Below are 55,384 nucleotides of genomic sequence, written 5' to 3'. Positions count from 1 at the left end.
TCGTTTAATTGACGCTGGCAAAGCTCATAAAGTTGCGATGGTCGCATCAATGAGAAAGTTACTTGGCATTTTGAATGCCCTAATTGCTAACGACCAATATTGGTCTGAGCAGCCTGCGTAGCTTGACTTTTGCCACCGTTGCTCCGGCTTCACCCGGCTCAATGCAGAAACGCAGCCTGTTCAGTGCTTCCTGCGGATCTGCATGGTCATCAATCATTGCCGAGATAACCTGCATATGGCCCTGCGGCTGCATGAACCCGCCCATGACACCGAAGGTGGAGTGCAGGGTTTTGTCCTCGCGCAGGCAGATGCCGGGGATGATGGTGTGATAACTGCGTTTGCCGGGTGCAAGTACGTTTGGGTGGGCCGGGTCGAGGGAGAAATTATGGGCCCGGTTCTGCAGGGAGAAACCGAGTCCCTCGGGCACGATTCCGGTTCCGAATCCTAGGTAATTGGAATTGACCATGGAGCAGCCGTTGCCGTCTTTATCCACCACACAGAAGTAGACCGTGTCCGAAGAATTGATCGGCACTCCGCTGACGTTGTCCAGCTTGGCCCGGTCCGGGAAGATAAGTGAGGCCCGTTGCGCTCCATAAGATGGCGAAAGTAGTTTTTCCAGCGGAGTGGAATATAGCTGTGGGTCAGCCACATGAAGCCGGGCATCGGCAAAGGCCAGACGCATTGCTTCAATTAAATGATGCAGCCTTTGTGGGGATTCCGGTGCACCGAGTGCGGCAACATCAATATCCGCAAGGGTGTTCAGGGCCAGCAGGGCGGCCAGTCCCTGTCCGTTGGGCGGGCATTCGTGGATTTCATAACCCCGGTAATTCACGCTGATGGACTCCTGAAACAGGGAGCTGTGCGCAGCCATGTCTTCTGTGGAAAGAAAACCGCCGTTGTCGCGGACAATGCGGACTATCTTTTCAGCGATATCCCCTTCATAGAAAATTTTTTTGGCGTCTTCAGGCGAACAATCCGCCAGCCGGGCAAGGAGCAGGCCCAGATTACGGTTGAGCATGATTTCACCGCAGCGGGGCGCATTTCCATTTAACAGCAGCTGTTTTCCGCCGGGACTGTTGTGCAGAATTTTTGCGCCTTCATTCCAGAGTTCAGCTGTTACCGGACTGACCGGAAACCCCTGCATGGCATAGCGTATGGCCGGACCAAGGATGGTGGCAAGGGACAGGCTGCCGTGCTGTTCCACCAGATCCGCCCAGAGGGCGAGGGCACCGGGCACATTAACAGTCATGGCATGGCGAAGCGGCAGTTCTCCCGAGATTCCCATGGCGTTGACTTTTTCCAGCGAGATATCCTGCGCGGATTTACCGGAACCGTTCAGGGCAAAAACGTTTTTGCTTCCTGCCTCATAATAGAGGGCGAAAGCATCACCGCCAAGCCCGGTACTGCATGGTTCCGCCACGGCCAAAGCTGCGGCGACTGCAATGGCTGCGTCTGCTGCATTGCCCCCGGCGCGGAGAATTTCCAGCCCGGCTTCAGTGGCCAGCGGCTGGCTGGAAGCGACCATCCCTTTGGTTGCATACACGGGTGAACGGCGTGAATTGAAGACAAATTCAGGCTGGGCATGGCTGGAAATTTCAAATGGGGACATGGATCAACTCCGTAAGGTTGGTTGCAGGTTTGCGCAATGGTAGAGGATGTCGCGGGAAAAATGCAATAGGCAAGCTGACACTGCTGTATTTATAAGCAGCGCGTTAAGAATAATTGTGCCCACTTCTGTTTGTTCTCAGTGTTTGCCTTAAAATCGATTTTGTGCGTAGTGTGACAATATGGTTACAAGCATACGTATTTTGGGGTTGGTGGTATGTCTGCTTTTCAGTGCGGTTTCTGCCCATGCTTTCGGGCTGAAACTGATGGCTGAGGAGTATCCTCCGTACAGTTACAGACTTGGGGGGGAATCTCGGGGGCTTTTTATTGATCTGGTGCGCATGATTCAGGAAAAGCTGGGTGAAAAACCGGGCAAGATAACATTTTATCCCTGGGCGCGGGGATATAAAAAATTGCAATCCGGCACAGGGGATGTCCTGTTTCCCATGTGCATGACTCCTGAACGTTCGGCGGAATTCAAATTTGTAGGACCTGTTTTCTGGGATGATATCTATTTTTATCGCAAAAAAGGGAGCGGTATTGAGCTGGAGACAGTTGAAGATGCAAAGAAGATAGGAACCATAGCAGTGACCAGATATGATATTTTCCATCAGAATCTGGTCAGCATGGGCTATGATAATCTTGACCTGAGTGCTTCACCCAAATGCGATTTTATGAAGTTGCTGCGGGGGCGTGCTGATCTTGTTCCCATGGGCAGTAAAGCTATTTCTTATTTTTTCCTGCGTAATCCGGAACTGGATTTCAAGCAGTTGGAAAAAGTCGGACCATCCGTGTTTTTTACAACTAATTACATAGCTTTCAAAAAGGATACTCCTGACGAAGTGATCGAGAAATGGCAGGCCGCCCTTGATGAGTTAAAAACGGAAGGGGAATGGCAGAAATTAGTGGATAAGTATTTTCCGCCTGATCTGGTAAATTAAATTTTTTTATAATCAAAAAAGGCTCCTTATATCGCAAGATCTAAGGAGCCTTTTGCTTAACCGATAGGGATTCCAAAGGGGCTTAGCTCCTTTGGCCGCCGGAGGCGAAATCAAATCGTCAATCGCGCGAAGCGCAACTATACCAAAGTAACAGCGCGGTTCATGCGGGCGACGGTTTCCTCTTTGCCGAGCACGAGCATGAGATCGTAGAGTCCGCCGGGGGACTGGGTGCGTCCGCAGAGCGCGAGGCGTACGGGCTGTCCGATGGCTTTGAATTTCAGCTCCTTCTCTTCAAGAAAGCCTTTGCAGACCGCTTCAAGGGAATCGTGGCTGTATTCTTCATCCGCCGCGATGCGTGCGGTGAGTTCCTTGAGAATCTCCACCGCTTCGGGCTTGAATACTTTTTCCACGGCCTTTTCATCGTATTCCAGTGCTGCACTGTCCACGAGGAAGAAATCGCACATGTCGGCCATTTCCTTGTAGTTGGTGGAGCGGGGCTGCAGCAGGGGGATGATCTTTTCAAGGTATGCGTCCTCAGCTTCCACTCCTTCGGGCAGGAAAGTGCGCATGCCGGGGATCAGGTCCGCCGGAGCCTTGGCCTTGATGTATTCGCTGTTCACCCAGTCCAGCTTCTTGGTGTCGAATACGGACGGGGAATTTCCGAGATGGTCGGTGTTGAAAAGTTCGATCAGCTCTTCACGGGAGAATATTTCCTGATCGCCGTGGGACCAGCCGAGGCGTACGAGGTAGTTGACCACAGCTTCAGGCAGGTAGCCCATTTTTTCGTATTCCATGACGGAAAGGGCACCGTGACGTTTGGAAAGCTTTTTCTTGTCCGGGCCGAGGATCATGGGCACGTGGCCGAATTTGGGCACATCCCAGCCGAGAGCTTTGTAAAGCAGGATCTGGCGCGGGGTGTTGTTCACATGGTCATCTCCACGCAGCACGCTGGTAACGCCCATGGTGTGGTCATCCACCACAACTGCGAGGTTGTAGGTGGGGGAACCGTCACTGCGGCGCAGGATCATGTCGTCCATTTCAGCGTTTTCAACACTGATGGGCCCTTTGATCATATCTGTGAAATTTGTACGGCCTTCGAGCGGAGCCTTGAAACGTACAACCCTGTTCTCGCCGGGACCGAGATTTTTCTCGCGGCAGGAGCCGTCGTATTTGGGTTTGCGTTTTTCTTTCATGGCCTTTTCGCGCATGGCGTCAACCTGTTCGGGAGTGCAGTCGCACCAGTAGGCTTTGCCTTCGTCCAGCAACTGGTCAATGTAACCGTTGTAGAGGTCGAAGCGGTCGCTCTGGTAGACCGGATCGTCGTTCCAGTCCATACCCAGCCATTTCATGGAATCGAGGATGGCGTCGGTGTATTCCTGTTTGGAGCGTTCGCGGTCGGTGTCTTCGATGCGCAGGACGAATTCCCCGCCATCGTGTTTGGCCAGCAGCCATGCGAAAAGTGCGGTGCGTGCTCCGCCGATATGCAGGTGCCCGGTCGGGCTGGGTGCGAATCTGGTTACAGTCTTAGCCATGATATTTTCTCCTGAACGATGCCTCCGGCGGCCCTGCCGGGGGCCTTAAACCCTTTTGGGAAAAGGGTTTAAGAATCCCAAAACTTTTTAGTAGGGCTTCGCCGCTTAGGCTGGAAAATTGCGGGTTATAAAACGTAAAAAATCCGCCTTAAAAGGCGGTCTTCTCAGCTGAGTTGCTACTCTGCGTTCTTTAAATATTCAACCGGCCGGAGCATGCTCCGGCCGGATTGATTCTATTCAGCAGGCTCGACGCCTTTGAGAGCGGGAATCTCTTTGAGCAGGGTGCGCTCAATTGCGTTTCGCAAGGTGATCTGGGACATGGGGCAACCTTTACAGGCTCCCTGTAAGCGCACCTTGGCGATGCCTTTGTCTGTTACCTCTACGAGTTCAACGTTACCGCCGTCAGCCTGAAGAAGGGGTCTGACCTTGTCAAGAGCGGCTTCGACTTTATCGTGCATGGTAAATCCTCCCTTTGGTATGCCCGCTCAAGTACTTTCTTTAAACCGCCTTGTCAAACACGTGAGTACTTCTTTTCTGCGTTTTTTCGAAATACATACAAAAAAGAATGTAAGTAGAAGTTGTTTTATTTCAGGGTAATATGGTTATGCTGCCAGATTTTTCAAAATAGAAAAAGCATCGTCCAGAACCGGGCCCAGCTCGGCATCAAGTTCCCGTAATTTATCAGGAGTCAGCCCGTTCTTTTCCCATCTTTCATTTTTCACATTGCGGATGAAGAAATCCCCGCTGCCGCCGATACCCATGGTTTTGGCAATGATGTTGGCGAAATAGACGTAAAGGGCTTCCGGCGATTTGGCTGCCTTTGCGGGGTTGTGGTGGTTGAGCACGGCATTGACCAGCGTAAAGGGCAGGTTCCATTTGCGCAGCAGCATGCCGCCCAGTTCGGAGTGGTCGAATCCGCATGTCACCCGCTCGGCCTTGAACATGAGTGCTTTTTTGTGGCGTGAAATGGCCGTGGCCGCGATTGCCTGTTCCGGCAGGGCCATCATCAGTACCGGGCGGCCTATGTCGTGCAGCAGTCCGGCTACAAAACATTTTTCAGGAGTACCCTGTTTGAATTTTTTGGAAAGCTGGCTGGCGATGATCCCGCAGGCAAAGCTGTGCCGCCAGAAAAGCTCAAGGTCGATGATGTCCGCAGGCAGTCCCTTGAACATATCCATGACCGATGTACCCATGGCAAGGGTGGAAAGCTGGTTGGTACCGATGACCGCCACTGCCCGCGAAATGGTATCGATCTGGGCCGGAAAACTGTAGAAGGCACTGTTGACCATGCGCAGCAGAAAAGCGGACAGGGCAGTGTCCCGTGAAATTACCTTGGCCAGATCAGAGGCCGAGCTTGCGGGATCGTTTATGACCTGACGCATCTCAATGAAAACCTGCGGCAGGGAAGGCAGCTTGACCTCGGAACGCATGAGCGAAATAGGGTCGACCGGATCAAATTTCTTTTTGGGCATGTCCAGCTGCGGCTGCGGCTTGTAAAGTTCGGGATTTTCCATGAGGTCATGAGCCACGTGGGTAACGCCCAGTTCGAAAAGGGTGGCCATGACCGGTTGCTCCCGGTCTGTGCGGGTAAAGCGGTCTTCCATCAGGGCCGTGGCCTTAAGCATTATTTCTTCGGGAATGAAAGTGGTGTCTGTCATGGTCAGCCGCCTTGGATTTAACTGTATTTCCTGAGTTTATAATATATTAAAAGAGGTTTGAGGGGAAGCGTTGCGCCCGGAAAATAATAAAGCCCGGCAGGTGCGTTCCTGCCGGGCTTTATGGGTAGGTTTTATGCTGTACTGTTTACTTCAGCCATGAATCAACTTGAGCTTTGTTTTCCTTGATGAAGCGCTTTGCGTTTTCATAGGGATCAGCACCCTTTTTCTGATTCCAGGCCATGAGCATCTGCAGCTGTCCGGCATCTTTCCATGCGAATTTGTCGAGGAAAGCGTATACTTCAGGCATGTCCTTATCGAGACCTTTGCGGACGATTGTGTTGATGGTTTCCTCGCCGCCCATGATGCCTTTGGGGTCCTTGAGGTATTTGAGCTGCCAGCGACCGAACATCCAGTGCGGGGACCAGCCGGTGACAACGATCCAGTCCTTGTTCTTGATGGCGTTGCCAAGGGCTGCGGTCATGGTTGCGCCGGAGCCTTCCATGAGTTCGAATTTATCGAGCTTGTAATCGGAAATGGCTTTTTCGGAAAGTCCCATAAGACCTGCACCGGGGTCGATTCCGGTGATGCGGTCATCGAATTTTTCAGCGTACTTATTGAGGTCGGCAATGGAATCCACGGTTACGTAATCGGGAACAACCCAGCCGATTTTGGCACCGGACACGTTGGGACCGAGGTCCACTACTTTGTTTTTAACTTTATTCAGGTAGTCCTTGTGGGTTACGGGCAGCCAGGCGGTGGCCATGCCGTCAACATCTCCGGTTCCTACGGCCTGCCACATGGCTGCGGCTGCAACGGGCAGGATTTCGCATTCATAGCCCATGCGTTCTTCAAGCACGGCTTTGAGCAGGTTGGTGGTGGCAGTTGCGCAGTCCCACTCAACGTAGGCGAGTTTAACTTTTTTGGAATCACCGGCGTATGCGCTGAAAGCAAGAACGCTGGCTAACAGGGCCGTGAGAATAACAGTGAACAGTTTTTTCATTTCATGGTCCTCTTGTTGATGGTTGACGGAAGGTATGAAAAAAGTCCCCCGCCGGATCGGCAGGGGACTTTCAATATGTGCTTATGCGGAATTAGTTAAGCCATGAATCAACCAGTGCTTTGTTTTCCTTGATGAAACGCTTTGCGTTTTCATAAGGATCAGCACCTTTTTCCTGGTTCCAGGCCATGACCATCTGCATCTGGTTGGCGTCTTTCCATGCGAACTTGTCGAGGAAAGCGTAAACTTTGGGCATGTCTTTATCGAGACCTTTGCGGACAACGGTGTTGATGGTTTCGGATTCACCGAGAATCTTTTTGGGATCATCAAGGTATTTGAGGTCCCAGCGGCCGAACATCCAGTGCGGGGACCATGCGGTAACAACAATCCATTCGTTGTTCTTGACGGCGTTGCCAAGGGCTGCGGTCATGGTTGCGCCGGAGCCTTCCATGAGTTCGAACTTGTCGAGGTCATATGCTTCGATTGCTTCCTCGGAACGCATCATGAGGCCTGCGCCGGGATCGATACCGATGATTTTGTCGTCAAATTTGTCAGCGTATTTGTTGAGGTCGGCAATGGACTCAGCAGTTACGTAGGTGGGAACAGCCCAGCCCAGTCTTGCGCCGGTTACGTTGGGACCGAGGTCTACAATGTCCTTTTTCAGGCGCTTGAGGTAATCGCCGTGGGTTACGGGCAGCCATGCTGCAGCCATACCGTCAACATCGCCGGACGCAACGCCCTGCCACATTACAGCTGCGGCAACGGGGATGACTTCGCATTCAATACCCATGCGTTCTTCAAGAACGGCTTTGATAACGTTGGTTGTGGCAGTTGCGCAGTCCCACTCAACGTAGGCCAGCTTTACTTTCTTATCTCCTGCGAATGCTGCGGTGCTGAAAGCAGCAACGAGCAGTGCAGCCAGAGTCAGAACTAAAATTTTTTTCATTGTGTATCTCCTGATTAAGTTAAAGTCCGGTTATTTTTTACCCGACCCGAGTTTCTGTAACACCTGATCCATTATCATAGCGACGATGACAATGCCAATACCAGCTTCAAATCCCTTACCCATCTGCAAACGTTGAATTGCTTTCCAGACTTCACCGCCCAGTCCCTTGGCACCGATCATGGCGGCGATAACCACCATGGAGAGAGCCAGCATGACTGTCTGGTTCACCCCGGCCATGATGGTCGGAGTGGCGATGGGAAGTTCCAGTTTAAGGAGTCTCTGCCAGCGGTTGGAACCGAATGCTTCAGCACACTCCACCAGTTCTTCAGGAACCTGCTTGATTCCGAGGCAGGTCAGCCTGATGGACGGCGGCATGGCAAAGATGATTGTTGAAAATATAGCGGCAACCTTGCCCAGACCGAAAAAGGGAATGGCCGGGATAAGGTAAACAAAAGCGGGCATGGTCTGCATGACGTCAAGAACAGGCATGACCACCCTGTTTACGGGCTTGCTCATGGCCGCCAGAATACCGATGGGGATACCGATCATCAGGGCCAGCAGGGTGGCGACGATAACCAGCGCAATGGTGCTGACCGTGGCTTTCCAGAGTCCCATGTTCCAGATGAGCAGCAGTCCGGCAATGGCAAAGATTGTGGTTCGTTTACTTTTGGCCAGTTTCCAGGTGATCAAACCCACGATGATGATGAATGCCCACGGCGGGCAGGCTTTCATGGCACCTTCCACAACATCAAGACCTGCTTCAAGCACAGCGGAAAAAGCTTTGGTGGCAAATGAAAAATGTTCCACCAGAAAATCAATACCAGATTCAATTACGTCCCCGACGGGTATGCGTGGAATATTCATTCTAGTTGCCTCCTCTTTCGGCCAGTGCCCCGATCAGCGTGCCTCGGACGATAACCCCTTTGAGTTTGTTGTCTTCATTGATGACCGGAAGGGGCAGAGTGCGGTCCTGCATGATGTTGAAGAGTTCCTGAGCAGGGCAGTCTAAATCCACGGCCTGCAGGTCTTTATGCATGATGGTTCTGATGTCTTTACCGCCTTCTTCCACCAGCTTTGCGCAGTCTCCGGCATTGAGCATGCCGATGAGCTTGTGTTTTTCATCTAGCACAAAGAGGTTGGAGATATTGTTCTTGCGCATTTTGCGAAGCGATGCTCTGGGGCCGTCGGTTTTGATGAAGGCCACGGCGTCGATCTTTTTCATTACCGACTCAGCGGTGAGGACCTTGGTGATATCAACGTCTTCCACAAAGCGGCGTACGTATTCTGTGGCCGGTTCAGTGAGAATTTCTTCGGGTGAACCGATTTGTACGATTTCACCGTCTTTCATAAGCACGATGCGGTCGCCCAGTTTGAGGGCTTCGTCAAGGTCGTGGCTGATGAAGACGATGGTCTTGTGCATGCGCTCCTGCAGGTTGATCAGTTCGTCCTGCATGTCGCGGCGGATGAGCGGGTCAAGGGCACTGAAAGCTTCGTCCATGAGCAGGATGTCCGGATCCAGAGCCAGTGCGCGGGCAAGACCCACGCGCTGCTGCATGCCGCCGGAAAGCTGGTCCGGGTAGGATTCTTCCCAGCCGGAAAGCCCGACCAGTTCAAGTGCTTCCATGGCTTTCTGCTTGCGCACTTCAGGGTCGACATTTGCGATCTCCAGCCCGTATTCTGCGTTTTTAAGGACAGTGCGGTGGGGGTAGAGGGCGAAGTTCTGGAAGACCATGCCCAGCTTTTCCAGCCGGATTTTGCGTAGCTTATCCATGCTCAGGGAGGTTATATCTTCCCCGTCAATGAAAATTTTACCGCCGGTAGGCTCGATGAGCCTGTTGATGCAGCGTACAAGTGTTGACTTACCGCTGCCGGAAAGGCCCATTACAACGACTATTTCACCTTCTTCTACGCTGAATGTGGCGTTGTTTACGCCGACACCGTGCTTGGTCTTTTCCATAATATCATCTTTGTTCGCTCCTTTTTCGAGCATGGGGATGATTTTTTTTGGATTAGAACCGAAAATTTTATAGAGATTTTCAACTCGGATTTTTTCCATGATTTCTCCGTTTATCAAAACTAAACACTGCCGACCCGTATCAGGGGAGGCAGTAGAAATTAATTGCAATGGTGGTGTTCGGGGGAAAAGGCAGAGAGAAGGGGGATTTTTTCCGGGGCTGAGTTAGGGTTGATTTCCTTAACGGGCGTTCCGGACGGTTTGATGTAGTACTGTTGTGTGGGTTGCATTTTTTTATGCAGTATGCGCGTGTTGCAGTTGTGTTTGATGTTCTAATTTTAAAATACGGTTTTTACATTGAAAAGATGCAGTTTGTATGTCGCGTTTTTCTGTGTAGTAAAAAACCGCTTATGGCGATTGTTACGCTCAGGTTAAAATGAGCTGTTTCGTCTCTATCGTCAATTATAGACTTATAGAACTCGAATTTTAAGGGTAGATAAAATATGAATCCATGTCAAATTAGATGCAATTTTAATTGAAAGCGGTAATTTTTGTGCCATTTCAGCAATGATTTTGAGAAGGGGAGCGGAGTTTTTAAATTGCAAGGGCTGAGTGTATGAGAATGCGGCTAATCAGGGCTAATCCAGATTTATTTGAAAAGATAAAAGCCCGAAATGTGAATTCCGGGCTTTTGGAATGGTTTTATTGCTGAAAAAGTAATTATCGGCGGGTTAAACCGTATTTTTTAAGTTTATACTGCAGGGTCCTGCGGCTGATGCCCAGCGCGTCAGCTGTTCGCTCCCGGTGGTGCTGGTTGGCTTCAAGGGCTGAGATCAGGGCCTGCCGCTCGGCATCATCGAGGGTGGGGGTGCCGGGTTGCGGCGCAGCTGTTTGTTGCGGCTGTGCAGGATGTTGAGGCTGTGCCGGAGCTGCGGTTTGTTGTGCAGGCTGCTGCGCCGGGGCCTGTCGGGGTGTTGAATTTTGAACCTGCGGGGGAAGCAGCTCCGGTCCCAGCACTTCGCTGCGGCTGAGGATGATGGCCCGTTCCAGCACGTTTTCCAGTTCACGGACGTTGCCGGGCCAGTCATAGCGGCCCAGTGCATCCAGAAAGGACGGACTCACCGAGCGGACTTTCTTGTTGTTCTTGCGGCCCAGTTTTTCCAGCAGGTAGGCCACCAGCGCGGGCAGGTCGCCCACCCTTTCGCGCAGGGGCGGGATGCGGATCTCAAGGACACTCAACCGGTAGTAGAGGTCCTCGCGGAAATTTCCTTTTTCCACTTCCTTCTTGAGGTCGCGGTTGGTGGCGGCGATGATGCGCACATCTGTTTCCACCGGGGAAACGCTGCCCAGCGGTTCGACCACTTTTTCCTGCAGGGCACGCAGGATCTTGGCTTGCAGTACCGGGTCCATTTCTCCGATCTCATCAAGGAAGAGGGTTCCTCCGGAAGCCAGCTGGAACCGTCCGGGCTTGTTGGCATTGGCCCCGGTAAAGGCCCCTTTCATATATCCGAAAAGTTCACTTTCCAGCAGGTCCGCCGGGAGTGCTGCACAGTTGACTTTGATGAGCGGTTTATCGGCGCGCAGGCTGGCCCGGTGCAACCCTTCGGCAACCAGTTCCTTACCGGTACCGGATTCCCCCAGCACGAGGATGGTCGCTTCGGACGGCCCGGCCTGCTCGATGAGGTCTTTCACATGGAGCATGGACTGTGAGTTTCCGATCATCTGCTCGGTGGCTCCGGCGGCGGTTTTGAGTTTTTCGTTCTCATCCACCAGCCGGGAATAATCCAGTGCCTTGGCCATGACCGCTTTCAGCTCTTCGTTGTCCGCAGGTTTGGTCAGGTAATCAAAGGCCCCGTGTTTCATGGCCACCACAGCGGAGTTCACGTTGCCGTAAGCGGTGAGCATGATAACCGGAAGTCCGGGCATAATGGTGTTCAGCTCTTTAAGCAGGGCCATGCCGTCCATGCCGTCCATGCGCATATCGATCAGGGCGGCGTTTAAGGTCAGCCCGGGCAGGATTTCAAGTGCCTGTTCCCCGGACTGGGCTTCATGCACAGTCCAGCCATCACCTTCCAGCACTGCCCGGATGAGCATGCGCAATGATGGTTCATCATCGACTATGAGTACGTTTTTGCCTGTGGTGTTCATTGTTCGTTTCCTTCATCTTGCGCAGCCGGGAAGAACAGCTTGACGCAGGTTCCGCCCAGCGGTTCGGGCAGGGTGCCGGGCAGGTCGGGGCCGGAGATGGTCACCCGTCCGTTGTGTCCGCGCATGATTGTATTGACTATGGCAAGGCCGAGGCCCGTTCCCTTGGGTTTGTCAGTGAAAAAGGGTTCAAGGGCGTGTTTACGGATATCTTCAGGCATTCCCGGACCGTTGTCGCAGACACTGATCCAGACACCGTGTTCCGTGGCTTCAGCCATGATTGTGATCTCGCCGTTTTGTTCAGGAACAGCATCAAGGCTGTTGACCAGCAGGTTGAGCAGCACCTGCCGGATGCCGTCCGGGTCGGCGTAAACTGCGTCTGTGTTCAATTCAGTTTGCAGGCTGGTGCCTTTGTGTTCAAGGTCGAAGCCCATGAGGGTCTGCATGGTCTCGCAGAGTTCGTGCAGACCCATGGATTCGGGATTAAGCTCGTGCGGCTTGGAGAGATAGAGCAGGTCGGTGACCACCCTGTTCAGGCGGTCCGCTTCCGTAAGCATGGTTGTGGCGTAGGTGGCGTAGGGCTGCTCATCTTTGAATTTATCCGCAAAAAGCTGGGCGAAACCGCGCAGGGAACTCAAAGGGTTGCGGATTTCATGGGCCACTCCGGCGGCCAGTGAGCCGATGGAGGCCAGCCTGCGCGCTTCGTAAAGGTCTTCTTCAAGGTCGGCAATGTCGGTACGGTCGCGGATAATGATCATGGTCCGTTGTTCTTTCAGACTTTCAAAGTAAGGGAAGAAGATCAGTTCAAGGTTTTTACCGCCCATACGGACATGTTCCCAGACAACATTTCCCCGCCTGAAATCCTGCAGGGATTCGTAAGAAAAGTCATTCCAGTTTTTGCCTACCAGCACTTCATCCGCCGGGCTTTGCAGCAGGGTGTGTGCAGAACCGTTGGCGGCAAGGATGGCTCCCTGCGGCGAAATGGTCAGCAGTCCGTCGGGCATGTTGTCCAGCAGGTTGGCCTGAAAACGTTCCAGCCGGGTCAGCTTTTTGCCCTGTTCGCGGCGTTGGAAATAGGCCACAGCCAGCAGCCAGAGTACGAATCCGGCCAGAAAAATATATCCGGTCTGCAGCAGGGCTGCCCTGCGGTACTGGTTGAACTGGCGCAGGTGTTTTTCCGCACTCAGTCCCAGCAGCAGGTAAGTCTCTTTGTCCGGCGGAGGCATGAAGCCGCGCCTGTGCTTCTGGTGTCCGTAGAGCCGTTGCAGGACAGGCTGGCCCACCGTGCCGTAGAGCAGGGCGGCTTTGCCTTTTATCATCACCGGAGTGCTGGATTCCCGCATTTTGGTGATCATGTTAAACAGGCCGGAAGGCGGGGTGTAGACAGGCTTTTCATCTTGATCCTGTTCAACAACCAGCATGGGCTTATGGTCCGGTCCGTAAAGGGCGATGTAGAGCAGGTCGCCCTGCGCCACCATTTCCCGGAACAGCTCGCGCGCATCCGGCAGCAGTTCATTGGGCATGCGCCTGTTGTGCGGTCCCGGCGGTCTCATGCGGCGTGCGCCTTCCACCAGCTGAATATCCAGCCCGCGGGCAATGGAGCGGGCCGAAAGCAGCATGTGTTCAAACACGGTCTGATGCATCTGGCGCAGGTTGTGCCATGTCAGGTACAAACTTCCGGCTCCGAGAAGAATCAGGGCCAGCAGTGCCAGAGCAAGAGGCAGTTTATGTGATTTTTGTGAGCTTAGTTCCATTTAGTCCGGCTTCATTTAGGGATTTAGCAGGTTGCCTAATGCACGCGGAGAATCCAGTCCCAGTGCCCCTGCAATCTCCTTGATGAGGGTGTTTTTGTCAACAACCACGCCCTTTTCGCGCAGGATGCCCAGTGCGGTGTTCAGATCCAGATTGTATTTTGCGCAGTATTGCCCAAGGCTCATGCGTCCTATTCCTGCGCCTGATTGGCCGGACTGCTGATTCGAGTCCCCTCCTTCTTTTTTCATGGAGGATTTGTTCTGTGGTTGATCTTTTAAAATAATATCATGCAGCTCTTTGGGGGTAAGTCCTGCCTTGTTGGCGATGGATTTGATGGATTCCTTGGTGGATTCAAGTTCAATACCGGCGTTCTTTATGGATGCGGCGGCCTTGTCCACATCCAGCCCCATACGCTTGCAGAAAATTTCCAGCGGGCTGAGTTCCGCGTGTCCGTACGGGGGAATTCCGTATTTTTCTTCACCCTTGGCCTGAAAGTACTGGGTGCCTTCAAGAACCTGCTTCATGGGCGGCAGTTCAAGCAGGGTACCGAAAGCAACAAAAAGAGTGATTATCAGGCTGATAAAAAATGCGGGAGATGTGAAATTTGCTTCCCCGGCTTTCTTTTTAAGGTAGGCGAGAATGGGCTTCCAGTTCAGCCAGATGTGCAGGATGGAAACAACAAGAAAAAGGACCCCGGTGCAGATATGGATATCGCCCCATTGTTCCTTGCTTAAGGTCAGCATAGTCCAGTCCGCCCAGTAGGCAACCCTGCCCTGCGGGACGATATACAGAACTACACTGGTGATAATCAGGACGATAAATGAAAAAAAGCTGGTCAGGGAAGTGATTTTTCTAAACATGCTGCGCTCCTTTGATTTGCTCTGATATTGATAACTTAAATATGGGCGCGTTTGGAAGGTCTTTAATAAAAAAGGAGGACCGCTATAGTCCTCCTTTTTACCCGTTTTCCTGTAATTAAGTGTAGATGAACGTTATTTAAAGGGGTTAGGAACGTTGGCCCGGACATCCTCCGGCAGGGCAGTCGCCCTGCTTGTAGTTGCCGCAGCCTCTGCCGCCTTTACCCATTCCCTGCCCCATGGGCGGGAAGGTCAGGCCGGTTTCCTTTTCTATTTCTTCTGCCATCTTTTTATGTTCTGCGTAGAGCTTGTCCCGTACTTTGGAAAGTTCCTGCACCAGAGCATGGATGGTCTCTTTGTCGGCCTTGCCGGAATCCACCAGAGCTTTAAGTTCAGTGTGTTTTGCCCACTGTTCGCTCTTCAGGGTCTGAAAAGTGGATTCATATTTTTTAATGATCTCTTGCACCTGTTTTTGTTTCTCAGGTGTCAGCTGCTCATAGGCAGCCCAGTTACCGTTGTGGTAACCGGCGTTCCGGTAACCGTTCCGTGCCATGGCGACTGATGCTACAGCCAGAACCAGCACGACGATCAAGGGAACCAGAGCTTTTCTTTTCATAAGATCTCCTGATGCGGTTAAAAGTTGTTGCCCTCTCGGTTTGTCATAAAGCACGTGGTGTGCCAAAGTGAAAAAATCTTTTATATTAGTGTGTTGTTGGTTTTTGTGCAGTGGAGGTAAATTTTTAAGTGCAAAATATATGTGCAGCCAGTTGCACAAAAGTGCATGCTCACCTGCAAAATAAAAAAAGAGGCCCCGGGGAGAGGGGCCTCAAAAACAGGGGAAGGAGTGTTCTGTTTTTTTCTTCGCAGGGGATGATGGTATTATATGTAAAGACTAGGAGTTCCAGCGACCTCTGTCGTCATTGTGGTGTCTGCGGCCTTTGCGTGGACCGTCGTCATCGAATCCGCGACCGCTGAACCCACGCATGGGCATTTCAATTCCGGTGGCTGTTTCGATTTCTTCATTGACCTGCTTGCGGAGGTTGTAGCCCTTGGTTTTGAGTTCAACCATTTCCTGAACAAGCTTGCTGATGGTCTTCTGGTCGGCCTTGCCGGAATCAACCAGTGCATTCAGTTCGGTGCGCTTGGCCCACATCTGAGTCTTGATGGTCTGGAATTCATCCTGATGCTTTTTGAAGATGGCTTTTACTTCCTGCTGTTTTTCAGGGGTCAGCTGTTCGAAAATCTGGCGGGGACCGTTGCGGAAGCAGTCGTTGTTTCCTCTCTGGTAACCGCCGCCGGCCATGGCGGTTCCGGCAATGGTCAGGACCATGATTGCTACTACGGGAATTACGATTTTCTTTTTCATGATTATCTCCTTGGGGTTGTATGAAAAAACTTTGCTATCTCGTAATTCCCCTAAAGCACAGGGTGTGCCATTTTGCGTAACTTCTTAAACTGCTTGAATTAAAGTGTTATCGCCTACTGTGGCGGTCTGAAAATGGCAATGCAATAGCTGCGCAAGAATGCACAATTTGTGCAGATATAATGTTAAAATGCACTTATATAAATTAACATTTATTAACAATTCTGCCGTCTTCCAGTAAAATGGTCTCCTTGGCCATGGAGGCATGGCCTCGGTCATGGGTAACCATGGCGATAGTCAAACCGTCACGGTTTAAATCGTTCAGAATTTCCATAACTTCGTTTCCTGTAGCTTTATCCAGACTGCCGCAGGGTTCGTCCGCAAAGAGTATGGAAGGTGATTTCACCAGTGCCCGCGCAATGGCAACACGTTGCTGTTCCCCGCCGGAAAGCTGGCCGGGCAGACGCTTCTCTTTACCCTGCAACCCCACCCGCTCAAGGCAGATCCGTCCTCGTTCCAGCAGCCTTGCATTAACCGGTTTCAGCTTGTCCAGAAAGGGCAGCAGTACATTTTCATGGGCGGTCAGGTAAGGCAGCAGGTGGTGGGACTGGAAAATGATGGAGAATTCTTCCTTGCGCAGCCTGTCGATTTTAGAATCGGGCAGGTCTGTGATTTCAGTCCCCTTAAAATAGATATCTCCCTCCACCGGGCGGAGCAGGCTGGATATTACACTGAGCAGTGTTGATTTTCCGGACCCGGAGCGGCCGACGATTGAAGTAAATCCGCCTTCCGGAATGTTGATGGATACATTGTTCAGCACGGTAACAGCTGTGGAACCTTCACCGTAACTATGGGTAATTGAATCAGTTTTAAGCATACTGGCTCCTTATAATGATACAAGGGTTCGGGAGGGATCAACGCGGGTGGCGCGCAGTGATGGAATGGTTGCCGAAAGCACTGCCAGCCCGGCAACGGCCAGAAAGGTCAGCCCGAAAGCCAGCGGATCAAAAACAATCTCAGCCTCAGCCATATCGAGATTCTCAAGGATTTTACCGCTGGCGAAATATCCGCCCAAGTAACCGAAAATCCCTGAAATACAACCCATGAGCAGTGCTTCAAGGCAGAAGATGGAGAATACCGAAGTGGTGGAAAAGCCCAGCGAGCGCATGAGGCCGATTTCGGTTTTGCGCTCATTCACTGCCGAGAAGATGGACAGCCCGATCATGAAACAGGCGGTGAGCAGGATGACCCCGCTTACGGTCCAGGCCATCTGGTTAACAAAGTTGATGGCGGACATGCGCTGTTTGACTACGTGCTGCAATGCTTTCACTTCTACATCAGGTACGGCTTTGACTATCTGCTGCACTATTTCGTCAATGGGGCATCCGGCGCAAAGGGCGGCCACCTCAATGAAGTGCACTGCTCCGGGACGGCCTACGCTGTTTCGCAGCAGGTCGATATCCATGAAGATCACGTTGTCATCCTCTGTTCCGGTGGGGTCGAGAATTCCGGCAGTGAGCAGGCTGTTCCCTTCTATCTCAATAGAGTCTCCGGGATTTATGTCCAATTTGGTGGCGGCATTGAAGCCGATGACGATTTCATGCTGATTTTCAGGGAAGCGTCCCAGCGGATACCAGTGGGTCTTGATATTCAACTCGTCCGCCATGCTGACGCCGACCACAGCCACAGGTGTATCTTTAACTTTTGATATGGCGGCGAATTTCGGGGCCACGGCACTGAGCCGTTCTTTCAGGTCAATACCGCGTACAGCTTTGAGCACCGGGGTGCCGTCAAGTTCGTGTGAGCCGTAAGCCACGTTGCCGAGGTCCAGACCGCCATAACTTACGGACAGGGATTCTGTTTTCGGGGTGATCAGGATGTTGGCCCCGAATTTACTCATCTTTTCTTCCAGACTGTTGCCCACAACCGTGGAAAGCAGCTGGATGGAAACCACGGACATGACACCCACGGTAAATACAGTGCAAAGCAGGATTGTGCGCAGGGGACGGCGGCCCAGATTGCGCAGGGGAATGGTGAGTAGATTCATGAATCGCGCTCCCTAAAAATATTTAGCCCCGGAGCGGACCGCATCCAGAGAGATGAATAGTTTATCGCCTTCGGTCCGTCTTTCCAGCGGGGAGGGATTGCAGCCGCCTTTGACTACATTGATGCGAGTGGAGTGGAAGCGCATGCCGCAATTGTTGCAGACCATGAAATCTCCCTGCTGGGAGTATCCCTGCTTGGACCGGTAGCAGACATCACAGGCATCAAAGGCCGCGCGGATGATTCCATCCTTGCTGCGGACCACAAAGAAACGGATTTCCTTGCCGTCCATCTCTATTGAATAGTAATGAGCCTCGCCGTCATTTACTTCCGCTACTGGAATGCTAAGTTCCTGCGGCCCTATTTCCATTCCGGCTGTTGCGTTTGCCGGAACCATCATAAGGGCCAGCAGTAGAATCATTTCTTTCATAAAACTCTCCTTTAAAATTCATACCGTAGAAGTATGCAATTGCTGTGCAAGAAGAGTGATTTCGGTAGGTAATGAAATTGATTGTCAGTGGAGGAGCCTAAAATGATGTGAATTGTGCAATGCAGTTGCACATAAGTGCAAGGCGAGGCTTAATCGTCTTCAAGCCACTGATACATGCCGCAACTCTTGCAGTCTGCGCAGCCTGCCGGGGGGCAGACCGGAGTTTTTTCGGCTTTTTGGAAGCGTTGCCATTCACGCCAGAGGTAGGATTTTTTCACTCCGGTATCGATGAAGTCCCAAGGCAGGGGGGCATCTTTGTCCAGTTCATCATCCACAAAACGTTCAAAGTCCCCTTTGCAGAATTTGGAAGCTTTTTTCCAGCCGCCTTTTTCAGCGGCATATTGGATGAATTCAGCCAGACTTTCATCGCCCCGGGAAAGGATGCCCTGCAACCGGGCCTGAAAAGGATTATCCCCGGAAAAGGCCATGCCTTTGTACTTTTTGGTCAGCCCCTTGACCTTGGAAAGTATGGCCTTGAGGTCTTTTTCAGAAGGCATGGCAGCCCATTGCAGCGGGGTCCACGGCTTGGGTACAAGGCAGCTGGCCCCGAAGGTGATGCGCATGAACTGCTTTTTCTTCTTGCCCTGACCCCGTTTGCGGGCCTCGTCCATCTTTTCGAGCATGAGAGCCAGTTCTTCGTAATCTTCGGCAGTCTCACCGGGCCAGCCCACGATGACGTAAACCCGCAGATGGTTGACCCCCTTGGCGGCGCAGAGTTCCACCGCGTGCAGAAAATCCTCTTCTTCAAGGTTTTTGCTGGCTGCATCGCGCAGACGTCTGCTGGCTCCCTCAAGGGCAAGGGTCACGGTGCGGACCCCGGAAGCGCGCAGGATATCCAGCAATTCCTCGGTCAGCCCGTCAGCACGGACTGAGGAAAGGGAAAATTTGGTCTTACGTTTCTTGAGCCATTCAATGTAGGGAATCAGGTCCGGCCAGTCGGTGAGGGCGGTTCCCACCAAGCCCACCTTGGGCGGGTCGGCAAGCTCCACTATTCTCTTGAGCTGGTCCATGGATGCGTGGCGCGGCGGACGGTAGACATATCCGGCAGCGCAGAAGCGGCAGCCGTAAGGGCAGCCCCGGTTTACCTCCACAAGGAACATATCCTTGAAGACTGCTTCGGGGCTGATGAAACAGGAGTATGCTGGTTCGCTCAGGAGCGGCACCCCGTGTCCTTCGTCCACGGGACCGGGGGGCAGCACGGCCCTGCGGACCTGACCTTCAGTCATGCCGGGAACGTAGACGCCGTCCCGGTCTTTGATCAGGTCCAGAAATTCTTTTTTGCTTCCCCCGTTATAAATATGCAGCTTCAGTTCGAGGCACAATTCTCTTAATCCGACCTCAGCTTCGCCGACCCAGAAGAAGTCGAAGAAGGGCGCGATGGGTGCGGGATTAAGGAAGGCCACCGGACCTCCGCCCATGACCAGCGGGAAGTCCGGGCGTTCCGCCGCAAGGGGCGGAACACCCGAATCTTTCAGCATCCTGACCAGATGGAGGTATTCCTCCTCAAAGTTGATGCTGAAACCGATCAGGGGAAACTCGGACAGTTCTTTGTCACTGTCCATGGAAACAGACGGTTTGCCCGGTTCGCCAAGGAAGAATCTTTCAACCGCCAGCTCCGCGTCCGGAGCAAGCAAGCGATAGACAGCCTGCCAACCCAGGGTTGAGAGTGCAGACCCCTTCCGTCCGGGAAAGACCAGAGCCGTGGGCAGACGGCCTCCAGTTTCCTCGGGCGAGGGTTCTTCCTTTCCGTAATAGAAGAATTCTTCAGTTACGGACATGGATTATTTCCGGTGCGGACCGCTCAAGCCCGTACTGTTTCCGGTTTATGTTCATTGCAAGCGGTAACTAATCTGCCTGCTTGCGGATGAAGGTCGGAACTTCGAAATCATCGTCATCGTGGAAGATGAATTCTTCTCCACCGGAGTTGGCTGCCTGTTTGGGCTTGAGCTGTACAGGCTCGGTGTGTGCAGTCGTTTCAACGGGCTTGCTTGCGGTGTGACGCAGGTAAGCGGGGATGGAACGATCTTCTTCAGCGTGGGCACTGCCCATCTGATGCACGTTGGTGGTGGCTTCTTTTTTAGGAGCCATGCCTCTGGGAGTGAGGTTAGGACGCTGGGGCTGACCGAAGGACTGCTGCTCAACAGGCGGGGTGACAGCCTGCTCAACTGCATTGTCGATTCCGGTAGCGATAACGGTGATGCGCATTTCATCGCCCACTTCAGCATCGAAAACAGTACCGAAGAAAATCTGTGCTTCTTCGTGTGCTTCTTCGTAGATGATGTTGGCTGCTTCGCTGACTTCATCAATGGTCATGTCTGGGGAGCAGGTGATGTTGATGAGCACACCTTTTGCGCCTTCAATGGAAACATCTTCGAGCAGCGGGCTGGTGATGGCCTTCATGGCTGCTTCACGGGCCCTGTTTTCTCCGCGTGCGATACCGGTACCCATGAGGGCCAGACCGGAGCTGGACATAACTGCCTGCACGTCAGCGAAGTCAAGGTTGATCAGGCCGTGAACGGTGATCAGGTCGGCGATACCTTTGACGCCGTAGTAGAGGACTTCGTCAGCTTTTTTCAGCATTTCGGAGAAAGCTGCTTTTTTGGCGGCAAGCTGGAGCAGACGGTCGTTGGGAATGGTGATGATGGAGTCAACCACCTTCTTGAGTTCTTCAATACCTTTTTCTGCCTGCAGCAGTCTGCGTTTGCCTTCGAAATAGAAAGGTTTGGTTACAACAGCAACGGTCAGCGCGCCGGCTTCCTTGGCAATTTCGGCGATAACGGGTGCAGCACCGGTTCCGGTTCCGCCGCCCATACCTGCGGTGACGAAAACCATGTCGCAATCGCTGACCAGTTCGCGGATCTGGTCAATGGATTCGAGGGCAGCATTTTTACCCACATCGGGGTTTGCGCCTGCGCCGAGACCTTTGGTCAGTTTGTCGCCTAGCTGGATTTTGTATTCAGCCAGGGACTTGTTAATGTCCTGGGCATCGGTGTTGGCTACGATAAAGCGCACGCCGGAAAGCGCGGACTGGATCATGTTGTTGATAGCGTTACCGCCACCGCCACCGCAACCGATGACTTTAATACGGGCCTGACCGTCATTTTCGATTTCCATGTAATCCATCATCATTTCTCATTTCCCCTGTTAAACTTTTGCTGAGAATTTTTCCGGTGATCGGGTCCGGAAAAGCCTTCATCTAATGCAGCTTACTGAGCATTGATCCCGCCTCACCTTCAAAATCCAGCGGCGAAGCCCTTATAGGGATTCCAAAGGGGCTTAGCTGCTCTGCTCTCAATATCCGTAAGACTCGAGCGGAAAGCTCTCGTCTAACGGCTATAGGCCTTTGGCCGCCGGAGGCGAAATCAAATCAATCAAAGCGCGTAGTGCCTCAATTAATTAAGCAATATCAGTAAACCATTTACGCATCCTGCCCAGAATGCGGTTGAAAACATTTTCGTCACGGATTCTGAAGACCTGCTCGGAGCTGCCTTCTTTTTCCGCGCCGTACATGAGCAGTCCCACTGCTGTGGCGAATTTGGGACTGTTGACAACGTCTTTGAGGCCGCCAACGCCTGCGGGATAGCCGATGCGTACCGGCAGATCGAAAATCTGTTCCGCCAGTTCCTGCATGCCGTCCACGAGGGAGGTGCCGCCGGTGAGCACGACGCCTGCTGCGATCATGTTCTTGTAGCCGCTGCGGACCAGTTCCTGATCCACGAGGGAGAGGATTTCTTCGCAGCGCGGTTCGCAGATTTCAGCCAGAACGCGTTTGGACATCTTGCGGTGGTCGCGGCCGCCCACAGAGGGCACATCGATGGTTTCATCGGTGGTGACCAGATCGGTGAGCGCGGTACCGTATTTGACCTTGATCTGCTCTGCGGAACCCATGGGGGTGCGCAGGCCGAAGGCGATGTCATTGGTCAGGTTGTTACCGCCCAGAGCGATAACGGATGTATGCTTGATCGAATCGTTGGCAAAGATTGCGAGGTCGGTGGTACCGCCTCCGATATCGACAATGGCAACGCCGATTTCGCGTTCTTCTTCGGAAAGCACGGCCTTGCTGGAAGCCAGTGATTCGAGGACGATGTCGGAAACATCAAGACCTGAACGGTGGCAGGAACGGATGATGTTCTGGGCGGAGGTCACTGCTCCGGTGACAATGTGCACTTTAACTTCAAGGCGCACACCGGCCATGCCCAGCGGATCGGCAATGCCGCGCTGATCATCGACAATGTATTCCTGCGGCAGGGTGTGGATAACTTCCCTGTCCAGCGGAATGGCGACAGCTTTGGCCGCATCGATAACCCGGTCAACATCCTTCTGGGTTACTTCGCCGCCTTTAACAGCGATGACGCCGTGGCTGTTGAAGCCTTTGATATGGCTGCCTGCGATGCCCGCGTATACGGAGCGGATTTCGCAGCCGGCCATGAGTTCAGCCTCTTCAAGAGCCTTCTTGATGGACTGTACTGTCTGCTCGATGTTGACCACCACGCCTTTGCGCAGCCCGGTGGACGGGGCAGTGCCGATACCTACGATATCGACTCCGTCCGCGGTGGGTTCTCCCACTACCGCGCAGATCTTGGTGGTGCCGACATCGAGGCCGACGATCAGATCAGACTTGGACATAATTCTTTCTCCTCATCATCCTTGTAAATTCGGGGTATTGCCGTTTGGGCAATCATTTCCCGGAACTGTGTTTTTCAACCCAGACCCTGTTTTTCCCGGTTGAAATGACTGCCACATCCCTGAACTCTCCCCTGTTTTTGAGGTCTTTCCATACAGTGTTCAGGTGTGAAAGCTGTTCTTGCCAGTTGTCCAGACCCAGCAGCACCGTAAGGCCGAGTCTGTCCATAAAAATTTCCATGCGGTTGCCGCCCTTGATGTCGATCCATGCGATCTGGCCCGGATCAAAGGGGAGTTCCCGTCTGCTGAGCTTATTCATGAACTCGGGCAGGATTCCTGCCTTGTCCATGGCTTCGGACTCTATATTCAGAAAGGGCAGGGAACTGAATTTGCCCGGAGCCACCGGGGCGATCAGCTCACCCTTGCTGTCACAATAATAAAGAACGTCGTTGTGGCGGACCATGAAGCGGGGCTTTTTCTCGCGCACATGAATCTGCATCTTGCCCGGCAGCTGCCTGCGTACCGCAGCGGACTTGATCCACTGGTTGTCGCTGAGGTTGCTTTCCGCTTCACTGATGTTCACCGCAAGGCTGTTCTTGTTCAGGCTGACATCGGCGATGTTCAGGATTTCACCGTAGCTGAGGCGGTGGTTGCCGCTGACCTTGATATCCTGCAGGGCGAAGTAGGGCAGGGCGGTAACCCAGCGGTAACCCGCAAGGCAGCCGACACCCACAATTGCCAGTATCAGCACACAGGCTCCGGAAATGCACAGCTTGCGCAGCAGGGCAGTAAAAATACCGCCGATGGGCTGTGAGCTGTTCCTGCGTTTCTTGGCTGTGTTGCGGCTGCGCTTTTTGCCCGACTTGGTCAGGTTCAGCCTGCTTTTGTTAATTCCTGCTACGCTCATGACAGTATGATGACCTCCGGCTTTAAGGTTACGCCGAATTTTTCAGCCACGGCTTCACTTGCCTGCGCCATGAGTTCCAATGCCTGCTCTGCTGTGCCGCCCCCCTTGTTTTCAAGGAAGTTGGCGTGCATTTTGGAAAAGCCCATGCCGCCGAGGTTCTTGCCTCTGAATCCGGCATCATCGAGCAGCTTGCCCGCGCTGTGTCCTTCCGGATTCTTGAAAACACACCCGGCGGTCTTGGCTGTGACCGGCTGGGTGGCTTTTTTCTTTTCAAAAGTTTCTTTGATCCTGCTGCGGACTTTTTCTTCTGTGGATCTGGATAGTTCGAATTCCACTTCCCAGACCAGAAAGAACTCGTCATCCCCGGTTGAAAAGTGGCGGTAGCCCCATTCCAGATCAGCAGCGTCCTTCCAGAAAAGTCCTCTGGAAGGAGTCCAGATGCGGACCCGTTTAACGGAAGCCTGCATGTCGGTGCCGTAGGACCCGGCATTCATGGCAATTGAACCGCCCACGCTGCCGGGAATTCCGGCCAGTCCTTCCATGCCGGAAAGACCGTTTTTGATGAGCACTGAAAGCAGGCCGGGCAAACGCATGTCAGCGGGAACCAGTACTGAGGTTCCGTTGATTTCCGCCTCAGGCTTGCGCTCACAGGCCACCTGTACAAGGGCGAGATTGATTTCCCCGTCCCCGGCGAGTATGTTGCTTCCTTCACCGATGGCCAGCAGGTCGCAGCCCTCGCGCTCAATAAAGCGGGAGAGTTCGTCCAGCCCGGATTCCGAACGCACCTTAGCCAGAACACGTGCGTTTCCGCCAATGCCCAGCGAGGTGAGTCGGGCCATGCCCGGTTTATGAAGCAGTTCCAGTGTCATAAGTAATGTCCGTTACAATGCTGTGATTTCTTCCGGTTTGAGGACTTTTTCGCCGTCCTCTTCCAGATACTTCAAAAATTTTTCGCCTACGGTGTAGATGGACCCCGCGCCCTGAGTGATAAACAAATCACCGGGTTTGAGGATATTGGCCAGTTCGTTCTGCATCATTTCAAAGTCCGGGTAAAAGCGGACCTTGGTGTCGCTGACCTGCCTGATGCCCTGCGCCAAGGACATGCCGTTGACGCCCGGAATGGGATCTTCGGATGCAGGGTAGATTTCAGTCAGCAGCAGTTCATCGGCCTTTTCAAAGGTCTTGCAGAATTCTCCAAACAGGGCCTGTGTGCGGGTGAACCTGTGCGGCTGGAATGCCACCACCAGTCTGCGCTGCGGGAAGCAGGATTTGGCGGTTTCGATAGTTGCTTGAATTTCCGCCGGATGGTGGCCGTAGTCATCCACCACGAGGATGCCTTTGGCTTCGCCTTTCTTTTCAAACCTGCGGCCTACGCCCATGAAGTTGGAGAGACCTTGCAGGATGGGAGCTTTTTCCAGCCCGGCTTCAAGAGCCACGCCGATGGCACCCAGTGCGTTGAGCACGTTGTGCTTGCCCGGCTGTGCCAGTGAGACTTCACCAAGAGGTTCATCATCAAGAAATACCTTGAACAGGGAGCGTACTTCGCAGGACAGGATCTCCGCGCGCAGCCTGTTTTCCTTGCCCAGACCGTAGGTCAGGCAGGGGCGTTTGATGGAGGGCAGCAGTCTTTGCACACCCGGATCATCGCCGCAGACCACATTCATTCCGTAGAAGGGAATGGAGTTCATGAATTTGCGGAAAGCTTCATCAATAGCTTCCTGACCGCCGTAGAAATCAAGGTGGTCCTTGTCCACGTTGGTGACCACGGTGATAATGGGTGCGAGGCAGAGGAATGAACCGTCGGATTCATCTGCTTCGGCGATGAGGAACTGTCCGTCGCCGAGGCGGGCGTTACTGCCGAAAGTGTTCAGTCGTCCGCCGATGATGACGGTGGGGTCCAGTTCAGCTTCGGTAAAAATTGTTGCCAGCAGAGAGGTGGTCGTGGTCTTGCCGTGGGTTCCGGCCACAGCGATTCCGGTGCGCAGACGCATGAGCTCGGCCAGCATTTCCGCACGGGGAATGATTGGAATACCCAGCTCGCGAGCTTTGACCACTTCGGGGTTGTCTTCGGAAATGGCTGTGGATTTAACCACTACATCGGCATCGGTTACGTTGTCCGCGCCATGGCCGATGAAGACCTGTGCGCCCATTTTAAGCAGACGTTTCACGGGCGCACCTGCGGCAAGATCAGAGCCGGTTACGGTGAAACCAAGGTTGATCAAGACCTCGGCAATGCCGCTCATGCCTGAGCCGCCGATACCGATCATGTGAATGTTGCCAACCCTGCTACGCATGATGGGGCTGGTGGTCTCCGTAACTAAAGGTACGCTGGGTCCTTCTGCTGCGATCATGCTGCACCTCTCACTGTTTTCATTCTTAGAATATCTCCAATGCCTTCCGCGATGGCGGAGGCCGCATCAGTGCGGGCAAATGAAAGTCCCTTGCTTCCCATGGCTTTCAGCCCTTCCTGATCCGTAATCAGCTTAATAATTTCATCCGCCAGCCTGCTTCCCTGCAATTCATCCTGAGGGATAAGTACTGCCGCACCCAGATCAGCGAGAGAACGCCCGTTCCCGGTCTGATGGTCGTGGGTGGCCTGCGGAAACGGGATAAAAATGGCCGGCTTGCCCGCTGCCGCTACTTCGAAAACAGTTGATGCCCCGGCACGGCAGACAACAAGTGAAGCTTCGGCATAAGCTTCGCCCATGTCATGAATGAACGGAGAAACTCTTTCCACGTCCATGCCGTTTTCTTCGTAGGCCCTGCGAACTTTTTCAAAGTCGCTCTTTCCGGTCTGGTGGCGCAGGCTGATGCCTGCTTCCTTAAGCTTGGTAAGACCTTGGATGATGGCATCGTTGATGGCCGCCGCACCCTGACTTCCGCCGAAGACCAGAACCGCTTTCGGATTGGCGCATTTGCCGGAACCGATGATCTCTTTACGGACCGGATTACCCACCACTACTGTTTTTGTTGCGGGGAATGATCCGTTCCTGTCCTCAAAGGAGGCGAAAACTTTTTTTACTACCTTGCCCAGAATGCGGTTGGTCACTCCGGGGACGCTGTTCTGCTCATGGATTGCCGTGGGCACGCCCAGCAGCCATGCTGCCAGTACCGGGCAGAATCCGGCGTAGCCGCCGAAACCGATGACCGCGTCAGGCTTGAAGGATGCAATTTCCTTCAGGGCCATGAACAGGGCAGCCACAATCCAGAGGCTGCTGAAAACTTTTTTGATGCCGCCGCCCAGAACGCCTTTTGCCGGGAGTCCCTTAAAGGTGATTCCTGCCCGCTCAACCATTTCCCGCTCCGGTCCGTGTCCGCCGAGAAAGAGAATCTCGCAGTCCGGGAAACGGGTTTTGATCTCGCTTGCAACGGCCAGTGCGGGGAAGACGTGTCCCCCGGTGCCGCCGGTGGTCAGGACGATACGTTTCATCAGACTTTCCCCCTCGACAGGTTAAGGAGGATTCCGGTGCAGATACAGGAGATCATCAGGCTGGATCCGCCGTAGCTGACGAAAGGCATGGGAACGCCCTTGGGTGGTACGGTTCCCATGACCACGGCAAGGTTCAGGCAGAAGCCCAGTGCCAGAATGATGGTCAGCCCGTAGGCGGTGAAGCGGTCCTGCAGGTCATCCTGTGCCAGTGCGATTTTGAACCCTCGGTAGAGCAGGAAGCCGATAACCGCGAACACGGCCAGTACGCCGATAAAGCCCAGTTCCTCGCCCACAACGGCCATGATGAAGTCGTTGTGCGCTTCGGGGAGGAAGAAAAGTTTTTGTTTACCCGCGCCCAGTCCCTGACCGAAAACATTGCCCGACCCGAATGCGTACAGGGATTGCACCAGCTGGTAGCCTTCCTCATGTGCGGATTTGAAAGGATCGATAAACGCGGTCATGCGTTTGAGTCGGTACGGGGAGCTGGTGATGAGCATGTATCCGGCTCCGCCTGCGAAAATAAGCGAGGTCAGCAGGTAGCTGATGCGGGTGCCGCCCACCAGACTCATGAAGAAAAGGATCATGCACAGAAATACCGAGCCGCCGAAGTCCGGCTGCATCATAAGCAGCAGGCAGAGTGCTCCGGTAATGGCAAAAGGCGGCAGAAAGCCGACGCTGAAGGTCCTGATCAACTCCTGTTTGCGTGAGAAGAAATAGGCCAGATAAAGGACCAGCGCGGGTTTGCAGAATTCCAGCGGCTGAATGCGCAGCGGTCCCAGTGCAATCCAGCGTTTCGCACCCCCAGCCGAGACTGAGAGAGGTGAAAAATCGCAGAGCAGCAGGAGCACAAATGCAGCCATGAGCCAGACATAGACCATGTTATAGAACAGGGCCTTGGGCAGACGGGAGCAGACGTACATCATGAAGGTTCCGGCCACGAGAAATACCGCCTGCTTCTTGAAGAAGAGGTATTTGTCGTCAAAGAAACGCTCGGCCATGATTCCGCTGGCGGAAAGGACCATCATCAGTCCGAAGCAGGCCAGCAGCAGTGCCGCGGCCAGCAGCCAGTAATCAAGGCGTTCGGGTTTGCCGGAGAGGTTCTTTTTCTTGTTCAAGAGAGTTCCTCCATGATCCGTTTAAAATCTTCGCCTCTAGCCTCGTACCCGGAGTATGCGTCAAAGCTCGCTGTGGCCGGGGAAAGCAGGATGGTATCGCCTGCTTGAGAGTTAGCAAAAAGAGCACGCGCAGCCTGTTCAAGGTTTTCGTGCCATGAAATTTTAAATTCACCTTTCAGAGCAGGCTCAAAGTGTTCACGCCCTGCACCGAAAAGTCCCACCTCGGCGACTTTACCCTGCATGGCCGGGAGAAGTTCACTCACGTCTCCGCCTTTGAATACGCCGCCCAGCAGCAGACGGACCGGGCCCTCAAAGCTGTTCAGGGCCGCGCGGACCGCATCGAGATTGGTGCCTTTGGAGTCATCAATGAAACGCACACCGTCCACGGAACCGATATCCTGCACCCGGTGCGGTTTGCCGATAAAAGTCTTCAGCCCGGCTTCGAATTCCTCACGGGTCAGGCCGATTTTTTCCAGTGCCAGCCACGCCGCTTCCATGTTCAAGCGGTTGTGGAATCCGGGCAGGTTGGGCTGTTCTTCGAAAGTGGAACCGTCAAACCATTTGACCTCGGCCTTGGTGAAGCTGGACGGATCAAGCTGCTCTTTCATTTCCGCAGGCAGGATAGCCAGTTCATCTGCACTCTGGCGTTCGAAAATTTTGAGTTTGGCCTGCAGGTACTCGTCCATGTCCTCGTGGTAATTGAGGTGGTTGGGCGCGATGTTTAAGAGGATCGCGGCCTGCGGTCTAAAGAGACGGCAGTTCTGAAGCTGGAAGCTGGATACTTCGAGCACCAGTACATCGGCCTTGCGGTCTTCGTAAATGAACTCGGAAAGCGGGGTGCCGTAGTTGGCTCCGGCAAAGGGAACACGACCTGATTCTTTGAGGATGTGTTCCATGAGCGCGGTGGTGGTCGTCTTGCCGTTGGTTCCGGTGATGGCGATCTTTGGTTCGTTGGCAAACCATGAAGCCAGTTCCAGCTCGGAAATAATGGCCCGTTCAGGTAAGTTACCGATAAACGGAACGATCTTGCGGGCCGGGATTCCGGGGCTGGCGACGATTACATCCGCTCCGGCGAACTGTTCTTCGCAGAACGGCCCGGTCATGAGCTCGGTGTTGTCGAGACCATCAAGGATGTCAGTATTCAGGTTCTCGTTGGAATCCACAATGCGCACGGTAGCCTTGAGCTTGTGCAGCAAACGTGCTGCGGCAAGACCTGATCTTCCGGCTCCGGCGACAACTGCCAGCCTGCCGGTGAACATGCGGGTCGAGGTGACCTGTTCTACAAATGCGCTGTCCATAACATCCTTTACCTGATCTTCAGGGTACTCAGGGCCATAAGGGCCATTAAAATAGAGATGATCCAGAACCTGATCACAATCTTGGATTCCGGAACTCCCTTGTGTTCAAAATGGTGGTGCAGCGGTGCCATGCGGAAAATGCGCTTGCCGCCGCTGACTTTGAAATAACTGACCTGCATGATCACGGAGATGGTCTCGAAAACGAAAACCCCGCCGACGATGATCAGCAGCAATTCCTGCTTGCAGAGCACGGCGATGAAACCGAGCACGCCGCCGATGCTGAGTGAACCTACATCACCCATGAAAAGCTGGGCCGGGTAGGCGTTATACCAGAGGAAACCGAGGCCCGCGCCCACCAGAGCACCGCAGAAAACTGTGACTTCACCTACTCCCGGAACATGCGGGACATTAAGGTAGGTGGACATACCGATGTGTCCGGCAATGTAGATGAAAAACGCGTAACAGGTGGCACTGGTAATGGAAGGCCCGATAGCCAGTCCGTCCAGTCCGTCGGTAAGGTTAACCCCGTTGGAAGCTCCGATCATGACCAGCAGGGCGAAAGGCAGGTAAAGCCAGCCGAGATCCGGGGTGAAATTTTTGAAGAAGGGCACGGCCAGTTCGGTGGAATATGCGGGCTGCATGATCAGCAGTCCAACAGCGGTCCCGGCCACCAGCAGTTGCCCGAAGAGCTTGGCTTTGGGTGAAATTCCCTTGTTCTGCTTGCCGCGGATTTTGGTGTAATCGTCCACAAAACCCACAATGCCGAATCCGGTAAAGACCAGCATGGTCAGCCAGACGTAGATATTAGCCAGATCCGCCCAGAGCAGGGTGGAGCCGAGCACGCCGAAACCGAGCAGCAGACCGCCCATGGTCGGGGTTCCGGCCTTGCATTTGTGCAGTTCTCCTACTTCGTCCTGAATGTACTGACCGCATTTAACCTTTTGCAGCCAGCGCATCATCATGGGACCGAGCACGATGGTGATCACCAGCGCGGTAAGCAGGGCGTAGATGGAGCGGAAGGTGATGTAGCGGAAGACGTTAAGTGCTCCGATCTGTGCGCTCAGGGGGACTAGAAAATGATAGATCATGCTTTGTTTCCTCCGCTCTCCCCGTTAATTTCATGGCTCAGCGCGTGGAAGTAGTTTTCCATGCGGCAGGATCTCGATCCTTTAAAGAGAACCACCGCGTTGCTGAGACCCAGCTCATGTATTCCGTTCAGAAACTCATCAGGTTTGTTCACCGGGACAAGGGTGGAGCCGTTGGTTTTGGAAGCCACCTCTGCGTAGTGTCTGCCGAAATAAAAAGTTGCGTCCGGTTTTACGGAAGCGATTTTTTCACCGAGATCGCAATGTGCGCATCCGGCTTCTTCGCCGAGTTCCAGCATGTCGCCCAGCACCAGCACCAGCGGCCTTTCATCGGCAATTCGCTTGGCGGTGTCGATGGCCCGGTTCATGGACAGCGGGTTGGCGTTGTAGGAGTCGTCGATAAGTGTCCATTCGCCGTGGGTGTGGCAGTGGAAACGCTGCTTGGGCAGTTCAACGGTTGCCAGCTGTGCCGCGATTTCAGTAAGGGGCATGCCCAACTGATGGGCGGCGCAGGTTACGGCTGCCGAGTTTTCCGCGAAATGCTCACCGCAGGTGGGCAGCACCACTTCGGTTGTTTCATCCCCTGCCTTGAGCAGGAACCGACCGGAACCGTCCGGCAGGGTGTGCAGCAAGGTGCTGTAGTATTGCGCATTTTCATCCTGAGAGGAAAACGGGACGGGCGCGGTGATTTCATTGGCCGCGCTCCAGAGTAGTTCATGATCCTTGCAGCACAGGGCTTTGCCTTCGGGGCGGATATATTTGAAAAGTGATGATTTCTGAACAGCCACATTTTCCAGCGAACCGAGTCCTTCAAGGTGTGCGGGACCGATGTTGTGGACGATGGCCATATCTGGCTGGGCAATGGGGCCGAGTTCGCCCATGTCGTGGGGCAGGCTGATGCCAAGCTCCATGACCCAGTATGTTTCTTCCCCTGTTGCTTCAAGCATGGAAAGGGGCAGACCGAGCTGGTTGTTCAGGTTCATGAAATTTTTATGTACGCTGCCGGAAGCCGAAAGCACGTGGGCCAGCATTTCTTTGACCGTGGTCTTTCCGGCGGAACCGGTCACGGCGATCATGCGGGCATTGGATTTCATGCGCCAGTATGCTCCGACCCGGCCAAGGGCCTGTACGGTGTCGCGGACCATGATTGTCGGCCTGCCCGCAAGTTCGGGCATGAACTGGGAAACAACAACCGCAACCGCTCCGGCATCAAGTGCCTGCTGAGCAAAATTGTGGCCGTCGAAATTATCTCCCTCAATGCAGAAGAAGACATCGCCTTTTTTTACCAGCCTGCTGTCAATGCGCACGGCTGCGATTTCGATGTCTGCTGCATTGGGTAGATCGCTGCTTCCCATGAGCTGTTCTTCGAGTTCACATAAAGTCAGCTTCAACCGTATATCTCCTTGATCGCCTTCAGTACTTCTGCACTGTCGCTGAAGTCCCGCTTTTCAGTTCCGATAATCTGATATGTTTCGTGGCCTTTGCCCGCGATGAGCAGCACATCCTCAGCTGTCATTTCCGCAACCGCTTTCCTGATGGCCCCGGCGCGGTCCGCATCTTCGATGATATGATCGCAGCCTTTGAGGCCGGGACGCACATCTTCGATGATCTGTATGGGATCTTCGGTGCGCGGGTTGTCCGAGGTCAGCACTGCCACATCGGAATAGCGGCAGGCTGCTTCAGCCATGAGCGGACGCTTGGTCCGATCGCGGTCTCCGCCGCAGCCGAACACGGTGATGACCCTGCTGAAATCAAGATCTTTCAGGGTGCGCAGGACGTTATCCAGCGCATCCGGGGTGTGGGCGTAATCCACGAAAATATTGAGTCCCTGATCGTTGCGGACCCGTTCAAGCCTGCCGGGGACACCGTCAAATTCCTTGAACGCATCCATCTGTTCAGGCTTAAGGCCCATGTGCAGGCCGATGGCCTGTGCAGCCAGCAGGTTGGAGCCGTTGAATTTACCGATCAGGTCGGTTTCGATTTCCCACTCTTCGCCATCGCAGGTCATTTTCAGCCGCATGCCGTCTCCGGTGCAGGAGACCATTTCACCGCACAGGGATTTGCAGCCCGTGGCGCAGGACGGTTCCATGCCGTAGCCGATGGCCGGGGAGTAACATTCCAGCAACCGTCTGCCGTAGGGATCGTCAAAGTTGATGATGCCCCGTTTGAGTGCGCTGGGATAATGCTGGAAGAGCATGCACTTGGCCTTGAAATATTCTTCCATGTCGCCGTGGTAATCGAGATGATCCTGAGTAACGTTGGTGATTACCGCCGCGTCGAAGCTGAGTCCGCAGACCCGGTTCTGGTGCAGGGCGTGGGAGGATACTTCCATGACCGCCACTTCAACTCCGGCCTCAATCATTCTGGCCAGCATTTCATGCAGCTGCCAGCAGCCGGGTGTGGTTAGCGGGGCTTCCTGTTCGTATCCGGGCCAGCGGTAGCTGACCGTACCGAGCACGCCCACTTTCATCCCGGCGGAGGAGAGAAGTTGTTCGATCAGGTAAGTGGTGGTGGTCTTGCCGTTGGTTCCGGTAATGCCCACCAGTTTGATCCTGCTGTCTGCGGTTTTAAAGTAGGTCATAGCCAGTTCGCCCAGAGCTTCACGGGGGGAGGGGTGGGGGATCAGCTCGGCGGTTCCGGTTTCTACTTCTTTTTCGCAGATGATGTATGCGGCACCGTTTTCCAGTGCCTGAGGTACGAAATCAGCACCGTCACGCAGAGGACCGGAGATAGCGACAAAGATATCGCCCTTGCGGACTTCCCGTGAATCTGTCTGGACCATCAGCCCCTCGCTTACTTTGGCGAGGAGTGCGTCCCATTTGGCTTTGTTCAGTACTGTTTCCGACATAAAATTTCCTTTAAGAAACCCAGAGAACCATTTCCGCTTTCTTGTCCTCAGGCCATTTATCGCCTGCGGCAGGAAGCTGTTTTGTTACGGTCATCCCCTGACCTTTCAGTTTGGGGACAAATCCTCTCTGGACCAATATTTCAATTGCCCTGCGGATGGGCATTCCTTTCAAATCAGGCACATTTTCCCCGGAAGCAGTGACCTTTGCCGGGGTGGCCCGCAATGCTTTTTTGGGCATCGCAATGTATGTCTCTCCCGCAGCCATGACCGGGGTCGGCTTACGGTGTTCCGGCAGCTTGCCGTAGTAGGCAAGGGTGTCGGTCATGATCTTTTTCACCGCCGGGGCCACGACTGTACCGCCGTAATGGTTCGGTTTGGGATCATCGACCATCATGTAGACGATGTAATCCGGGTTGTAGCCCGGAACCAGTGCCACAAACGAGGCAATGTATTCTGTGCCGTAACCGCCTTTGCTGTGCGCTTTCTGGGCGGTTCCGGTCTTCCCGGCCACGGTGGTCCCGCTGATGCGGGCCTTGCGTCCGGTGCCGTCGTCCTGCACCACCTCACGCATCATGGAGAGCACCTTTTCGGCTACATCGGCACTGAAAATGCGCTTGGGTGCTTCGTCCTGCTCGGAACGGGGGTACTGCACCAGCCGGAGCGGTTTTTCAACCCCTTTATTGGCAAGGGCCAGAAAACCTTTGGCCATCTGCATGGTGGTCACCCCGATTCCCTGCCCGAATGATCCGGCGGCCAAATCTATTTCATTCCATTTGGCGGCCGGGCGGATCAGCCCTTTGCGGTCACCGGGAATGGGCAGGCCGGTCTTGTGGCCGAAACCGAGTTCGCTGATGAACTTGTGATAGTTCTGCACGCCCAGCTCAAGGCCGATCTTGGCACAGCCGATGTTGCTGGAATAACGCAGGATTTTGTGCACCGGGAGCCACCCTTCCTTATGGGTGTCCTTGATGTACTTGCCGTTGATTTTCCAGCGTCCGTTTTCGCAGTCAAAGAGCTTCTCCGGGGTCACAACCTTGTGTTCAAGTGCCGCTGCCATGAGGAAGGGCTTGAAGGTTGATCCCGGCTCAACAACGTCGAGAGCCGCACGGTTCCTCCAGATATTGGGGGAACTGGTGCGGAAAATATTGGGGTTGAAGCGCGGGCAGTTGGCAACAGCCAGAATATCACCGGATGCGACTTCAACAACTATGGCGGACCCCCACTTGCCGTTGTATTTCTTTACCGCCTGGGCCAGTGCGTTTTCAGTTACCGACTGCAGGTGCGAATCAATGGTCAGGTGGATGTCCTTGCCGCGCACGTCCATTTCCCGGCCCATGGCATCAAGGTAGAGCCTGCGGCCTGAAGCGTCGCGCTGCACAACGAACTGAGCCTTGCGCCCTGCAAGGCGGTCGTTAAATTCTTTTTCAAGCCCTTCAAGTCCTTTGCCGTCGATCCCGGAAAAACCCAGCAGCTGTCCTGCAAGGTAGTTGTTGGGATAGAGCCGGACATATTCCGTGGTCAGGTATACGCCGGGCAGTTTGGCCTGTTCGATCTTCCGGGCAATGCGGTCATTAATCTGCCGCTTGATCCAGATGAAGTTCGACTTGCGGGACAGTTTTTTCCTCAGCTTCGCCTGAGAGATGCCGAGGATCTTGGATAACTTGTAAGCCGTGCCGTCCACATCGGTAACTTTTACCGGGCGGATGTACACAGATGAAGCTTCCACGCTGGTTGCCAGCAGGTTGCCGTTGCGGTCGTAGATGGAGCCGCGTTCTCCGCGTTCCAGTTCCGCAGCAAGATGCTGGCGGGAGACCATGCGTGACAGATCTGCACCCTTGAACAGCTGCAGCCATGCTGCCCTGCCGAGGAGCCCTGTCCATACAAGGGCGAAAAGGACCATGACGAAGAGCAGTTTGGTTCTGCTCGCCTTCAGGCTTTCTTTTTTCCTTTTAGCCATTGCTTAGGACTCCCTGTTTTTCCAACTATGGTTTCGGTCTTCTTATCTGCCCTTGCGAGGCCGGTCCGAAACCGTATTCTTTTGCCAGCTCCCTCAACCGTATGGGAGAGAGCAGGTTGTTTCTTTCTACTTCCAGCTTTGCAGCCAGTGCTTCCTGTTCATCGAGCCGTTTTTCCATGCGCCTTAAGTCGTAAGCCTTGTCGACCCGCTCGATGTTCAGCCAGACCGAGACCAGCCCTAAAATCAGTGCCGAACCCATGGTCATGGTCAGGGCCAAGGCTATTCCTTTGGAGTCACTCATGGCCGTTTACCCGTCCTCCCCGGACCTTTCGGCTACGCGGAGTTTGGCGCTGCGGCTGCGGGTGTTGACCTTCATTTCCTCCTCGGTGGGAAGAACCGGCTTTCTGGTCAGCACGCTCATCCTCTTGACCTTCCCGCAGGTGCACATGGGCTGCATGGGCGGGCAGTCGCAGCTTTGCGACTGGGCTTTGAAGGTCTTTTTCACGATGCGGTCTTCCAGCGAGTGGAAGGAAATTATCGCGACTCTCGCGCCGGGACTGAGCCTTTCCGGAATCCGGTCAAGGAAGTTCTGCAGTTCTTCCAGCTCGGAATTCACGGCAATGCGCAAACCCTGAAAAGTTTTTGTCGCCGGATGGGTCCGGGACATGGCCCTGCGTTTGGCCGGGTAAGCCTTCTCCACAATGGAGGCCAGCTGCAGGGTGGTGGTGATTTTTTCATCTTCACGGGCCGCGATGATCGCCTTGACGATTTTTGAGGCCAGAGGTTCTTCACCGTACAGTTTCAAAATCCTGTTCAGGTCGGAATATGAACCTTTATTAACTATAGAAGAAGCCGGAGGCATTCCACCTGCCGGGTCCATGCGCATATCCAGCGGTCCGTCTTTGATGAAACTGAATCCGCGTTCGGCGTGGTCCAGATGCAGGGAGGATACGCCGAGGTCGAGTACAACCCCGTCCACGGTGTCCCAGCCCAGTTCATCAAGGGCCGCTTCGAATTTACTGAAAGCAAGATGGAACCTGTGGGCCTGCTCCCCGAATGGGGCCAGGCGTTCTCCGGCCAGTTCAAGGGCCTGTTCATCTCGGTCCAGCCCGGCCAGTTCGGCACCTTCGCCGGCGGCTTTTAGAATTGCACTGGAATGCCCGGCCATGCCGAGTGTTCCATCGAGATAGCGGCCTCCGGGTTTGGGGGCCAGCCATTCAATGACTTCATTCAGCAGAACGGAAGTGTGGACCTGTTCAGGCTTTAATTTTTTGCTTTCCATAATTTCCTGATTCAAAAACGGTTGTCGGTTGTGCCGCACTCTGGGGGGAGTTGGGGTTAACCGTGACGGTTTTGAAAATCAAGCTTTAAAAAAATCAGTAAAAAAACGTGTGTCGTGGGACGGAACAGCGAAACAGGCTAGAACGGGAGTTCAACTCCGCATTCTGCCAGTTCATCAGAGACATCGTCGAAATCCTGTTCAAGCAGGGATTCGTATTCCCGCTTATCCCAGATTTCAAACCTGTCGCCGACTCCGGCAAGGACGACGTCCTTGTCCAGCTTGCCGCTTTTCCGCAAATAGGAAGGGATGGTGATTCTACCCTGTTTATCAAGGTAGACTTCTTCGGAACCTGAAATGATTATTCGGATGAAATTCCTGAGTTTCCGGCTGGGGCTCTTGATGCTGGTGAGCTTTTCTTCAAGTACCGCCCAGTCCGGTGGAGTGAAGCCGACTATGTTTCCTTCGAAAATAGTCAAGGTCACGCAGCCCTTCGGGGAATCAGAATAAACCTGATCCCGGTACTCCGGTGTAAGCATCAGTCTGCCTTTGGCATCCATGCTGCGATGTGCATGACCTCTAAACTTCATTTTTCTACCACTCAATCACACAGATTTACCACCAATTCCCCCCGTCTCACCACCTGTGTGTGAAAATGGGGGAAAAGTCAAGACCCCCTTGTAAAATAAAAGGGTCGAAAACAGGCTGTTTTCAACGGACGAGAGAGGTTTTGCGACTTCTAAAAGCTTATATATACGGAGTTTAGAAAGAATTAAGAAAAGGAGAAAAAAAGTTTATATTTTTTTTAAAAATAATAGATAAAAATTGTTACCTGCAGGACACAGGCTTCACGAACACGGCTATGAGTGCTATAGAGCAATTGAAAACTGTGATTAAGATTGATTTTCAGCTGTTGATTCCTGCCGGGGTGGATGTGGGGTGGGAATAATGTCTATTTACGGTTCGCGACTTGTTAAGTCTAACTGTTTCAGTTGTTTATAAGTGATGGGGTAAGGTTTGAATATGCATGCAAAAGGTAGAATGGATGTTCCCGATGGTTTGAACGAGGAATATTACCAGATCAGTCCTGATATTCTTCAGAGTTTCAACAAGTTCAGGCCGCCTCTTGATATTTTCATGTTCAAGGAAGATGTGGCCCGCATCGCACCTTATTACAAGGTGGGAGGAAGACTGAGCAAGGACCAGATTGAGCAGCTTGCCGGAATGGTCAAGGAAGGTCTGATTTTTGTTTCCCGTAAGGATCATCCGGTATATGTAAAGCATATTGCCTATCAGCTGGATCTGGTGCTTATTGACCGCAATCTTAAGGAAAGCGAAATTGCGGATATTTTTCTGGAAGCTTTGACCATGCGTATGACCGAGTTTCTGGATCAGCCTGTGGCTGCGGTCATGGATAAACTCTGGGCCGACCTGATGGTTCTGACGGAATATCTCTGGAACGACCCCTACCGCATCAAAGCCCTTGCCAAGCGGTTGCACAAAGAGCATACCCTCGGCCAGCACAGCGTCAACTGCGGTGTACTGGCTCTCAATATTTTTATCCGTATGAAAGGCAAGAATTTTGCCAGCGGGGATATCAGCCGTACCCACTTTGACCGGTTGACCGCCGGGTTCTTCCTGCATGATCTGGGTATGAGCAAAATTCCGTTGTTCATCCGCGAGAAACCCAAGCCGTTGACGACAGATGAACGCCAGAAGGTAGATAAGCATCCCATGCTCGGCTATGAAATGCTCAGCAAGCTCGATCTTAAATATAAAGAAATCGAAGCCTGTGTCATTGAGCATCACGAGAGAATGACCGGTAAAGGTTATCCCCAGAAGAAGTCCGGACGTGAGATCAGTCAGTTGGGAAGGATTATTGCTGCAGTGGATTCATATTGCGCCATGACCAGTAAGCGTCCCTTTGCCGAACCCATTGATCCGCTCAAGGCTGCTGCAGTCATCTCGCAGGATAAGGGATATGACCCGGAAGTAACCAAGAATATTCAGGCTTGGGCACTTACTTTGAAGAAGAAATAGATTTTATTTATCCTACAAAAATTAACGGGCCTGTTTTCGGGAAGAAAACAGGCCCGTTAATTTTTGACAATTTAAAATTCGAAGCGGCGAAGCCCTATTGAAAGGTTTTCCCTTCCCCAGCCGCCGAAGGCATTCTTAAAACTGCTGGACAAGATCGCGGGTTACTTCGCGGTACACATCGCTCAGCAGCACTACGCCGATGATGTTTCCGCCTTCCTGTACCAGTGCCCATGTTCTTTTCTTTTTGCGGAATATTTCCAGCACCACCAGCATGGGATCGGTGGGCTTGAGGATGGCCACATCTTCTTCAATATAAGCTTCAACCGCTTCGGAGCAGCAGGCGGTACCGGCCCTTTTGAAAGCGCGATCCCAGTCCGCTTCTTCGGTCAGGTTCAGGTCTTCGTCCTTGAGCACCATTTCTTCAACTGCCTTGAGCATGGTCCAGATGGAAACCACCCCGCGCAGGGAACCGTTTTTCTTTTTTACCACTACCACGTGGTTGTCCGGGGTTTCCTTCATGCTGTCGCGAAGTGTGCGCACGGCCTCGGCAAGGCTGGCGGAATCTTCAATAGTGGAAAAATCTTCATTCATTATATCCCATGCTCTTTTTCTCAGCAGCATCATGATCTCCTTACAATTTTGATATTGGCAGCAAGTTCTAATCTTTCACCATAGTTAAACCATATTTCCGGATTTCATGCAAAACCGGATTATTCAAAGTCCGCCAGCAACGGTCCCACATGGATACCGGCAACTACCGGATTTTCCATATAGCTCTGGCTGATGCGCCAGTAAGCCTGATGCAGATGCGGGGAGGTTATGCCGTTCTGCATGGCGTTGTATGCTTCCATGAACGCGGCCAGATGGTCGCAGAGCTTGAGCAGTTCCCCGTCCTTGGGGTCGTAGGAGTCGTCATTGTAGCGGGCATCCAGTTCGTCAGTGGAAATCTTTTTGGCAAATCCTCCGACCATGGCTGCGGCGTCGAATTCCGACCCTGTTTGCACGCCGAGGAAATAGCCCAGCCGATCAGCTATTTCAGTATAGCCGTTGTCTTTGAGCGGAGCCATGATCCGTCTTTCCATTTCCTGTTCTTCGTATTCGCGGATAAGTTCGCCGATGGTGGGGTCGGATTTCTTGACCGGAGATATAATGTCTCGGGTCAGCAGTTCCGGGATATCGTGAAAAAGGCCGGTAAAAAAATTGTTCTGTTTTCTGGCCGGGCAGGCTCCTTTCTCAAGACTGAAAAACCATGCGAAGGTTGCGACAATAAAGACGTGGCCGAGCACGGAGGTTTCAGGGACACGCGGAGTCTGGGACCAGCGGGTCTGAAAACGCAGTCGCCCGCAGATGTCGGCAAAACGGCCCAGCGGAGTGGATTCCGAGTGGAGCAGCTCGTTTACACCTTTAAGTTCGGAGTAGCTTTCAAGACGGTCGATGAAACTCTGCTCGATCCCGTCCAGTTCGTCGTCCGGCTGGTTGAGGTGCTTGAGCAGCTTGAATTCCGAATAGCTGGCGTACATGTGTGCAGCATCCAGAATATTACGGTCCAGAGATGATTCATCGGGATTCAGGTGGTACTCGGTGAGCCGTTCCCAGAATTCTTTGCCCAGCGGCATGAGCCGGGGCCGGAGCTGCTTGAGAACCCATTTGGACAGTTTGCGGTAATGTTCGGGATTTTCTTTGATGCGGTAGAATACCGGGGGTTTGATGTCGGTGATGACCATGCGGAAGAGGTATTCAAAGATACCGCCCTCAACGATTTCGTTGCCCAGCCTGACTCGTTCCCGTTGTTCAAGCTTGTCCGCGTTGAGTTCAAAAAGAATCCATGCGGCAATCATTTTGTGGGCCTGCTTGTCCACCTCCACCAGTTCCATGGGCCGGAGTTTGTCGTTCCATCTTTTCATGAACGAACCGGAAAAAATCAGCTGCAGCAGGCTTTTGCGAATTATGGGCATTGGAGTGTGTCCTCTGGGCAGATTGTTGTCCGGCAGCTTTCAGATGCAGCCCTAACTCACCGGAATTTTAAGGAACGGGCATTCAGAATTCTGCGGAACAAACTGACCCAGCCGGAAGTCCCCGTCACAAAGCGATCCCAGCTCTTCCCGCAGATATTTTTCCGGGTTTTCCACCAGCTTAATGTTTACCTTTAGCGGCCTGCAGAATACCTCGCCCCAGTTGGTGCTGTATACAAAATGAACTTCCTGTACCTTTCTGCTCTCCGGGGGAACACAGAGGTTCACGATGAAAAATCCCCGTGTTATCCGTTCCGTGTTCAGGGTTTCTTCAATGGCGACATTAAAGGTTTCCTTTTTGGGGAAGAAAAGCATCAGGTCGCTGAAAAGTTTTTTTAGCTCCCGGGCACGTAGGGGGGCCGCACTCATATCGGTTTTGACCTGCATTTCCTGATTGAAAAGACCGTTCAGGGCCAGCCAGACCAGCATGGAATTAAGGTCCGCTCCTGATTCTATCCCGGTCAGGATGTTGCGGGCTCCGGATTCGTCCGGGTACTCTCCATGAATTTGCCACAAATTTCCAATTTCCGAGCGGGAAATATTGATGGAATTAAAAAAATGGGTTCTGGGACCGGGCAGGGACAAGCGCAGAATTTTGTCCTTGCGCTTGGCAAAGGCTGAAAAAACAACCCTGCCCAGCCGGGTAAGGTCTTCGGGGGTGATGGAAATTCCGGGAATCTTGTCCTGTTCCCCGCGCACTTTCATGTAGGTATTGATCATGAACTGGTTGACCTGCCTGCCCAGTTCCACCACGGAACTGAAGTCGGAAAGATCCTTGAAATCGTCCACTGCCCCTTCCGGTGTTTCCCCGGACAGGGTGGCGGTGAATTCCATGAGTTCAATTTCTTCCGGGCGGCTAGGAGCTCCCGCCAGTCCTTTTTCTCCGGTCAGACCGCACTTCAAGCGCAGGGACATGGCCGTAAGCCATATATAGTCTTTATGGTCCCGCAGGGCATAGAAATCTGCAAGCTCCCGGTAGAGAAGCATGTAGGGGTCAACCCGGCGAATGGACCGTGTCCCCTGCCGGATATTTTTTTTAAGCTTTTCGCAGAGCAGCGAATATCTGCTGTCTGAGGTGTAAAGCTCCAGCAGACCGAATTTCATTATGGCTTTGAACGGGCTTTTAATCCCTTTAACTATCTGCCAGAGGGAGGCCCCGAAAAATTCTTCAACGGGAATGCTGGGAACATTACCGAGATCAACAAAGAAATCTTTGCCCTTGAGCAGGCTTACTTTTTTCCTGCCTGCTTCATATGTTTTTTCTCCGGCCTCCGGCGGGGTGAACCACCACAGGGGCGGCTTGCCGGCCAGCAGCAGGGCGGTGCGGTAAAATTCTTCTTTCAGGATTGCGCTCTGGGCTGAACCGGAGCTTTCCTCGTCGCTTAACCCGAATTTATTGTTCCGGATTTCGCGGGTATCCATGATGAAGAAGTGCAGTTCCAGCCCGAATTCATTAAGGGCCCATTTTTCGATGTTTTTTAATTTAACACCAAGCTTTTCCCGGCTTTCCGGCGGTTTGCCCTTGAAATCGCAGCAGACCCAGCAGTCCAGGTCCGAATCCGGGGTCTGGGCAATGGTCCCGGTACTGCCGATGGACATGAAGGCTTCAATGGGAATGAAAGATTTGCCGCCCTCTTCATATTCTGTTTCCGGGAAGAATTCTTCCAGCAGATCCGCAGCCTGCGGGGTGAGTTCATAGCCCTTGATTCTGGAACCTGCACTGCTGTGATCCATGCCGGATTTCACTTCAAAGATATTGGTGTGCAGCAGGGCGGGCAGCAGTTTCATAAACTTCTGCCCCCGGTCATCCAGTTTGGCCGCGGCCCAGTCCAGCCTGCGCTTGTTATTGGAGCCGAAATTGGCGTAGTTGCGGTTGATGTCCTTGAATGCGAACCAGCGTTTGATGGTCTTGTGCAGCACTCCCCGGCCGTACTCGTCTATTTCTCCAAATCCGGCGGATCTTTTTTTTAATCTTTCCCGCATGGTCAGCCGTGCGCTAAAGGTCCGGCTCATGGCTTTGAGCAGTTCCGGGGATTCGGTTTTCATGTTCATGGCCCGGCAGTGGATTGTGCTGCATTCATGAAAGTTCGAACAGGTGGCCGCTCCGTCCCTGAACAGGGTGGTGGCAAAGTCTGAAAATTCGAAGTCGCATCCTCTGTGGGTGCTTTTGTAAAAGAAGGCTTCACGTAAATCGCAGGCCCGGAGCATGGTGGCGAAAAATCTTGTCCTGCAGAAATATGCTCCTGCTGCGGCAACAGCATTTAAGCGGCAGCTTTTAAAGGTACTCAGGAAAGTGACTGCAGAATCAAAGTGGGAGGTGGTAAAGGAACAGTCCGTAAAAGAACAGTCGTAAAAGGTGCTCTCGTTCAGGGAACAGCTTTGGAAGTTGCATTCTGTGAATTCACTTTCCAGAAAAACAGCTTCAGCAAAGGTGCATGCTTCAAAAGTGCAGTTTTTGAAGGTGCATTCTTCCATGAAAGATTCTCTGAATTCGCAGGCTGTGAAGGTGGTGTTCTGGAAGGTCAGTCCGCGCGAAAGGCTTTTCCATTTATTAAGCTTGTGCAGCCGCTGGTTGGTGATCTGTCCGTCTGTGTATATGTCCGGCATGCTGTCGGACTGGACTATCGGCTTGCCGAAGATGCGTTTGAATCCGGTCTGTTCTTCCTCTTTCTGTTCAATATTGAGCACAATGGGGCCGCCCTGTTTGACAAAATCCACACCGGGGATATTTTTGCCTTCCGGCATTTCCGGTCTGAGCGGTTCTTCCAGACTGTCCGTATCCATTATCCGGGACAGCACGGGTTTCAGGCTGTTTTTCTTTTTGCTGCGGGATTGTTTGAGCACACTTGCCAGAATGTTTCCAAAACACTGCGGATCTTCTTCGCTGATTGTGGAATAGAGGACCGCCAGTACCGGGGTGTGGAAGACATTTGAAATATCATTCATGAAGCGGGAGAAATTTTCACTGCTGAGCAGCGGAACCCGGTTGATGAGTTCTGCCCGCAGCTTGGGTGCTTCATTGAAAATCTGTGCGAAAATTCTGCCCCGTCTGGCACCTCCGAATCTGGTGAGTACATCCATTGCCGCTTTTGCCAGGGGCAGGGAAGCGGATTGGGCAAGGGGTATTATTTCCTTGAGCAGTTCGTCATCTATTTCATCTGCAAGCCTGACTACGGCCCGAAGCACCTTTCCCATGATGATCGGGTCCATTGTCTTCAGGTGGAAGGATACGTCGTCCACCAGTTCCCGGTCCGGATAGGGGGGCATTGTTTCAGTGCAGAGAGTTATTTCATCAAGGCTTTCCGGGACGCGCAGCCTTTCACGACAGGTGCTGCCGTAGTTGCCGGACATGAATTTAACCAGCGAACTGAAGGTAAGTTGGCCTTTGCGTGTTCCGTTGCGGGCGAAAAAATCAACTGATTTATGCAGGTCGAGGTCCGAGGCCCGTTCAAGCACTGAGTTTGCAAACCTTATCCGTTCCGGCACATCGCCTTTGTGTACGGCCGGCATGCGGTCGGCCACTGCGATGGCTGTTTTGTCATGCTGTTTGGAAAACCAGTCTTTGGCCCGTGAGAACGGAAGCAGTTTGTTGCAGAGGATCAGGGCGGCCAGATTCCGGCCGCAGGGCCCCATCAGGGCAAGGTTGTCGAGACAGACGGCTGCTGTGGTGTCAGTGGGTTCCGGAGCAAAGGAAATCTTTTTGCTTTCCTCGGCTTCCTGCTCAATGGCCTTGAGAGCTATTCCATAGAACAGCATGGCATATTTTGCCGATTCAAGTCCGTCCGGAGGATTCTGCGCCCTGCTGAATTTCCCCTCAATCTTGAAGCGCAACTCCGCCAGTTGCCGCTCTTCAGGAGGGTAGAGGGTCAGTCTGCGCAGTTCCTCCAGCAGGGTATCATGTGTTTCTGTCTCAGCCATATAATATTCTGACCTGTTTAGCCTGTTTTCGTCAACAGCCCGTTTGGGTCAACAGTGCAACGGTTTCCACATGCGCCGTATGCGGGAACATATCCACCGCTGCAAACCTCTCCAGCTTGTATTTCCCTTCCATTTTTGCCACATCGCGGGCAAGGGTGGAGGGATTGCAGGATATGTAGAGGATTTTCGGCGTGCCGAGCTTAATAAGTTTTTGCAGGGACGATTCGGGAACCCCTGAGCGCGGCGGGTCCACAATGACCATATCCGGGCGGGGCAGATCATCGGGCAGTCCTTTTTCGGATGCAAGGTTACCCACGATGTATTCTGTGTTTTTTAGTCCGTTGAGTTTCGCATTTTCTTTTGCCGACTCAACAGATTCTTCGGAAACTTCAATACCGATCATCCGGCCCACATCCTTGGCCATGAACATGCCGATGCCACCTGATCCGCAGAAAAGGTCCCAGACAACGTCATCCGGTCCGGGAGCGGCCAGCTCTACGCTTTTGCGGTAGAGCATTTCCGCACCTTTGGAGTTGGTCTGGAAAAATGCATTGGGGCTGATCTGGTAATTGACTTCGCGTCCGTCTGCACGGGTCAGGGTTTCAGTGATATGCTCCTGCCCGGTCAGGAAGATCTGCCGTTCCCCGGTGGCGAGGTCGGCGCGGCCTTTGCGGGTGGAATGCACAAAACTTTTCAGCTGCGGGATATTCTCTGAGAGCAGCTTGCCCAGCCCCTTGATGGTGTGGTGGGATTTGGCCGGCTCGGTGAGCAGGTGGACCATCATCTCACCGCTGTGGTGGGAGAAACGGACCACCAGCTTGCGCCAGTAGCCGCCCCGGTTGTGACGGTAGGTGCCGATCCCGGTCTTGGCGCAGTACTCGCGGGCCAGTTCCGGGATATTTTTACACGCTTCCGGCAGCAGCGGACAGCTGGAAATATTAATGACTTCGGTCTCACTTCCGCGTCGTTTGAAGCCCAGCTTCAGGGAATCGCCGATGCCGTGGAAGGAAAATTCCATTTTGTTGCGGTAACCGTATTCCAGCGGCGATGGCAGGGCTTCATCGCCCATGCCCGGAGTGTCGGCAGGAATTTTGCCGATGCGCTCAAGGGTCTCGCAGACCTGACGTCCTTTCCAGAAAGTCTGGGCACTGTATTTAATGTCCTGATGCAGGCATCCGCCGCAGGTTCCGAAGTATTCGCAGGCCGGAGTCTGTTCAGCTTCAACATGACTGATGATTTCAGTGCGTCTGGCCTCGGCGAACCTTTTTTTGGCCTTGGTAATTTCACAGCGAACCGTCTGTCCGGGAACTACATTTTCCACAAAAAGGGTCAGCCCTTCATAGCGGCCGATGCCCCTGCCGCCGAAGGCCAGGGATTCGATCTCGGTTTCAACTATATCGCCCTTGCGGACAGGCTTGGTTTCATTACTCATGTTTGACAGTTCTCCTTTGGCCGCTGTACGCTCCGGTCCATGATTGATAAAGCAACAGCACTTGAATCGGTTTTACGGAAGCTCAAAAAGCTGCCCGTGGGCCATTGCATAGACCTGCGCACATATAAACGCAACCGTTCCCTGCTAATTTTGCATGTTCATGAGCAGGAGTACATTATTTACGAAGACGGTTATGAAAAAATCGAGCACCAAACCGCGTTGAAGGGCATGAAGAAATTACTCAAAACCCTGTTCAAAAGGGAGTTTCCGCGCAGCAACAAAATCCGCATGTACGAACTGGGCGAATATAATGAGCAAAAGCATCGCAGAGAGATGAAAAAACTCTAAGACTTGCCACCGCCCCGAAATCTGCATAATGGTAACATGCATTGTACTAAATCGGGCAGGAGAGATAAATGATCAAAAGGTTTTTTTTAGTGCAGCTTTTGCTGCTGATGGTTGCGGTCCCCTCGTTCGCTCAGGATGAATCCCGGAACAAAACGCACGACAGTGTTTCCGCTGCTGCCACAATTGTTATTCCCGCAGACTATAAAGAGCAGGGCATGGCTTCGTGGTACGGGGAAAAATTTCAGGGCAAGCTCACTGCCAGCGGTGAACCCTATGACATGGAGAAAATGACCGCCGCCCACAATTACCTGCCTCTGGGCGTGAAGGTGAATGTTACCAACCTCGGAAACAAAAAGAAGGTTGCTGTAATCATCAATGACCGCGGTCCCTTTGTACCGGATCGTATCATCGACCTTTCCCGCGCCGCCGCCCGGAAGCTGGGCTTCATTGATGCCGGAAAGGCCAAGGTACTCATCGAGCCCTACCGCCCGGAACCTGAACCGCAGCCCGTAGCCGCTCCGGCTCCCGTTGTAGTGAATAAAAAACTCTACGGCGCATTTTACATTCAGGCCGGGGCTTACAAGGTCAAGGCCAATGCCGACCGCCTTATCGAAAGACTTAACAAGGCCGGATTCCACAACACCCGCACCGTGCGTGTTGTCACCGACAGTGCCCAGATTTTCAAGGTCCAGCTGGGGATGTACAAATCTCTGGATAAGGCCCGCAAAGCGCATCTTTCCCTTGGAAAAGGTTTTCCGGGAACTTTTATTCTGGCGGATGTTATTCAGGAATAGATCCGGGCTGAAGCTCTATAAAAACAGTTTTTTTCTGAACAATTTTATATCGCCGTCCAGCAACTCCTTATGGTTCAGTTGCAGGTACATGTGACGATAGAAAATATTGTCCCTGAGTTTTTTCCGCAGGCTGTTGAATTTTTCCGTGCGGTTTTGTTTGAAGTAGCACTGGGCCATAAACAGTGCTGTCTCAGCTGAAGGGGCAAGTTTTTTGTATTCCGTTATGGCACGATCATAGTCCCCCAGAAGCTGGTAGCCACGGGCGAAAAGCTGGTCGTAATTTATGCCTTTCCGGGTAATCCCCTTTGCGCGGTCTTCTCTGATTTTGGAGAAAAGGTAGTCCTGAATATCGTATGCGGCCTGTGCCGGACTGTCGCTTGCGATGATGTATTGGTGGAAATTATTCCTTATGTACAGCAGGTAGAGCAGGCTTCTTCTTGTTTTCAGGTATTCTTTATCTACTTCAGTCTTGCGGAGAAATTCATCCAGATTCATGCCGACAAAATCATCATAGCTGTAATTGTCCATTTTATAGGTCTCACCGAAAGTCTCGCTGAAATCTGCTTTGAATAAATCCAGATACTTTAAGGTTTTGATGGTGTTTTTGTCCCACGCAGCCAGTGCGCTGTTGTCTCCTGCCAGCCAGTCCTGAATGTCTTTCTCGGATGCTATCCTGCCCTTGCTGTCGTGCAAATGCATATTTGTGTACGGGTCCACAATAAGCCATCTGCCTCCATGAAAAAGTTCATGGTAGGTATGGCTCTTTACGTTCCTGAATCTGATAAGCGGGAAGTAATAATCCAGAATAGTTACCGCAAGGGCCGACTGCTCGGAGCAAAGAATATTGCCGCTGTAGAGCATTACTGCGGCTCCGAACCGCCATCCGTCGTTAGTACCGAGGCCGCTCATGCGTTTATTAAAGCCCGGAGTTGAGTAAAAATTTACGTAGTCTGCAACACGGTCAATCTTTTGCGCGTCGGTGGCGGTCGGTTTGATGGTTACCGCTGAAATGAGCGCAGGAAGGATGAAGTCGTAGATATCATAAAATGAGTTCTGCTCTGTTGATATCAGTTCTTCTGAATAGAAGCCGCTCTCCTGCGCTGTGGCCCATTGCGCAGTGAAGATCAGGTGCAGGCAGATAAGAAGTGAGCTTGTTGTTTTCAGGAGTTTAGTCATAATTTTGTACAATGCTTTTTGATTAAATTATTTCAAAATAAGGAATCCCGCAACACCGCTGGAGGCGTGTTCATCCGGTTGATTTTTGCAAAGGCGGACCTGAGTAATCTAATTCAGGTCCGCCTTTGCCGTTACCCTGAGGATTGAAGAGGGATAATTGTTTTGAATTGCAGTGATTCAGGATGTTTTCCCGGTAACTTTAATCGAAGAGGTAAATAATGACATCGTTTAAACCCAGAACACCAAGCACCGGAACAGGCGCAAACCTGTTTGATGAATTTGAACGCGATGACGTGGACTACAGCCCCGAAGACGCCGTCCGGGTAACCCCATTCGCAGTGCCGGGAGTGTCAGAGCCGTTTTCCGTGCTGGCAACCAAGCGTGATGAAAACGGGCGCATTGTCGAGCGGGCATTGGAATATGAGAATTTCACCCAGCATTTTCGCTATGAATACGATGCAGGCGGCAGGCTGCATAAGGTTTGGAGCGGCGAAAGCCTGATCGAAGAATATCTCTACGGAAAATCCGGGGAGCGATATTTCGGGGTGACTTCATGGCTTCCGAACCGTTCTTTTCGTTACGGTCCGGGTTTGCGTCTGGAGAAAGCCGGGAAGGTGAAATATTCCTATGACAGCGAGGGCCGCTTGACCGCAAAGCAGTTCGGGCCGGAGGTAACCCGCTACAGCTATCATGAATCCGGCCAGCTGCAGCAGGTTAAACTACCGGATGGCAGACGGATCAGCTACGAAATTGATGACGAAGGCAAACGGATATCTAAATTCATCAACACCCAAAAAGTGGAAACCTACCATTGGCACGATTTCACCACCCTAGCCGCAGTGGCGGACCATTTCGGCAATACCCGTGAATTCGCCTACGATGAAGACGGCGATCCCATTGCCATGCGTTTCAATGAAAATGTGTATTACTTCGCCGCAGATCAGGTGGGGACTATTTGCATAGTTGCTAATGACGCCGGAAATGAGGTAAAGCGGATTATCCGGGATTCGTTTGGAAATAAAATTGTCGATACCAATAAGCAAATGGAAATCGCGCTGGGTTTCGCCGGAGGTCTATACGACAAGGACACCGGGCTGGTCCATTTCGGATTCCGTGAATACGATCCCACCATCGGCAGGTTCATCCAGCCTGATCCGCTGGGGCTGGCTGGCGGGGACGTGGATGTTTACGGTTACTGTGCTGATGATCCGGTTAATTTTGTGGATCGTGTCGGGTTGTTTTCACGCGGAAGCTTTGGCGACTTCGGCGAAGGAACCGGCGGGGCAGGCAGCAGGAGAGGCTCAAGTTCCGATAATTCCGGTGGAGGAGCAATCGGCGGTCTTACCGGACGAGGCAAAGGTGCTCTTTCCGGATTAGTCGACAGCGTGAGCGGCGAATCCAATAACAATAGCGGCAAAACATCCGGTTCAGGCAATTCGACCGGAGCAATCAACGGTCTTCTTGGGAAAGGCAAAGGAATTCTTTCCGGAAAACTCGGCGGCGAGGGAAACGAATCCAATAACAATGGGCCCTCCGGTTCCAGTAATTCGACAGGTTCAATCAGTGGTCTTTTGGGTTTAGGCGGTGATGTTCTTTCCGGATTAGTCGGGAGTAAGAGAGGCGGAAACAAGACTCAGTCCGTCAAATCGGACCTGCAACAGACCAGACAAGCAGAAGATAAAGCCAGAGCTGACCAGCAAGCACAGGAAGAACAGCTTGCTGAGGCAAAGGCGCAAAAAGAAAAAGCGGAAGCCGAAGAGGTAAAGGAAGCGAAAAAGGCTGAAGAGGAAGCTGAGAAAGAGCAGCAAGCCGCTGCCCGGAAAACAGCGGCTACGCCCAGTCCGCTGAAAAAAGCTGAAGATGAATTACAGCAAGCTAAGAAGAGTGGGATGCTGGCTACGAAAAAAAGTGTAGCCAGAAATGTTCCTGCTGCTCCTAAAGGAGTTAGCGTCGATGAAAACATGGCAAAAGCAAAAGCTTTTGGTAAAAAAGCCGACCTATTGCCTTCAGTATACAGTAGGTTAGCAAAATATGGATATCTTGCCCATCAATTCGGCCCGGGTAGGGAACAGGACTATAAAACGAGAGGGCGAGAGTATGAGCATTTCGGCAACTACAACTTTGGAGCAGCTGCCAAGGCTTTGGGTATTTCAGAGTTAGAGGCGAAAGCTGGTGCCGGGGCTGTGCAGGTATTTACTGGAACAGCAAAAGCTAGCTGGTGGGGTGATTTTTTTGATGATCCTGTTGATCAGCAAAATATAGCAAATGGTTATCGCCACGGAAAAAAATAAAAACAAATACCCCCGAATTCCGGTTCGGGGGTATCCGGTATAATATGAACAATCAAAGACAGTTATCAAAATTTGGAAAATTTGTATTTGCGTATTTTTCATATTTCAGCCTCAGCGGTATTTTTGCTCTGCTGGCTATTCTTACAGCTTGGCTTTTTGGAGGATTTACAAGCAATACATCTGCCTTCCTTTATGTTTTTTCGTGGTGTTTTTTGTATTTTTTTTCCACTATAAATGCCGTAAAAACAATTTTTCCATATAAAGAACAGGAATCAAAAAAATTACCTTTTTATACATTTATGTGGGTAATTGTTACATTCTGGCCGTGTTTACTTTACGGAATGGGATCCGAAGACAATGTCGCAATAGGTTTAATTTTAATAATCTACATACTGGCTGCATACCCATACCTTCTCCTCGCTTTTGGTCAAATTCCGGGTTTGATTCTCTTGTTGCTATTTCCTTTGTTTCATACCGCCATATTTTATATTTCATGGAAAAAGACGCATCTATTATATGATGATATAAACAACTCATTTAAATTAGAGTAATCATCTGCTCATACAACACGGAGCCCGGTCCGGGGGCTGATTCTTATCCGTCACCTTGTCCAAGATTACGGATCGTAGAAACAAAACGGCCCCCGCACCAAAGTGCAGGGGCCGTTTCTCATCAAAACAATATTTAAATCCGCGCTTACTGCAGCGGCTTATCATCCTTCCTCTCTTCCACCTCAACATCAATAACGTCGTGGTCGTCAATGCGCCGCTTGGGCTGGTCCTGATTGGTCCAGGCGGTGAATTCTGAATTGTGGTGGACCACGTGGATGTTGGGATTGTTCTTCATGTTTTCAAACTGGTGGCGCAGCATGCGTTTGAAGTACCCTCTGGTGACCGGGAAAAGGATGAGCAGGCCGAAAATATCGGTCATGAATCCGGGGGTCAAAAGGACCAGTCCGGCGAGGAAGATCAGCACCGCGTCGAGGATGTCCTCGGCGGGCATGATGCCTTTGTTCAGGTTTTCCTGCACCTTCTGCATGGTGGCAACGCCTTGGGATTTGGCGAGGGCCGCGCCCACAAAGGCGGTCAGCAGACAGAGGGCAATGGCATTGAGGGTCCCGATTTCAGAGCCGATCTGTACCAGAATGTAGAGATCGATCAGGGGGATAAGGACAAAACCCAGAAAAATCTTAGCGAACATTTAGTCTCCCGTGCTTAATTTCTTGTTAGACGTTCTGGAATATAAGCATCAATCCCATGAAGACAAGGATGGTTATGACAATTCTGCGCTAAAAATTGTGCTAAAGGTAATTTCCATTTTATAAATCCTAATTGACATCACATCATTAACTTATAGAATTCAATTTTAAAATTCACCGTCACGGAGTCACATGATGAAAGTTTATTGGTCCATTGCTTTACTGATAGGGCTTTTGCTCGGCACGTTCCTCTTCACCGGCAACAGCCCTGTTCTCGATAATAAAACGGAATTATTAACTGCTGAAAATACATGCGATTTATCAACTCCCCGCAAAGCTGTCCGTTCCTTTCTGTATAGCGTTCGCAGTTACAACCGTGATCATTACACCGGATTCGACTGTCTGACCAAAGTGGTCTCTTCTCCGGAAGACATGGCAGATGACAACAAGTCTGAAGCAGTCAAGAAAGCCCGTGATATTTTCCTTGTCCTTGAAAACATGAATTACGATATTGATGAAGATATCCCGGACAATATTCAGGGGAACAAAGCTGATCTGCATTTTTCCTACGAAGGGCAAGAGTTCGATGTTCTGATGAAAAAAGGAATCGATGGATGGCATTTTTCCAGCACCCTGTTTAAAAATCCTGCGTTCATGGAACTGGTCAAAAAATTGCGCTATAAATATGCCAAGTTCACTTCTGAAAAAATGGAAGGAGACACCTTTCTGCAAAGCCTTATGTCTCCGTACAGAACTTTTTTTACCTTGAAATCAGGAGTTGTCAGAACGAATCAGGATAATCTGGAAGCAGCCATCAGCACGTTGGACATGAGCAGGTTCACAGCACTGGAAAAGCCTGTTTACGGTCCTATTCTGGCTGTTATGCTTTACCGGATAATTAACAGCTGCTCCCCGCTGCATCTTGAAGAGCTTTCTGCTTCTCCCGACAGTGAATACGCACCTGTATTTATGGTGGTGCCGGAGATGGGGTCCATCACCATGCATGTTGTGACTCTTGAAAACGGGCGCAAGGCATGGAAGTTCACGCCGCATAGTTTGCAGGTAGTCCAAACCTGTTATGACGATATCATGCAGGATCTTTTGCGGGAAGGAACAGATCCGTTTGTGGGCAATGAGTTGCCGCTGCATATGATTATTGATGACTTTGTTCAGCGAAATTATCCGCAGTTAATGGCGAGCTACCTGAATACAAACATCTATAAATGGGTAGCCCTGTTTGCTCTCTTTCTGATAACCCCGCTTGCCTTAAAAATAATTTCATTCCTTTTGAACAAAATACTTACTTCAGTTGAAACAAAGCTTCCTGAAGGAATTATCCCGCCGGGCCGCCGTAAATTTATCCTTCCGGTTCAGATGATGGTTATGGGCTATTTATGGCTCACCATGATCGGAGTGCTCATTTTATACAAAGACCTGATGGTTTTTTCCCTGTACGGGGTTAAAATCATCGGCACTTTGTCAATGGTCTGGATCATCACCATTACGGCCAATCTTTTTTGCGATGTGATCACAGCAAAAGGGGGATCAAGTATCAGGGCGACAATGATGCTGATCATTGCCCAGATCTTCAAGCTGGCTGTCATTCTTATGGGGCTTGCCCATATTGCCCAGCTGTTCGGTCAGGACTCCACAAGGATTTTTGCAGCAATGGGCATCGGTGGTCTGGCAATAGCACTGGCCGGTAAAGATACGCTGGAGAACATCTTCGGAACCATGGTAATTATGACCACCCGTCCCTTTGCTGTGGGTGATTGGATCACTTTTCTCGGACATGACGGGACGGTGGAGAAGGTCGGGGTAAGATCAACTTCTATCCGCACTTTCTACAATTCCGAAGTGATAATACCCAATGCAAAATTCATCACTACACCAGTTGATAATATGGGGCGTAGAGAATGGCGCAGATATAAAACCACCATAGGTGTTGCTTATGACACTCCTGCCGAGAATCTCAACGGGTATGTGCAGGGATTGAAGCGTCTGGTTATGAATCATCCCAACACCAGAAAAACGGACTTTCATATTGTGGTCAATGACTTCGGTCCCTCGTCCATTGACATCATGGTCTACATCTTTTTTAAAACTGAAGATTGGGCCAAAGAGCTTCTCGTAAGGCATGAGTTCATCGTGGATGCATTGCGGCTTGCCGAGGAGCTTAAAATCAATATTGCTTTCCCCACAACGACCGTCCACTTTAGACAGGATAACCCTGACAATTATCCTGAATTTCAGTCAGACGCCCATGCCATAAGCGAGGCGCGCAGCTATGCCAATTCCATAAGGCCGGTCAAAGAAAAATAATAAATCAAAATACTGCTTGAACAGAAAAGGACTCACGCTAAAAACGTGAGTCCTTTTTTACTTGATGCTTCTATTTTTTATACGTTCTGAAAAACAAGCATCAATCCCATGAAGACAAGAAGGGTCATGACGATTCTGCGGTAAAATTCGTCTGAAATGCGGCTGGAAAGCTTGCTGCCGAGATAAGTTCCTGCATAAATGGGTAAAATTGAGGCCAGAGCCAGCTGGAAAACATAGAAGGTGGTCAAGCCGCTGAGCAGGTGGCCGCAAGCGGCCAGAGTTCCTGAGAAGAGGAAGAAGCTGACCAGTGTGGCCTTGATGGCGTCCTTGCTCCAGCCTTGGATGGAGGCGTAGATAATGGATGGAGGACCGCCCGCGCTTACGGCTGCGGCGATTGATCCGGTCAGGAACCCGGAGAAGTAACCCCATTTGCTGCTCAGGTTCAGCTTGATGGGTTTTGCCAGCAGGGAATAGGCGGAAAAAGATGTAATCAGTATGCCGAGGAATAGCCGTATATAATCCCCGTTGACTTCTTTGAGCATCATGGTCCCAAAAATGGATCCGGGAATGGAACCGATGATGAGCGGCAGGATTTTCGCGCGTTCCAGATTTTTGCGCAGCCTGTGGGTCATGTTGATGTTAACGATCATGCCACAGAGGGTACAGAGCGGGACAGCCAGCTTAATGTCCATGATGAATGCCAGCAGCGGCATGGCCAGCAGTGCCTGACCGAATCCGGTTAAGCCTTGGATAAATCCGGCACTTAGAAATATGAGCGGTACAAGCAGGAAAGGAGACATGGCTACTTCTTTTGCAGGGTCAGCAGGATGGTCTCTTCCGGGGTGGGGGCTTCGGCAATGATTTCAGCTTTGCGGACCCGGCAGATGATATTGATGTTGCCCAACTGGTCGGCGCGCACTTCAGCTTGCATGGTCATGCCGGATTCAAGTTCTTGAAGGTGGGAACTCACCTCCTTAAACCCTGTTCAGCAATCTTTCCAGCAGATGACAGTGCGACTATTATTCATG

47 protein-coding genes are annotated in these 55,384 nt (G+C 52.2%); 7 read left to right on the top strand and 40 right to left on the bottom strand.

Features of this window, described 5'->3' with window-relative positions:
- Positions 1-79: 79 nt before the first annotated feature.
- Positions 80-1,609: a gamma-glutamyltransferase family protein gene (locus tag FMR86_RS02285; RefSeq protein ID WP_163349440.1), complete on the bottom strand. Its 1,530-nt coding sequence runs from the start codon at positions 1,607-1,609 to the stop codon at positions 80-82.
- Between the two features lie 178 nt (positions 1,610-1,787).
- Here FMR86_RS02285 and FMR86_RS02280 point away from each other — a divergent pair, with 178 nt between their 5' ends.
- Positions 1,788-2,546, top strand: a complete 759-nt coding sequence (locus FMR86_RS02280) for an ABC transporter substrate-binding protein (protein WP_163349439.1) — start codon at positions 1,788-1,790, stop codon at positions 2,544-2,546.
- A 137-nt stretch (positions 2,547-2,683) separates the two neighbouring features.
- Here the strand turns inward: FMR86_RS02280 and gltX are convergent, their stop codons facing one another.
- The 31 genes from gltX to mraZ form a co-directional block, all read right to left on the bottom strand.
- Positions 2,684-4,078 (bottom strand): glutamate--tRNA ligase, encoded by a 1,395-nt coding sequence (gene gltX, locus FMR86_RS02275; RefSeq protein WP_163349438.1) that lies wholly within the window; start codon positions 4,076-4,078, stop codon positions 2,684-2,686.
- A 233-nt stretch (positions 4,079-4,311) separates the two neighbouring features.
- On the bottom strand, positions 4,312-4,536 hold the full coding sequence (locus tag FMR86_RS02270; protein ID WP_163349437.1) for a NifU family protein: 225 nt from the start codon (positions 4,534-4,536) through the stop codon (positions 4,312-4,314).
- Between the two features lie 144 nt (positions 4,537-4,680).
- A complete protein-coding gene (locus tag FMR86_RS02265) occupies positions 4,681-5,736 on the bottom strand; it encodes an HDOD domain-containing protein (RefSeq protein WP_163349436.1) in 1,056 nt (351 codons plus the stop codon).
- Between the two features lie 145 nt (positions 5,737-5,881).
- On the bottom strand, positions 5,882-6,736 hold the full coding sequence (locus FMR86_RS02260) for a glycine betaine ABC transporter substrate-binding protein (RefSeq protein WP_163349435.1): 855 nt from the start codon (positions 6,734-6,736) through the stop codon (positions 5,882-5,884).
- A gap of 91 nt (positions 6,737-6,827) precedes the next feature.
- A complete protein-coding gene (locus tag FMR86_RS02255; RefSeq protein ID WP_163349434.1) occupies positions 6,828-7,679 on the bottom strand; it encodes a glycine betaine ABC transporter substrate-binding protein in 852 nt (283 codons plus the stop codon).
- A gap of 30 nt (positions 7,680-7,709) precedes the next feature.
- A complete protein-coding gene (locus FMR86_RS02250; RefSeq protein ID WP_163349433.1) occupies positions 7,710-8,543 on the bottom strand; it encodes a proline/glycine betaine ABC transporter permease in 834 nt (277 codons plus the stop codon).
- 1 nt (position 8,544) lies between these two features.
- Positions 8,545-9,735 (bottom strand): glycine betaine/L-proline ABC transporter ATP-binding protein, encoded by a 1,191-nt coding sequence (locus tag FMR86_RS02245; protein ID WP_163349432.1) that lies wholly within the window; start codon positions 9,733-9,735, stop codon positions 8,545-8,547.
- Positions 9,736-10,353: 618 nt separating this feature from the next.
- Entirely contained in the window at positions 10,354-11,781 is a 1,428-nt protein-coding gene (locus FMR86_RS02240) for a sigma-54 dependent transcriptional regulator (protein WP_163349431.1), read from the bottom strand.
- On the bottom strand, positions 11,778-13,532 hold the full coding sequence (locus FMR86_RS02235; protein WP_163349430.1) for a nitrogen regulation protein NR(II): 1,755 nt from the start codon (positions 13,530-13,532) through the stop codon (positions 11,778-11,780). The genes FMR86_RS02240 and FMR86_RS02235 overlap by 4 nt, the downstream gene beginning before the upstream one ends.
- A gap of 15 nt (positions 13,533-13,547) precedes the next feature.
- Complete coding sequence (locus FMR86_RS02230) at positions 13,548-14,390, bottom strand: DUF4405 domain-containing protein (protein ID WP_163349429.1); 843 nt, start codon at positions 14,388-14,390, stop codon at positions 13,548-13,550.
- A 145-nt stretch (positions 14,391-14,535) separates the two neighbouring features.
- A complete protein-coding gene (locus FMR86_RS02225) occupies positions 14,536-15,003 on the bottom strand; it encodes a periplasmic heavy metal sensor (protein WP_163349428.1) in 468 nt (155 codons plus the stop codon).
- 276 nt (positions 15,004-15,279) lie between these two features.
- The gene (locus FMR86_RS02220; protein WP_163349427.1) at positions 15,280-15,753 is read right to left on the bottom strand and encodes a Spy/CpxP family protein refolding chaperone; all 474 of its coding nucleotides are present in this window, start codon (positions 15,751-15,753) and stop codon (positions 15,280-15,282) included.
- A gap of 202 nt (positions 15,754-15,955) precedes the next feature.
- The gene (locus tag FMR86_RS02215) at positions 15,956-16,627 is read right to left on the bottom strand and encodes an ABC transporter ATP-binding protein (RefSeq protein ID WP_163349426.1); all 672 of its coding nucleotides are present in this window, start codon (positions 16,625-16,627) and stop codon (positions 15,956-15,958) included.
- Between the two features lie 9 nt (positions 16,628-16,636).
- Positions 16,637-17,797 carry an FtsX-like permease family protein gene (locus FMR86_RS02210; protein ID WP_163349425.1) on the bottom strand — a complete coding sequence of 387 codons (1,161 nt, stop codon included), beginning with the start codon at positions 17,795-17,797 and terminating at the stop codon, positions 16,637-16,639.
- Between the two features lie 12 nt (positions 17,798-17,809).
- The gene (locus tag FMR86_RS02205) at positions 17,810-18,223 is read right to left on the bottom strand and encodes a DUF2318 domain-containing protein (RefSeq protein WP_163349424.1); all 414 of its coding nucleotides are present in this window, start codon (positions 18,221-18,223) and stop codon (positions 17,810-17,812) included.
- A gap of 149 nt (positions 18,224-18,372) precedes the next feature.
- Entirely contained in the window at positions 18,373-20,061 is a 1,689-nt protein-coding gene (locus tag FMR86_RS02200; RefSeq protein ID WP_163349423.1) for a radical SAM protein, read from the bottom strand.
- 67 nt (positions 20,062-20,128) lie between these two features.
- Complete coding sequence (gene ftsZ / locus FMR86_RS02195) at positions 20,129-21,406, bottom strand: cell division protein FtsZ (protein ID WP_163349463.1); 1,278 nt, start codon at positions 21,404-21,406, stop codon at positions 20,129-20,131.
- Between the two features lie 273 nt (positions 21,407-21,679).
- Positions 21,680-22,909: a cell division protein FtsA gene (gene ftsA / locus FMR86_RS02190; RefSeq protein ID WP_163349422.1), complete on the bottom strand. Its 1,230-nt coding sequence runs from the start codon at positions 22,907-22,909 to the stop codon at positions 21,680-21,682.
- Between the two features lie 52 nt (positions 22,910-22,961).
- Positions 22,962-23,813 carry an FtsQ-type POTRA domain-containing protein gene (locus FMR86_RS02185; protein ID WP_163349421.1) on the bottom strand — a complete coding sequence of 284 codons (852 nt, stop codon included), beginning with the start codon at positions 23,811-23,813 and terminating at the stop codon, positions 22,962-22,964.
- A complete protein-coding gene (murB, locus tag FMR86_RS02180) occupies positions 23,810-24,682 on the bottom strand; it encodes a UDP-N-acetylmuramate dehydrogenase (protein WP_163349420.1) in 873 nt (290 codons plus the stop codon). The genes FMR86_RS02185 and murB overlap by 4 nt, the downstream gene beginning before the upstream one ends.
- 12 nt (positions 24,683-24,694) lie before the next feature.
- Positions 24,695-26,107: a UDP-N-acetylmuramate--L-alanine ligase gene (gene murC / locus FMR86_RS02175; RefSeq protein ID WP_163349462.1), complete on the bottom strand. Its 1,413-nt coding sequence runs from the start codon at positions 26,105-26,107 to the stop codon at positions 24,695-24,697.
- A 53-nt stretch (positions 26,108-26,160) separates the two neighbouring features.
- Entirely contained in the window at positions 26,161-27,243 is a 1,083-nt protein-coding gene (murG, locus tag FMR86_RS02170; protein ID WP_163349419.1) for an undecaprenyldiphospho-muramoylpentapeptide beta-N-acetylglucosaminyltransferase, read from the bottom strand.
- Positions 27,243-28,358 carry a putative lipid II flippase FtsW gene (gene ftsW / locus FMR86_RS02165; protein ID WP_163349418.1) on the bottom strand — a complete coding sequence of 372 codons (1,116 nt, stop codon included), beginning with the start codon at positions 28,356-28,358 and terminating at the stop codon, positions 27,243-27,245. The genes murG and ftsW overlap by 1 nt, the downstream gene beginning before the upstream one ends.
- Entirely contained in the window at positions 28,355-29,656 is a 1,302-nt protein-coding gene (murD, locus tag FMR86_RS02160) for a UDP-N-acetylmuramoyl-L-alanine--D-glutamate ligase (RefSeq protein ID WP_163349417.1), read from the bottom strand. Before murD ends, ftsW begins: the two co-directional genes overlap by 4 nt.
- 8 nt (positions 29,657-29,664) lie before the next feature.
- Positions 29,665-30,744, bottom strand: a complete 1,080-nt coding sequence (gene mraY / locus FMR86_RS02155; RefSeq protein ID WP_163349416.1) for a phospho-N-acetylmuramoyl-pentapeptide-transferase — start codon at positions 30,742-30,744, stop codon at positions 29,665-29,667.
- Complete coding sequence (murF, locus tag FMR86_RS02150) at positions 30,741-32,132, bottom strand: UDP-N-acetylmuramoyl-tripeptide--D-alanyl-D-alanine ligase (RefSeq protein ID WP_163349415.1); 1,392 nt, start codon at positions 32,130-32,132, stop codon at positions 30,741-30,743. The genes mraY and murF overlap by 4 nt, the downstream gene beginning before the upstream one ends.
- A complete protein-coding gene (locus FMR86_RS02145; RefSeq protein ID WP_163349414.1) occupies positions 32,129-33,589 on the bottom strand; it encodes a UDP-N-acetylmuramoyl-L-alanyl-D-glutamate--2,6-diaminopimelate ligase in 1,461 nt (486 codons plus the stop codon). The genes murF and FMR86_RS02145 overlap by 4 nt, the downstream gene beginning before the upstream one ends.
- Positions 33,590-33,599: 10 nt before the next feature.
- A complete protein-coding gene (locus FMR86_RS02140) occupies positions 33,600-35,546 on the bottom strand; it encodes a penicillin-binding transpeptidase domain-containing protein (RefSeq protein WP_163349413.1) in 1,947 nt (648 codons plus the stop codon).
- Between the two features lie 25 nt (positions 35,547-35,571).
- Complete coding sequence (locus tag FMR86_RS02135) at positions 35,572-35,847, bottom strand: hypothetical protein (RefSeq protein ID WP_163349412.1); 276 nt, start codon at positions 35,845-35,847, stop codon at positions 35,572-35,574.
- Between the two features lie 6 nt (positions 35,848-35,853).
- Positions 35,854-36,828: a 16S rRNA (cytosine(1402)-N(4))-methyltransferase RsmH gene (gene rsmH / locus FMR86_RS02130; protein ID WP_163349411.1), complete on the bottom strand. Its 975-nt coding sequence runs from the start codon at positions 36,826-36,828 to the stop codon at positions 35,854-35,856.
- Positions 36,829-36,965: 137 nt separating this feature from the next.
- The gene (mraZ, locus tag FMR86_RS02125; protein ID WP_163349410.1) at positions 36,966-37,415 is read right to left on the bottom strand and encodes a division/cell wall cluster transcriptional repressor MraZ; all 450 of its coding nucleotides are present in this window, start codon (positions 37,413-37,415) and stop codon (positions 36,966-36,968) included.
- Between the two features lie 433 nt (positions 37,416-37,848).
- Here mraZ and FMR86_RS02120 point away from each other — a divergent pair, with 433 nt between their 5' ends.
- Positions 37,849-38,865: an HD-GYP domain-containing protein gene (locus FMR86_RS02120; protein WP_203544758.1), complete on the top strand. Its 1,017-nt coding sequence runs from the start codon at positions 37,849-37,851 to the stop codon at positions 38,863-38,865.
- 135 nt (positions 38,866-39,000) lie between these two features.
- Here the strand turns inward: FMR86_RS02120 and FMR86_RS02115 are convergent, their stop codons facing one another.
- The 4 genes from FMR86_RS02115 to rlmD form a co-directional block, all read right to left on the bottom strand.
- A complete protein-coding gene (locus FMR86_RS02115) occupies positions 39,001-39,489 on the bottom strand; it encodes a CBS domain-containing protein (protein ID WP_239057111.1) in 489 nt (162 codons plus the stop codon).
- A gap of 86 nt (positions 39,490-39,575) precedes the next feature.
- Entirely contained in the window at positions 39,576-40,820 is a 1,245-nt protein-coding gene (locus FMR86_RS02110) for an HD domain-containing protein (protein ID WP_163349409.1), read from the bottom strand.
- A 51-nt stretch (positions 40,821-40,871) separates the two neighbouring features.
- On the bottom strand, positions 40,872-44,795 hold the full coding sequence (locus FMR86_RS02105) for a class I adenylate cyclase (protein WP_163349408.1): 3,924 nt from the start codon (positions 44,793-44,795) through the stop codon (positions 40,872-40,874).
- A gap of 31 nt (positions 44,796-44,826) precedes the next feature.
- Entirely contained in the window at positions 44,827-46,227 is a 1,401-nt protein-coding gene (rlmD, locus tag FMR86_RS02100; protein WP_163349407.1) for a 23S rRNA (uracil(1939)-C(5))-methyltransferase RlmD, read from the bottom strand.
- 39 nt (positions 46,228-46,266) lie between these two features.
- Here rlmD and FMR86_RS02095 point away from each other — a divergent pair, with 39 nt between their 5' ends.
- A complete protein-coding gene (locus FMR86_RS02095) occupies positions 46,267-46,575 on the top strand; it encodes a hypothetical protein (RefSeq protein ID WP_163349406.1) in 309 nt (102 codons plus the stop codon).
- Between the two features lie 68 nt (positions 46,576-46,643).
- Positions 46,644-47,369 carry a septal ring lytic transglycosylase RlpA family protein gene (locus FMR86_RS02090; protein WP_163349405.1) on the top strand — a complete coding sequence of 242 codons (726 nt, stop codon included), beginning with the start codon at positions 46,644-46,646 and terminating at the stop codon, positions 47,367-47,369.
- Between the two features lie 15 nt (positions 47,370-47,384).
- Here the strand turns inward: FMR86_RS02090 and FMR86_RS02085 are convergent, their stop codons facing one another.
- On the bottom strand, positions 47,385-48,545 hold the full coding sequence (locus tag FMR86_RS02085) for a transglutaminase domain-containing protein (protein ID WP_163349404.1): 1,161 nt from the start codon (positions 48,543-48,545) through the stop codon (positions 47,385-47,387).
- Positions 48,546-48,763: 218 nt separating this feature from the next.
- Here FMR86_RS02085 and FMR86_RS02080 point away from each other — a divergent pair, with 218 nt between their 5' ends.
- Complete coding sequence (locus FMR86_RS02080; RefSeq protein ID WP_163349403.1) at positions 48,764-50,836, top strand: RHS repeat-associated core domain-containing protein; 2,073 nt, start codon at positions 48,764-48,766, stop codon at positions 50,834-50,836.
- A 44-nt stretch (positions 50,837-50,880) separates the two neighbouring features.
- Complete coding sequence (locus tag FMR86_RS02075) at positions 50,881-51,387, top strand: hypothetical protein (RefSeq protein ID WP_163349402.1); 507 nt, start codon at positions 50,881-50,883, stop codon at positions 51,385-51,387.
- 145 nt (positions 51,388-51,532) lie between these two features.
- Here the strand turns inward: FMR86_RS02075 and FMR86_RS02070 are convergent, their stop codons facing one another.
- Positions 51,533-52,036, bottom strand: a complete 504-nt coding sequence (locus tag FMR86_RS02070; protein WP_163349401.1) for an FxsA family protein — start codon at positions 52,034-52,036, stop codon at positions 51,533-51,535.
- A gap of 190 nt (positions 52,037-52,226) precedes the next feature.
- Between FMR86_RS02070 and FMR86_RS02065 the strand changes: the two genes are divergently transcribed.
- Positions 52,227-54,356: a mechanosensitive ion channel family protein gene (locus tag FMR86_RS02065; protein ID WP_163349400.1), complete on the top strand. Its 2,130-nt coding sequence runs from the start codon at positions 52,227-52,229 to the stop codon at positions 54,354-54,356.
- 77 nt (positions 54,357-54,433) lie between these two features.
- Here FMR86_RS02065 and FMR86_RS02060 read toward each other — a convergent pair whose 3' ends face one another.
- Both FMR86_RS02060 and FMR86_RS02055 read right to left on the bottom strand, forming a co-directional pair.
- A complete protein-coding gene (locus FMR86_RS02060; RefSeq protein WP_163349399.1) occupies positions 54,434-55,156 on the bottom strand; it encodes a sulfite exporter TauE/SafE family protein in 723 nt (240 codons plus the stop codon).
- Between the two features lie 2 nt (positions 55,157-55,158).
- Complete coding sequence (locus FMR86_RS02055; protein ID WP_163349398.1) at positions 55,159-55,326, bottom strand: hypothetical protein; 168 nt, start codon at positions 55,324-55,326, stop codon at positions 55,159-55,161.
- Positions 55,327-55,384: the final 58 nt, after the last annotated feature.

Origin of the sequence: Desulfovibrio sp. JC010, from assembly GCF_010470675.1 — a bacterium.
In the GTDB taxonomy this organism is placed as follows: Bacteria; Desulfobacterota; Desulfovibrionia; order Desulfovibrionales; family Desulfovibrionaceae; genus Maridesulfovibrio.
The sequence above is the reverse complement of the archived record's forward strand: the minus strand, read 5'-3'. Positions and strand labels throughout refer to the sequence as shown.

Bases quoted from the DNA above. Each gene is read 5' to 3' on its own strand.
- FMR86_RS02285 (WP_163349440.1), bottom strand. From the start codon at position 1,609: ATGTCCCCATTTGAAATTTCCAGCCATGCCCAGCCTGAATTTGTCTTC.
- FMR86_RS02280 (WP_163349439.1), top strand. From the start codon at position 1,788: ATGGTTACAAGCATACGTATTTTGGGGTTGGTGGTATGTCTGCTTTTC.
- gltX (WP_163349438.1), bottom strand. From the start codon at position 4,078: ATGGCTAAGACTGTAACCAGATTCGCACCCAGCCCGACCGGGCACCTG.
- FMR86_RS02270 (WP_163349437.1), bottom strand. From the start codon at position 4,536: ATGCACGATAAAGTCGAAGCCGCTCTTGACAAGGTCAGACCCCTTCTT.
- FMR86_RS02265 (WP_163349436.1), bottom strand. From the start codon at position 5,736: ATGACAGACACCACTTTCATTCCCGAAGAAATAATGCTTAAGGCCACG.
- FMR86_RS02260 (WP_163349435.1), bottom strand. From the start codon at position 6,736: ATGAAAAAACTGTTCACTGTTATTCTCACGGCCCTGTTAGCCAGCGTT.
- FMR86_RS02255 (WP_163349434.1), bottom strand. From the start codon at position 7,679: ATGAAAAAAATTTTAGTTCTGACTCTGGCTGCACTGCTCGTTGCTGCT.
- FMR86_RS02250 (WP_163349433.1), bottom strand. From the start codon at position 8,543: ATGAATATTCCACGCATACCCGTCGGGGACGTAATTGAATCTGGTATT.
- FMR86_RS02245 (WP_163349432.1), bottom strand. From the start codon at position 9,735: ATGGAAAAAATCCGAGTTGAAAATCTCTATAAAATTTTCGGTTCTAAT.
- FMR86_RS02240 (WP_163349431.1), bottom strand. From the start codon at position 11,781: ATGAACACCACAGGCAAAAACGTACTCATAGTCGATGATGAACCATCA.
- FMR86_RS02235 (WP_163349430.1), bottom strand. From the start codon at position 13,532: ATGGAACTAAGCTCACAAAAATCACATAAACTGCCTCTTGCTCTGGCA.
- FMR86_RS02230 (WP_163349429.1), bottom strand. From the start codon at position 14,390: ATGTTTAGAAAAATCACTTCCCTGACCAGCTTTTTTTCATTTATCGTC.
- FMR86_RS02225 (WP_163349428.1), bottom strand. From the start codon at position 15,003: ATGAAAAGAAAAGCTCTGGTTCCCTTGATCGTCGTGCTGGTTCTGGCT.
- FMR86_RS02220 (WP_163349427.1), bottom strand. From the start codon at position 15,753: ATGAAAAAGAAAATCGTAATTCCCGTAGTAGCAATCATGGTCCTGACC.
- FMR86_RS02215 (WP_163349426.1), bottom strand. From the start codon at position 16,627: ATGCTTAAAACTGATTCAATTACCCATAGTTACGGTGAAGGTTCCACA.
- FMR86_RS02210 (WP_163349425.1), bottom strand. From the start codon at position 17,797: ATGAATCTACTCACCATTCCCCTGCGCAATCTGGGCCGCCGTCCCCTG.
- FMR86_RS02205 (WP_163349424.1), bottom strand. From the start codon at position 18,223: ATGAAAGAAATGATTCTACTGCTGGCCCTTATGATGGTTCCGGCAAAC.
- FMR86_RS02200 (WP_163349423.1), bottom strand. From the start codon at position 20,061: ATGTCCGTAACTGAAGAATTCTTCTATTACGGAAAGGAAGAACCCTCG.
- ftsZ (WP_163349463.1), bottom strand. From the start codon at position 21,406: ATGGATTACATGGAAATCGAAAATGACGGTCAGGCCCGTATTAAAGTC.
- ftsA (WP_163349422.1), bottom strand. From the start codon at position 22,909: ATGTCCAAGTCTGATCTGATCGTCGGCCTCGATGTCGGCACCACCAAG.
- FMR86_RS02185 (WP_163349421.1), bottom strand. From the start codon at position 23,813: ATGAGCGTAGCAGGAATTAACAAAAGCAGGCTGAACCTGACCAAGTCG.
- murB (WP_163349420.1), bottom strand. From the start codon at position 24,682: ATGACACTGGAACTGCTTCATAAACCGGGCATGGCCCGACTCACCTCG.
- murC (WP_163349462.1), bottom strand. From the start codon at position 26,107: ATGCGTAGCAGGGTTGGCAACATTCACATGATCGGTATCGGCGGCTCA.
- murG (WP_163349419.1), bottom strand. From the start codon at position 27,243: ATGAAACGTATCGTCCTGACCACCGGCGGCACCGGGGGACACGTCTTC.
- murD (WP_163349417.1), bottom strand. From the start codon at position 29,656: ATGGACAGCGCATTTGTAGAACAGGTCACCTCGACCCGCATGTTCACC.
- mraY (WP_163349416.1), bottom strand. From the start codon at position 30,744: ATGATCTATCATTTTCTAGTCCCCCTGAGCGCACAGATCGGAGCACTT.
- FMR86_RS02145 (WP_163349414.1), bottom strand. From the start codon at position 33,589: ATGTCGGAAACAGTACTGAACAAAGCCAAATGGGACGCACTCCTCGCC.
- FMR86_RS02140 (WP_163349413.1), bottom strand. From the start codon at position 35,546: ATGGCTAAAAGGAAAAAAGAAAGCCTGAAGGCGAGCAGAACCAAACTG.
- FMR86_RS02135 (WP_163349412.1), bottom strand. From the start codon at position 35,847: ATGAGTGACTCCAAAGGAATAGCCTTGGCCCTGACCATGACCATGGGT.
- rsmH (WP_163349411.1), bottom strand. From the start codon at position 36,828: ATGGAAAGCAAAAAATTAAAGCCTGAACAGGTCCACACTTCCGTTCTG.
- mraZ (WP_163349410.1), bottom strand. From the start codon at position 37,415: ATGAAGTTTAGAGGTCATGCACATCGCAGCATGGATGCCAAAGGCAGA.
- FMR86_RS02120 (WP_203544758.1), top strand. From the start codon at position 37,849: ATGCATGCAAAAGGTAGAATGGATGTTCCCGATGGTTTGAACGAGGAA.
- FMR86_RS02115 (WP_239057111.1), bottom strand. From the start codon at position 39,489: ATGATGCTGCTGAGAAAAAGAGCATGGGATATAATGAATGAAGATTTT.
- FMR86_RS02110 (WP_163349409.1), bottom strand. From the start codon at position 40,820: ATGCCCATAATTCGCAAAAGCCTGCTGCAGCTGATTTTTTCCGGTTCG.
- FMR86_RS02105 (WP_163349408.1), bottom strand. From the start codon at position 44,795: ATGGCTGAGACAGAAACACATGATACCCTGCTGGAGGAACTGCGCAGA.
- rlmD (WP_163349407.1), bottom strand. From the start codon at position 46,227: ATGAGTAATGAAACCAAGCCTGTCCGCAAGGGCGATATAGTTGAAACC.
- FMR86_RS02095 (WP_163349406.1), top strand. From the start codon at position 46,267: ATGATTGATAAAGCAACAGCACTTGAATCGGTTTTACGGAAGCTCAAA.
- FMR86_RS02090 (WP_163349405.1), top strand. From the start codon at position 46,644: ATGATCAAAAGGTTTTTTTTAGTGCAGCTTTTGCTGCTGATGGTTGCG.
- FMR86_RS02085 (WP_163349404.1), bottom strand. From the start codon at position 48,545: ATGACTAAACTCCTGAAAACAACAAGCTCACTTCTTATCTGCCTGCAC.
- FMR86_RS02080 (WP_163349403.1), top strand. From the start codon at position 48,764: ATGACATCGTTTAAACCCAGAACACCAAGCACCGGAACAGGCGCAAAC.
- FMR86_RS02075 (WP_163349402.1), top strand. From the start codon at position 50,881: ATGAACAATCAAAGACAGTTATCAAAATTTGGAAAATTTGTATTTGCG.
- FMR86_RS02070 (WP_163349401.1), bottom strand. From the start codon at position 52,036: ATGTTCGCTAAGATTTTTCTGGGTTTTGTCCTTATCCCCCTGATCGAT.
- FMR86_RS02065 (WP_163349400.1), top strand. From the start codon at position 52,227: ATGATGAAAGTTTATTGGTCCATTGCTTTACTGATAGGGCTTTTGCTC.
- FMR86_RS02060 (WP_163349399.1), bottom strand. From the start codon at position 55,156: ATGTCTCCTTTCCTGCTTGTACCGCTCATATTTCTAAGTGCCGGATTT.